General features: G+C 53.9%; 59 protein-coding genes and 3 tRNA genes (2 of these 62 running past the window's edge). 39 read left to right on the top strand and 23 right to left on the bottom strand.

Features of this window, described 5'->3' with window-relative positions; translation table 11 throughout:
- The 4 genes from pgsA to C7433_RS04555 form a co-directional block, all read left to right on the top strand.
- Window positions 1-55 carry the final stretch of a CDP-diacylglycerol--glycerol-3-phosphate 3-phosphatidyltransferase gene (gene pgsA, locus C7433_RS04570; RefSeq protein WP_006118776.1) on the top strand. It extends 494 nt beyond the left edge of the window, so 55 of the gene's 549 nt are visible here — the last part of the coding sequence; its start codon lies off the left edge, out of view; it ends in the stop codon at window positions 53-55.
- Between the two features lie 190 nt (window positions 56-245).
- Window positions 246-321, top strand: a tRNA-Gly gene (locus C7433_RS04565).
- Between the two features lie 40 nt (window positions 322-361).
- Window positions 362-435 (top strand) — tRNA-Cys (locus C7433_RS04560).
- 10 nt (window positions 436-445) lie between these two features.
- Window positions 446-532, top strand: a tRNA-Leu gene (locus C7433_RS04555).
- 300 nt (window positions 533-832) lie between these two features.
- Here the strand turns inward: C7433_RS04555 and C7433_RS04550 are convergent.
- Window positions 833-1171, bottom strand: a complete 339-nt coding sequence (locus C7433_RS04550) for a hypothetical protein (RefSeq protein ID WP_146212550.1) — start codon at window positions 1169-1171, stop codon at window positions 833-835.
- A 614-nt stretch (window positions 1172-1785) separates the two neighbouring features.
- Here C7433_RS04550 and C7433_RS04545 point away from each other — a divergent pair.
- The gene (locus C7433_RS04545; protein WP_033737589.1) at window positions 1786-2052 is read left to right on the top strand and encodes a YrhK family protein; all 267 of its coding nucleotides are present in this window, start codon (window positions 1786-1788) and stop codon (window positions 2050-2052) included.
- 533 nt (window positions 2053-2585) lie between these two features.
- Window positions 2586-2783 carry a DUF6404 family protein gene (locus C7433_RS04535; RefSeq protein WP_006118780.1) on the top strand — a complete coding sequence of 66 codons (198 nt, stop codon included), beginning with the start codon at window positions 2586-2588 and terminating at the stop codon, window positions 2781-2783.
- Window positions 2784-2818: 35 nt separating this feature from the next.
- Here the strand turns inward: C7433_RS04535 and C7433_RS04530 are convergent, their stop codons facing one another.
- The 4 genes from C7433_RS04530 to C7433_RS04515 form a co-directional block, all read right to left on the bottom strand.
- Window positions 2819-4324 (bottom strand): SulP family inorganic anion transporter, encoded by a 1506-nt coding sequence (locus C7433_RS04530; RefSeq protein WP_110267700.1) that lies wholly within the window; start codon window positions 4322-4324, stop codon window positions 2819-2821.
- A gap of 133 nt (window positions 4325-4457) precedes the next feature.
- Complete coding sequence (locus C7433_RS04525; RefSeq protein WP_033737586.1) at window positions 4458-4718, bottom strand: biofilm/acid-resistance regulator YmgB/AriR; 261 nt, start codon at window positions 4716-4718, stop codon at window positions 4458-4460.
- Window positions 4719-5090: 372 nt separating this feature from the next.
- Complete coding sequence (locus C7433_RS04520) at window positions 5091-5498, bottom strand: DUF2000 domain-containing protein (protein WP_110267699.1); 408 nt, start codon at window positions 5496-5498, stop codon at window positions 5091-5093.
- Between the two features lie 36 nt (window positions 5499-5534).
- Window positions 5535-6380 carry an AraC family transcriptional regulator gene (locus C7433_RS04515; protein WP_110267698.1) on the bottom strand — a complete coding sequence of 282 codons (846 nt, stop codon included), beginning with the start codon at window positions 6378-6380 and terminating at the stop codon, window positions 5535-5537.
- Window positions 6381-6542: 162 nt separating this feature from the next.
- Here C7433_RS04515 and C7433_RS04510 point away from each other — a divergent pair, with 162 nt between their 5' ends.
- The 6 genes from C7433_RS04510 (at window position 6543) to C7433_RS23700 (ending at window position 11630) form a co-directional block, all read left to right on the top strand.
- Window positions 6543-6971, top strand: coding sequence for a MarR family winged helix-turn-helix transcriptional regulator (locus tag C7433_RS04510; protein ID WP_033737583.1), 429 nt, complete (start codon window positions 6543-6545; stop codon window positions 6969-6971).
- Window positions 6972-6973: 2 nt separating this feature from the next.
- Window positions 6974-8653 (top strand): MFS transporter, encoded by a 1680-nt coding sequence (locus tag C7433_RS04505; protein ID WP_110267697.1) that lies wholly within the window; start codon window positions 6974-6976, stop codon window positions 8651-8653.
- A gap of 2 nt (window positions 8654-8655) precedes the next feature.
- A complete protein-coding gene (locus C7433_RS04500) occupies window positions 8656-9750 on the top strand; it encodes an HlyD family secretion protein (protein WP_110267696.1) in 1095 nt (364 codons plus the stop codon).
- Window positions 9747-11165: an efflux transporter outer membrane subunit gene (locus C7433_RS04495; protein WP_110267695.1), complete on the top strand. Its 1419-nt coding sequence runs from the start codon at window positions 9747-9749 to the stop codon at window positions 11163-11165. Before C7433_RS04500 ends, C7433_RS04495 begins: the two co-directional genes overlap by 4 nt.
- A 115-nt stretch (window positions 11166-11280) precedes the next feature.
- Window positions 11281-11424: a hypothetical protein gene (locus tag C7433_RS23705; RefSeq protein WP_006118788.1), complete on the top strand. Its 144-nt coding sequence runs from the start codon at window positions 11281-11283 to the stop codon at window positions 11422-11424.
- A gap of 32 nt (window positions 11425-11456) precedes the next feature.
- A complete protein-coding gene (locus C7433_RS23700) occupies window positions 11457-11630 on the top strand; it encodes a hypothetical protein (RefSeq protein ID WP_006118789.1) in 174 nt (57 codons plus the stop codon).
- Here C7433_RS23700 and C7433_RS04490 read toward each other — a convergent pair.
- The gene (locus tag C7433_RS04490) at window positions 11621-12781 is read right to left on the bottom strand and encodes a beta-glucosidase (RefSeq protein ID WP_033737580.1); all 1161 of its coding nucleotides are present in this window, start codon (window positions 12779-12781) and stop codon (window positions 11621-11623) included. The two genes, C7433_RS23700 and C7433_RS04490, sit on opposite strands and share 10 nt — an antisense overlap.
- A 156-nt stretch (window positions 12782-12937) precedes the next feature.
- On the opposite strand from C7433_RS04490, the gene C7433_RS04485 reads away from it, so the two are divergent.
- A complete protein-coding gene (locus C7433_RS04485) occupies window positions 12938-14398 on the top strand; it encodes a phospholipase D family protein (protein ID WP_033737579.1) in 1461 nt (486 codons plus the stop codon).
- 32 nt (window positions 14399-14430) lie between these two features.
- Here the strand turns inward: C7433_RS04485 and mdoC are convergent, their stop codons facing one another.
- Window positions 14431-15555 (bottom strand): glucans biosynthesis protein MdoC, encoded by a 1125-nt coding sequence (gene mdoC, locus C7433_RS04480; RefSeq protein ID WP_033737578.1) that lies wholly within the window; start codon window positions 15553-15555, stop codon window positions 14431-14433.
- 280 nt (window positions 15556-15835) lie between these two features.
- Here mdoC and C7433_RS04475 point away from each other — a divergent pair, with 280 nt between their 5' ends.
- The 3 genes from C7433_RS04475 to C7433_RS04465 all read left to right on the top strand — a co-directional run bounded on the left by C7433_RS04475 (window position 15836) and on the right by C7433_RS04465 (window position 20302).
- A complete protein-coding gene (locus C7433_RS04475; RefSeq protein WP_172677658.1) occupies window positions 15836-17374 on the top strand; it encodes a glucan biosynthesis protein G in 1539 nt (512 codons plus the stop codon).
- Complete coding sequence (mdoH, locus tag C7433_RS04470; protein WP_110267694.1) at window positions 17367-19919, top strand: glucans biosynthesis glucosyltransferase MdoH; 2553 nt, start codon at window positions 17367-17369, stop codon at window positions 19917-19919. The genes C7433_RS04475 and mdoH overlap by 8 nt, the downstream gene beginning before the upstream one ends.
- A 158-nt stretch (window positions 19920-20077) precedes the next feature.
- On the top strand, window positions 20078-20302 hold the full coding sequence (locus C7433_RS04465; RefSeq protein ID WP_044241856.1) for a YceK/YidQ family lipoprotein: 225 nt from the start codon (window positions 20078-20080) through the stop codon (window positions 20300-20302).
- On the opposite strand, the gene C7433_RS04460 is transcribed toward C7433_RS04465, so the two are convergent.
- From C7433_RS04460 to C7433_RS04450, 3 genes are all read right to left on the bottom strand, one after another.
- On the bottom strand, window positions 20293-20694 hold the full coding sequence (locus tag C7433_RS04460; protein ID WP_033737574.1) for a MysB family protein: 402 nt from the start codon (window positions 20692-20694) through the stop codon (window positions 20293-20295). The genes C7433_RS04465 and C7433_RS04460 overlap by 10 nt on opposite strands.
- A gap of 165 nt (window positions 20695-20859) precedes the next feature.
- On the bottom strand, window positions 20860-21210 hold the full coding sequence (locus tag C7433_RS04455) for a DUF3147 family protein (RefSeq protein WP_110267693.1): 351 nt from the start codon (window positions 21208-21210) through the stop codon (window positions 20860-20862).
- A gap of 170 nt (window positions 21211-21380) precedes the next feature.
- A complete protein-coding gene (locus C7433_RS04450) occupies window positions 21381-22304 on the bottom strand; it encodes a Kdo(2)-lipid IV(A) acyltransferase (protein WP_110267692.1) in 924 nt (307 codons plus the stop codon).
- A 260-nt stretch (window positions 22305-22564) separates the two neighbouring features.
- Here C7433_RS04450 and C7433_RS04445 point away from each other — a divergent pair, with 260 nt between their 5' ends.
- Window positions 22565-23614 (top strand): rhodanese-related sulfurtransferase, encoded by a 1050-nt coding sequence (locus C7433_RS04445; protein WP_033737572.1) that lies wholly within the window; start codon window positions 22565-22567, stop codon window positions 23612-23614.
- A gap of 39 nt (window positions 23615-23653) precedes the next feature.
- Here the strand turns inward: C7433_RS04445 and C7433_RS04440 are convergent, their stop codons facing one another.
- From C7433_RS04440 to C7433_RS04405, 8 genes are all read right to left on the bottom strand, one after another.
- Window positions 23654-24229, bottom strand: a complete 576-nt coding sequence (locus tag C7433_RS04440; RefSeq protein WP_110267691.1) for a YceI family protein — start codon at window positions 24227-24229, stop codon at window positions 23654-23656.
- Between the two features lies 1 nt (window position 24230).
- Window positions 24231-24806: a cytochrome b gene (locus C7433_RS04435; protein ID WP_110267690.1), complete on the bottom strand. Its 576-nt coding sequence runs from the start codon at window positions 24804-24806 to the stop codon at window positions 24231-24233.
- Window positions 24807-25097: 291 nt separating this feature from the next.
- Window positions 25098-26216 carry an N-methyl-L-tryptophan oxidase gene (gene solA, locus C7433_RS04430; protein WP_110267689.1) on the bottom strand — a complete coding sequence of 373 codons (1119 nt, stop codon included), beginning with the start codon at window positions 26214-26216 and terminating at the stop codon, window positions 25098-25100.
- 96 nt (window positions 26217-26312) lie between these two features.
- The gene (bssS, locus tag C7433_RS04425) at window positions 26313-26567 is read right to left on the bottom strand and encodes a biofilm formation regulator BssS (RefSeq protein ID WP_006118802.1); all 255 of its coding nucleotides are present in this window, start codon (window positions 26565-26567) and stop codon (window positions 26313-26315) included.
- A 245-nt stretch (window positions 26568-26812) separates the two neighbouring features.
- Window positions 26813-27085 (bottom strand): hypothetical protein, encoded by a 273-nt coding sequence (locus C7433_RS04420; protein ID WP_006118803.1) that lies wholly within the window; start codon window positions 27083-27085, stop codon window positions 26813-26815.
- 142 nt (window positions 27086-27227) lie between these two features.
- Window positions 27228-27473, bottom strand: a complete 246-nt coding sequence (dinI, locus tag C7433_RS04415; RefSeq protein WP_006118805.1) for a DNA damage-inducible protein I — start codon at window positions 27471-27473, stop codon at window positions 27228-27230.
- 62 nt (window positions 27474-27535) lie between these two features.
- The gene (gene pyrC, locus C7433_RS04410) at window positions 27536-28579 is read right to left on the bottom strand and encodes a dihydroorotase (protein WP_006118806.1); all 1044 of its coding nucleotides are present in this window, start codon (window positions 28577-28579) and stop codon (window positions 27536-27538) included.
- 157 nt (window positions 28580-28736) lie between these two features.
- Entirely contained in the window at window positions 28737-29300 is a 564-nt protein-coding gene (locus C7433_RS04405; RefSeq protein ID WP_006118807.1) for a lipoprotein, read from the bottom strand.
- Between the two features lie 408 nt (window positions 29301-29708).
- Between C7433_RS04405 and rimJ the strand changes: the two genes are divergently transcribed.
- The 5 genes from rimJ (at window position 29709) to C7433_RS04380 (ending at window position 35749) form a co-directional block, all read left to right on the top strand.
- Window positions 29709-30299, top strand: a complete 591-nt coding sequence (rimJ, locus tag C7433_RS04400; RefSeq protein WP_033737566.1) for a ribosomal protein S5-alanine N-acetyltransferase — start codon at window positions 29709-29711, stop codon at window positions 30297-30299.
- Window positions 30300-30314: 15 nt separating this feature from the next.
- Window positions 30315-30959, top strand: coding sequence for a YceH family protein (locus C7433_RS04395; protein ID WP_110267688.1), 645 nt, complete (start codon window positions 30315-30317; stop codon window positions 30957-30959).
- Window positions 30960-31880 (top strand): Gfo/Idh/MocA family protein, encoded by a 921-nt coding sequence (locus C7433_RS04390; RefSeq protein WP_110267687.1) that lies wholly within the window; start codon window positions 30960-30962, stop codon window positions 31878-31880.
- 121 nt (window positions 31881-32001) lie between these two features.
- Window positions 32002-33540: a murein biosynthesis integral membrane protein MurJ gene (gene murJ / locus C7433_RS04385; RefSeq protein WP_033737563.1), complete on the top strand. Its 1539-nt coding sequence runs from the start codon at window positions 32002-32004 to the stop codon at window positions 33538-33540.
- 514 nt (window positions 33541-34054) lie between these two features.
- The gene (locus C7433_RS04380) at window positions 34055-35749 is read left to right on the top strand and encodes a methyl-accepting chemotaxis protein (protein ID WP_033737562.1); all 1695 of its coding nucleotides are present in this window, start codon (window positions 34055-34057) and stop codon (window positions 35747-35749) included.
- Between the two features lie 275 nt (window positions 35750-36024).
- Here the strand turns inward: C7433_RS04380 and C7433_RS04375 are convergent, their stop codons facing one another.
- The 3 genes from C7433_RS04375 to flgA all read right to left on the bottom strand — a co-directional run bounded on the left by C7433_RS04375 (window position 36025) and on the right by flgA (window position 37526).
- Window positions 36025-36456, bottom strand: a complete 432-nt coding sequence (locus tag C7433_RS04375; RefSeq protein ID WP_006118813.1) for a flagella synthesis protein FlgN — start codon at window positions 36454-36456, stop codon at window positions 36025-36027.
- A gap of 5 nt (window positions 36457-36461) precedes the next feature.
- A complete protein-coding gene (gene flgM / locus C7433_RS04370) occupies window positions 36462-36764 on the bottom strand; it encodes a flagellar biosynthesis anti-sigma factor FlgM (RefSeq protein ID WP_006118814.1) in 303 nt (100 codons plus the stop codon).
- A gap of 102 nt (window positions 36765-36866) precedes the next feature.
- Complete coding sequence (gene flgA / locus C7433_RS04365) at window positions 36867-37526, bottom strand: flagellar basal body P-ring formation chaperone FlgA (protein WP_033737561.1); 660 nt, start codon at window positions 37524-37526, stop codon at window positions 36867-36869.
- A gap of 153 nt (window positions 37527-37679) precedes the next feature.
- On the opposite strand from flgA, the gene flgB reads away from it, so the two are divergent.
- The 11 genes from flgB (at window position 37680) to flgL (ending at window position 47611) form a co-directional block, all read left to right on the top strand.
- Window positions 37680-38093 (top strand): flagellar basal body rod protein FlgB, encoded by a 414-nt coding sequence (gene flgB / locus C7433_RS04360; RefSeq protein ID WP_006118815.1) that lies wholly within the window; start codon window positions 37680-37682, stop codon window positions 38091-38093.
- A 2-nt stretch (window positions 38094-38095) separates the two neighbouring features.
- The gene (flgC, locus tag C7433_RS04355; RefSeq protein WP_006118816.1) at window positions 38096-38500 is read left to right on the top strand and encodes a flagellar basal body rod protein FlgC; all 405 of its coding nucleotides are present in this window, start codon (window positions 38096-38098) and stop codon (window positions 38498-38500) included.
- A gap of 12 nt (window positions 38501-38512) precedes the next feature.
- Window positions 38513-39184, top strand: coding sequence for a flagellar hook assembly protein FlgD (flgD, locus tag C7433_RS04350; RefSeq protein WP_006118817.1), 672 nt, complete (start codon window positions 38513-38515; stop codon window positions 39182-39184).
- Between the two features lie 26 nt (window positions 39185-39210).
- A complete protein-coding gene (gene flgE, locus C7433_RS04345) occupies window positions 39211-40458 on the top strand; it encodes a flagellar hook protein FlgE (protein WP_006118818.1) in 1248 nt (415 codons plus the stop codon).
- Between the two features lie 20 nt (window positions 40459-40478).
- The gene (locus C7433_RS04340; protein WP_033737560.1) at window positions 40479-41237 is read left to right on the top strand and encodes a flagellar basal body rod protein FlgF; all 759 of its coding nucleotides are present in this window, start codon (window positions 40479-40481) and stop codon (window positions 41235-41237) included.
- A gap of 17 nt (window positions 41238-41254) precedes the next feature.
- Complete coding sequence (gene flgG / locus C7433_RS04335) at window positions 41255-42037, top strand: flagellar basal-body rod protein FlgG (protein ID WP_006118820.1); 783 nt, start codon at window positions 41255-41257, stop codon at window positions 42035-42037.
- Between the two features lie 65 nt (window positions 42038-42102).
- Window positions 42103-42807: a flagellar basal body L-ring protein FlgH gene (locus C7433_RS04330; RefSeq protein ID WP_170317968.1), complete on the top strand. Its 705-nt coding sequence runs from the start codon at window positions 42103-42105 to the stop codon at window positions 42805-42807.
- Window positions 42808-42816: 9 nt separating this feature from the next.
- Complete coding sequence (locus C7433_RS04325) at window positions 42817-43926, top strand: flagellar basal body P-ring protein FlgI (protein ID WP_006118822.1); 1110 nt, start codon at window positions 42817-42819, stop codon at window positions 43924-43926.
- A complete protein-coding gene (gene flgJ, locus C7433_RS04320) occupies window positions 43926-44870 on the top strand; it encodes a flagellar assembly peptidoglycan hydrolase FlgJ (protein ID WP_110267686.1) in 945 nt (314 codons plus the stop codon). The genes C7433_RS04325 and flgJ overlap by 1 nt, the downstream gene beginning before the upstream one ends.
- A 123-nt stretch (window positions 44871-44993) precedes the next feature.
- Window positions 44994-46634: a flagellar hook-associated protein FlgK gene (gene flgK, locus C7433_RS04315; RefSeq protein ID WP_006118824.1), complete on the top strand. Its 1641-nt coding sequence runs from the start codon at window positions 44994-44996 to the stop codon at window positions 46632-46634.
- Window positions 46635-46648: 14 nt separating this feature from the next.
- The gene (gene flgL, locus C7433_RS04310) at window positions 46649-47611 is read left to right on the top strand and encodes a flagellar hook-associated protein FlgL (RefSeq protein ID WP_006118825.1); all 963 of its coding nucleotides are present in this window, start codon (window positions 46649-46651) and stop codon (window positions 47609-47611) included.
- Window positions 47612-47911: 300 nt separating this feature from the next.
- Here flgL and rne read toward each other — a convergent pair whose 3' ends face one another.
- The gene (gene rne / locus C7433_RS04305) at window positions 47912-51181 is read right to left on the bottom strand and encodes a ribonuclease E (RefSeq protein WP_110267685.1); all 3270 of its coding nucleotides are present in this window, start codon (window positions 51179-51181) and stop codon (window positions 47912-47914) included.
- 571 nt (window positions 51182-51752) lie between these two features.
- Between rne and rluC the strand changes: the two genes are divergently transcribed.
- Window positions 51753-52709 (top strand): 23S rRNA pseudouridine(955/2504/2580) synthase RluC, encoded by a 957-nt coding sequence (gene rluC, locus C7433_RS04295; protein WP_110267683.1) that lies wholly within the window; start codon window positions 51753-51755, stop codon window positions 52707-52709.
- Window positions 52710-52721: 12 nt separating this feature from the next.
- On the opposite strand, the gene C7433_RS04290 is transcribed toward rluC, so the two are convergent.
- Window positions 52722-53312 carry a nucleoside triphosphate pyrophosphatase gene (locus tag C7433_RS04290; RefSeq protein WP_110267682.1) on the bottom strand — a complete coding sequence of 197 codons (591 nt, stop codon included), beginning with the start codon at window positions 53310-53312 and terminating at the stop codon, window positions 52722-52724.
- A 140-nt stretch (window positions 53313-53452) separates the two neighbouring features.
- Between C7433_RS04290 and yceD the strand changes: the two genes are divergently transcribed.
- The 5 genes in view from yceD to fabD are tightly spaced (at most 25 nt apart) and all read left to right on the top strand, a layout consistent with a single transcriptional unit that may run on beyond the window.
- On the top strand, window positions 53453-53974 hold the full coding sequence (gene yceD, locus C7433_RS04285; RefSeq protein ID WP_006118829.1) for a 23S rRNA accumulation protein YceD: 522 nt from the start codon (window positions 53453-53455) through the stop codon (window positions 53972-53974).
- A gap of 14 nt (window positions 53975-53988) precedes the next feature.
- Complete coding sequence (gene rpmF, locus C7433_RS04280) at window positions 53989-54159, top strand: 50S ribosomal protein L32 (RefSeq protein WP_003849870.1); 171 nt, start codon at window positions 53989-53991, stop codon at window positions 54157-54159.
- Between the two features lie 25 nt (window positions 54160-54184).
- Window positions 54185-55225, top strand: a complete 1041-nt coding sequence (plsX, locus tag C7433_RS04275; RefSeq protein ID WP_033737556.1) for a phosphate acyltransferase PlsX — start codon at window positions 54185-54187, stop codon at window positions 55223-55225.
- On the top strand, window positions 55226-56179 hold the full coding sequence (locus C7433_RS04270) for a beta-ketoacyl-ACP synthase III (protein WP_006118831.1): 954 nt from the start codon (window positions 55226-55228) through the stop codon (window positions 56177-56179).
- Window positions 56180-56195: 16 nt separating this feature from the next.
- Window positions 56196-56246 carry the 5' end (the start) of an ACP S-malonyltransferase gene (fabD, locus tag C7433_RS04265; RefSeq protein ID WP_110267681.1) on the top strand. The gene runs 882 nt beyond the window's last position, so the window shows 51 of its 933 coding nt (coding positions 1-51); the start codon lies at window positions 56196-56198; its stop codon lies off the right edge, out of view.

Below are 56246 nucleotides of genomic sequence, written 5' to 3'. Positions count from 1 at the left end.
CTGGTCCATGTTCCAGTATTTAAGCGCTGCCAGAGGCGATTTGCTCGAACCGTGATCGATGCGATTCAAAAAGCAGCAAACGGACGCAATGTGGGGATAATTTTATTGACTCACCGCGTCATCTCAGTAGAATGCATCGCATCGAACGGCAGCACAGCTGCAGAAGCTAAGAAAAATCAGTAAGTTCGATAAAGCGTAGTAAAGTCTGACCCTTCAGCAGCGAGTTATCTGAACGGTAAGATGATGCGGGAATAGCTCAGTTGGTAGAGCACGACCTTGCCAAGGTCGGGGTCGCGAGTTCGAGTCTCGTTTCCCGCTCCAAATTCGCAGGCCAGTCAATCCTGGCGGCAAATCGGTTTTAGGCGCGTTGGCAGAGTGGCTATGCAGCGGATTGCAAATCCGTGTACCTCGGTTCGACTCCGGGACGCGCCTCCAGTTATACCTCGCCCGGGTGGTGAAATCGGTAGACACAAGGGATTTAAAATCCCTCGATCGTAAGGTCGTGCGGGTTCAAGTCCCGCCCCGGGCACCATATTGAAACATCAATAAAATCAAGCAGTAGCAATGTCGTTTAAACCGCCTCTTTGGGCGGTTTTTTGTTTTTATAAGCCCTTCCTGCTATGTCATTTCTGATTCTGGTCTCAGGCTCCTGTTAAACCCCTTTCTCCCTTTGCCGTTTGTCTCCTCCTGTGCTGACCTGACGCTGTTTTTTATAACATGCCACGTCTGGCAATCCAGCAAATGCATCAAGATGACGTCTGCACGATGAGTGGAAACAAGCCCGGTAGACTGAGAAAGAGACACTTTACGGGTACAGGCAGCATGATATCGATTACCGAAAGCGCTCGTCCTGAATGTGGGTGACAGTAGCAAAACCAGTAACAGTTTTGACTATGCTCTCTATCCCCGTTTTGACAGATATGACGGTGACAGACGGCATTATCTGGTATTTTCGCCTTTTGCTACGGGCAGTCCTGTCACGCATCATTGCCGTTTCTCGATCAAAACGGAATGGATTACCTTTGACCAATACATTCAGGGCCAAAATAAACGCGAGGAAAAGGGGGCAGATTGAGAAGGCTGCGGATTTTAAGCGGTTCAATCCGTTCATTAAAAAAGCCTGCGTTACACAGGCAGAAATCGTTACAAGGGAAAATCCAGTTGTCAGCATGCGCTGACCCGGCAAGCATACAGCGAATGGGGTTTTTAGATACAAGTGAATAACTTTTGATCAGTAAAAGGCACGATGTGTATGTTGCAGGCATAAAAAAGCCCACTCGGATGTGGGCATAGCAAAATTGGCTATTAATGTAAGGTTCTAACAATTACCTCCTTACTATCGGCAATCCCGCGCCAGGCTTTAGCCGCCGTAAAAAATAAACCTTTCATATTGCCGACAGCCTTCGGTGCGAAAGGCGGGCAACGTGCTCTGTTCTTATCCCATTGACTGACTTTTACAGCGTGTCGCTATTCGGTTTTGCAAGATTGATCGTGCTGGCAGAAGCGGCAGAGTCAGATTCAGACCAGGTGTCCCTAAGACTTGATGGTGCCGTTAAGCGCTTATCCGTTGTTTGAGCAATGGCAGTGTGTTCCCTGACAATCAACATAAAAATGGCGTGGAGATGTTTTGGCAGGCGTTAAACGATATGTTCTTACGGTCGGATACGACTTTTTTCCCCCGCGGCGGGGTTACTGTGGCGGACAGGCTGAGGCCAGTAGGTTACCTTTCTTCTCTGTGTACTAATCTTGTCTGCAGTCATTTCATTATTCAGAGAAGGGCAAGCCGTGCCGGGAAACAAAGCAGAAATCACTGTGGGTTCAGATCATATCATTATCGCTCGACGTTACCGCGCTCTTGGCGCGCTCAACGATCTCTTTATCGCAGTATGGTTCCTGACGGGCAGCATCCTGTTTTTCTTCGACTCGCTGATGACAGGTGGAACATGGTTATTTGTCGTGGGGAGCCTTCAGTTATTACTTCGCCCGGCAATCACCTTGGCAGAACTGGTACACGTAAAGCGCATCGATCAACATCCACAAAAACCTCAGTAGTCCTTTACCCCTGTATCACGGACAGCTAAACGCATTCAGCCTGCCTGATATATGAACGACTCAGGCAGGCTAAATGAAAGGTGAGGCGATTTCAGGAGATCACCAGGTGCGGGCGGGCGGTGGTGGCGGTTGCTGCCCGGTTGCAGGCGGCGGTGGTGCAACGGTGCCTGCCGGTGGTGGGGCCAGTGCCTGACCCGGTGGTGGTGGCGGAGGCGGCGGCGGGCGATGATCGTGTGGCGGTGGGGGTGGCGCACAGCCGGGGCCCGGTGGCGGCGGTGCGCACGCGGTCAATGTTGAGGCAGCGACAACAGCAGCGAAAAAAGTCAGACGACGATTCATGCTATTTCCCTTGTGAAATTAACAGTAAGCTAATTGTAGTTAGCTGTTACTAAACATAACGGGGGTAAAGCAGAAAAGCGAAGCGATTCCGCCCTCTATCCGTTTTTTGAGATACTTCTCATCTCGCGCGTTTAATCCGGTTTTTTGTTTCAACGCCAGCTAAAGTAGCGCATCACAAAAGAGGAGTGGCGTTTATGAATGGCATTTTGAAATTCGTCCGCGGCTGGCTGATTTTTTCAGTGTTATGGGGCGTCTTCATGTGGTTTATGTCATGGCAGGCGCAGGGCAAAGAAATTGGCCTGGCGGTTTTGATGAGTCTTTATGCTGGCCTGTTATACCAGGCATTAATAACGATGGTCGCGCGCTATCGGGCACGGCGACAGCAGGCGTAAGAGGGGCCTGCTGCGTGCCGCAGCAGGCCAGTGTCTCAGCTCAGATTACCGCTCAGGCGGCGATGAAAATCGCTGCTGCGCATATCCAGCCCTTCAATGGTGACGCTGGCACCATGACGCTGATAACGGTATTCGATACCATCCAGTGCAGCGACGGTGGAGGCATCCCATATCTGCGCGTGCGTTAAATCAATGGTGACAGATTTAGGGTCATGTGCGTAATCGAAGTGCTCAAACAAATCGTTGCTGCTGGCAAAAAACAGCGGTCCGCGAACATCGTAGCGCACAGACTGTCCGTCCTCACTCAACGTTCTTTCCGCCTGAATCACATGCGCGACGCGCCGGGCAAACAACATCATTGCCACCACTACCCCCGCCAGCACCCCCAGCGCCAGATTACTGGTTAATACGGTAATACCTACCGTTAACAGCATGACCAGCGTTTCTGACCAGGGCATCCGTTTCAGCGTCGCGGGCTGCAAACTGTGCCAGTTGACCGTCTTGACGGCGACAATCATCATGATGCCGGCCAGCACCACCATCGGGATCTGCGCCATGATGTGGCTCAGGCCCGTCACCAGCAGTAACAGCACGAGGGCGGCGGCAACCGTTGAAACCCGGCTACGTGCTTTACCCAGTTCCACGTTGACAATGGTCTGTCCGATCATGGCGCATCCGGCGATACCACCGTAAAAACCGGCCAAAATATTACCTATACCCAGCCCCCAGGATTCGCGACGTTTGCTGGACGGTGTATCTGTAAGGTCATCCACCAGCTTGGCGGTCAGTAGCGATTCCATTAGTCCTACAAACGCCACGCTCAGCGCGGTGGGCCAGACGATGGATAAGGTCTGCCAGTTGAGCGGAACGGTCAGTGCCGTAAAGTCTGGCAGACCTGCGCTCATGGGGCCTTCATCACCCACCGTCGGGACGCGATAGCCCATCGCCAGCGCCACGGCGGTCACGGCCACGATGGCCACTAAGGGAGAGGGCACACTTTTCAGCACGCGGGGCAGGAGCAGCACGATGGCCAGCGTCACGGCGAAGAGTGCCCACACCAGCGGCGATTGACCCCAGACATGCGGGACCTGAGCAAAGAAAATTAAAACGCCAAGCGCATTCACAAAGCCGATCATGACCGAACGGGGAATATAACGCATCGCACGTGACATACCTGTCACGCCGAACAGAATCTGAATGATCCCGGCCATTACAACGGCAGGAAGAATATAGGCCATGCCATGCGCATGGACCATAGGCCCAATCACCAGCGCAACCGAACCCGCTGCGGCGGTTACCATGGCAGGGCGGCCGCCAAGCAAAGACAGCGTCAGGCAGAGTACGACAGAGGCCACCAGGCTGACCTTCGGATCGACACCGGCGATAACCGAAAACGAGATCACTTCCGGAATAAGCGCCAGCGCCGTGATCACGCCGGCCAGGCATTCTCGCGTCAGCAGTGCAGGCGAGCGTAAGACGCGGCCGACACTGACATCGTTTTCCACAACGGCTGTTGTGGCGACATCATGTTGTTGATTCATAGTGTAAACAGGCTCTTTTATTTTAAGCTTGCGCGAAAGGCAAGGAAGACAGGATTTGGTGAAGGGCGAATGTTACCGACAGCTCAGAGAAGAAGCCAGAAAAAGCGAAATGACTCCATCCATGGAGAAAGGATTATACCGTCAGGTCGTCTGGCGTTTTATACACCACCATCTCAAGCAGATGACGATAAACGTCCAGTGAGACTTCGTCGCGCTCCAGCTCGAGGCGATGAATCAGTTTCGAAATAATGGCTTTATTATTGACGGCCATACCTGACTGTAAGATTTCCGCGACAACGAGACCAAGAATCTCCATATCGCTGTCGGGTTTAGTCGCCGCAGCGGTGAAGTAATCCGCGATCTCTTTATCCGTTTGGGGCAGTGTGTTTTGCATGTGTCAGCCTTTGAAAAAGTCGGCTACCCGGTAGAGTGCGCGACAAACAGACCTAAAAGCCATCGCATAAAAATACAATGGCGCCAAACTCAACAAGCAGGTCATCAAAATCAAAAAAGAAACCTCTGAGGGTGGAAATCCATTACACCTTCAGAGGCGACGCAGATGCATCATTCGTTACAGAGTCGTGATCACAACTCGTTGTATGTAAAGTTATACAATTAAAGTTTATTTGTACAAGTAGATTATTAAGCATAAAATGCTAATCCTTAACAATTAGGATGTTAAGAATTTTGTTTGTCGCTTTCCTGTACAGGAAATGTGTACAAGCGGGCCAGGCCGACGGGAAAGCAGCGTCCTTTCCCGGGAGGGTTAACTAAACAGGTTGAGTTTTGCAGTGAGTTTGCGAACCGCTTTTTTGTCGCCCACTATCGCCATCCCAAGCAGGCGCCATTCCGGGGCGGGCAGCGTCTTCATCGTGTCACTGAAGGCCTGGTAGTCGGTGGTTGACTGACCCTGCTCGGGAAAGACCACAATGTCACAGTCTGTCTGTTCACTCTGGTGCCACACGGTGCTGAGTTGTGCACTATCGGCCCCCAGGACAGGAATGCCAACGGGGATGAGCCCCGGATAGCGCTGCGTTGTCGCATCTTCCAGGTCTTCACCGACCAGACTGGGATGACGTTTTCCCAGCGTCAGAGCGATAACGGCGGCAGCATTGGTGGCTTTGCCGGCCGGTAACGCACTGTTCAAAATCATGACACATCGTAAGTCGCTCATTATCTTCTCCTGACACAAAATGCCATTGTGGCAAGGCTAGTGATCAGCGTCTGGAAGATTTGTGCACAGTTGCTGGTAACGTGCAGGCGTCAGCTGGCAGGCGCGTTTAAACCAGCGCCCCAGATGACTCTGGTCTGCAAAGCCAAGATCGGCAGCCACCTCAGCGGGTAAATGGCCCATAGCCAGCCGTCGGCGTGCCTGACTGAGCCGCCACTGTACCAACCAGGCGTGGGGCGGCAGGCCCCACTGCTGCTGGAACAGGCGGGAAAGCCGAAAACGATCCACGTTCAGCGCCTGTGCCATCTGGGCAATGCCGGGGTTATCGATGTGGTAAGCAATAAGCCAGTCTCGTGCCTGATGGGCCAGTGTCGGTGCCACATCCGGCCGCGTATTGCGCCAGACAGGCAAGTGACGAAGATGGCGGAATAGCCGCTCCAGCGCCGCATCTTTGATTAACTGCGGGTGATTGTGCCAGAGCGCGTCGAAGGCGTGCCAGACCGCCCAGGAGAGCCATTTCTCATCCTGAAGCGTGGTGGCAAAACGCAGTTCACTGCCGGGCGCACTGTCCAGACAGCCAGGTGCAAACTGCTGGTGCAGATGATGAGGTGACAGATAGAGCATGCGGTAGGTAAAGCCCTGTGCATCAATGGCATCGCCATCGTGAAGCTCTTCAGGTTCCAACATAAAGACCGTGCCCGGTCGGCTCCGATGACGTTTCTGACGGGAGTGGAACTGCTGCACGCCTTGCTCCGTCACGCCAATTAAGTAACTGTCATGCCAGTGAGGATCGTAAGCATGTCCGGTAAAATGCGCCCGTATCGCTTCGATGCCGCTACGCGCGTCGCGGCGCAGATCGACCCAGTTATGGGTGGAGGTGTTCACGCTTTTGTCCTCCCCGAGGTGTTGACAGCAGGATCATGACTGGACATTTTGACGTTGTTATCCAGTATTTAACAGTACAGATGCTTTTCTTTCGCATTTTGCTTTGCGTATAATAACTTAATCAATTAATTAGAACTCTAATCATTAGGCAGCTACTTATAAATGTCATCTAACCGTACCTTTACCCACCTGCTGCACCTGACCGCCCATGCCTGGCGCCTGGCCGTTGACCGCCATCTTAAAGACAGCGGTCTGAGCACCAGTAGCTGGATGGCGATAGGGCTTATCGCCAGTGAACCTCAACGCCTCACGCAAACCGAACTGGCGCAGTTAATGGGCCTGGAAGATGCGAGTATGGTGCCGTTGGTGGATCGCCTGGTGAAACAGGACCTGTTATCCCGGGTCCAGCCCGCCGAAGATCGCCGCAAGCGTCATCTGGTGCTGACCGAGAAGGGCAATGAAGCGTTCGCAAAAGTAAAGACGCAGGCCGATGCGCTGCGCACGCAACTGCTGGCGGATATTGATCCTCAGGAAATCGCCCTGGTAGAGCGCGTTTTACAAACGCTGCTGACCCGAATGGGAAGTATGTAAGTATGGCCCGGCGCAATCCCTACGCTGCGCGTGAATGGTTGCCTCATGAAAAACCCATGCTGCCGGGCTCGCCTTCGACGCCAATCCATTCCCCACCCAAGCGTGTTGCCTTTGGGCTGATAGGGTTGCTGATCTCGCTGACCGGCGCGTTAAGTAATGCGCTGGTTACGGCTAATCTGACCAATCTGCAAGGCACCTTTGCGGCTTATTCCAACGAAATTGCCTGGCTGCCCGCGGTTTATGTGATGGGGAACATCTCCATCAACCTGCTGTTGGTAAAATTTCGCCAGCAGTTTGGTTTACGCGTATTTACCGAAGCGTTTTTGGTGCTGTACGTCCTGGTCGCTTTTTTCCATCTGTTTGCCAACGATCTGAGTTCAGCGATTATCGTGCGCACGGCCCATGGCATGGTCGGTGCGGCGCTAAGCTCGCTGGGCATTTATTACCAGGTTCAGGCCTGGCCTGCCAGGCATCGCTTAAAAGCGCTGGTCATTGGTCTCACCGCCTCACAGCTCGCTATTCCGCTGGCGCGCCTGTTCTCCAGTGAGTTGCTACAACTGGACGAGTGGCGAGGGCTGTATCTGTTTGAGCTGGGGTTAGCGCTGATTGCATTAGGAGCGGTGCTGGTGGTTAAGCTGCCGCCGGGCGATCGTATTAAAGCTTTTGAAAAGATGGATTTCCTGACGTTTATCCTGCTGGCTCCGGGCATGGCGTTGCTGTGTGGCGTGCTGTCGCTGGGCCGTATTGAGTGGTGGTTCAGTACGCCCTGGCTGGGGATCTGTTCAGCCCTGGCGCTGGTGCTGATCGTCAGTGCCTTTGTGATTGAGCACAATCGCCGCAATCCACTCATTAACACGCGCTGGCTCAGCAGTGGAATGATCGTGCGTTTAGGCATTGTGATGATCATGATTCGCATCGTACTGGCAGAGCAGAATACGGGGGCAGTCGGCTTCCTGCAGCAGATTGGATTACAGAATGATCAAATGCACGGCCTGGCGCTTGCCATCATGGCCGGTGTGGTGGCGGGCATTGCCGCCAGCGCGCTGACTATCAAGCCTACCCATCTTAACTGGCCGATCGTCGCATCGCTGGTCGTCATGATTATCGCCTCACTGATGGATGCGCAATCCAGCCCGGTCACGCGCGCGAACAATATGTACCTGAGTCAGTTTCTGCTGGGGTTCGGCAGTGCCTTTTTCATGGCGCCGGCCATGCTGATGGGAATTGGCAGCGTCGTCACGCAGCCTAAAAATCTGGTCAGTTTCGTTGTCCTGTTCGGCATGAGCCAAAACCTGGGCGGTTTAATCGGATCCGCGATTCTGGGAACCTTTCAGGTCTGGCGTGAAAAATACCACTCCAGCCTGCTCGGCGATCAATTATCGTTACTGGATCCCAACGTCAGCGATCGGCTTACGCAATATGGTGGGCTCTTTAGCAGCCAGATTGGCGATAGCGCATTATTGAGTGCCCAAAGCACCAGCCAGCTTCAGTCCGTCGCCACCTTGCAGGCGAACGTCCTGGCCTACAACGACACCTATCTGCTGACCGCAACTCTGGCGCTGGTTACGCTGATGTGGGTGTTATGGCGTTTAACACGTCGACGCTACCTTGACTGGCGACAGGCCAAATTTCATCTGGCAGAGCAGCGTCAGCTCGCCGCCGCACAAGAACGAACGGAGTAAGTATGAGTCAGCAGGATGAACTTCAGGCAGCAGAACGCGATCGGGCCAATCGCCGTCGTATTCTCTCCATCGCCCTGGGGAGCGGCATTGCGGTCATTGGTGTGCTGGTTATTCTGTATGCCTGGCAGCTATGGCCTTTTACCAGTCCGGTCCAGAGCACGGAAAACGCCTATGTACGCGGCCAGGTCACCTTTATCAGCCCGCAGGTGAGCGGATATCTGACTGCTGTGAACGTGGCCGATCTGCAGCCGGTCAAAAAAGGTCAGGTGCTGATGACGATTGACGATCGTATTTATCGCCAGCGAGTGCATCAGGCGCAGGCACAACTGGCCATGAAGCAGGCCGCTCTGAGCAACAACCAACAGCAGCGTCTTAGCGCGCAGGCCACGATCCAGAGCAACAAAGCCGCTCTGGAAAACGCCAGAGCGCAGGCGGTGAAAAGTGGCCTGGATCTGAAGCGGGTAGAGAATCTGGCCGCGGATGGTTCGCTCTCCGTGCGTGAGCGGGATGCCGCACGCGCAGCGAACGCGCAGGGGCTGGCTCAGCTTCATCAGGCAGAAGCTCAGGTTGCAGTCGCTCAGCAAAATCTGCAAACGGTGATCGTAAACCGGGCGTCGCTGGAGGCGGACGTTGCCAGTGCGCAGGCGGCGCTGGAGCTGGCTGAAATCGACCTGGCAAACACCCGTATTATATCGCCCGATGCGGGTCAGTTAGGGCAGTTATCGGTGCGTAAAGGCGCCTATGTGACGGCCGGGACGCGCCTGACCTCCGTGGTGCCTGCACATAAGTGGATCATCGCAAACTATAAAGAAACCCAGCTTGCGCATATTCGCGCGGGGTTACCGGTGACGATTCGTGTCGATGCGCTGGATGGTAAACGTTTCGACGGTCGCGTTGCCGATATATCTCCAGCGGCAGGCTCAGAATTCAGCGCTATCTCACCGGATAACGCGACCGGTAACTTTGTGAAAATCGCCCAGCGTATTCCCGTACGCATTGACGTCGCGCCGGAGGTGCAGCAACAGTTACGGCCCGGCATGTCAGTCGAGGTCAGTATTGATACGGCGGCCTCACCAGCCAGTGAGACCGCACCATGAAGGGCGCTCGGTTAGTGGCAGGCGTGCTGGCCGCCCTGTTAACAGGGTGCAGCACCCAGGTTGAGAAAGCCCCGGCCTCGTTACCCATTCCGTCACAATGGCGCGAACAGGTTGGGCCTTCCGCGCCGCCAGAGGCGGCCTGGTGGCAGGCGTTTGGCGATCGGGAGCTGAACCGACTGGTGGAGCAGGCATTACAGCATAATCCCGATATTTTGATAGCCCGTTCGCGGGTGGATCAATATCGTGCGCAACTGCGTGGCGCTGAGGGCGATAACTTTCCCATGCTCAGTGGCGGGGTTGCGGCAACGCGTCAACGTGCCCTGTCGGCTGTGACCGGGCAGCCTTATGAAACCTCCGTTTTTCAGGGGCAGCTTCAGGCCAGTTACAATGTCGATTTGTGGGGCGCACGGGCCGATACGATTGATGCCACCCGCGCCACGCTGGAGGCGCAGCAGGCGGCCGCGTCGGCCGCAGAACTGACCATCGCCAGTTCCGTTGCATCGGGTTATATGACGCTCTGCGCGCTGGATGATCAACTGCGCGTGACCGAAGCGACGCTGGCCATACGGCGTAACTCGCTCCGACTGGCGCAGCGTCAGTTTGAAACAGGTTATACGTCCCGGCTGGAGTGGATGCAGGCCTCATCGGAGTATCAGTCCGCGCAAGCCCAGGTGCCGCAGTTACAGCATCAGATTGCTCAGCAGGAAAACGCGCTCAGTATTTTAGTCGGCATGAACCCTCGGGAGGTAGCCCGTCACCGCGACTTTACTGTCCTGATGCCACAGACGATACCGGGCATTTTGCCGTCAGCCTTACTGAATCGTCGCCCGGATATCGTCCAGGCGCAGCGCCAGCTGCTGGCCGCCGATGCCAGCCTGGCTGCGTCAAAGGCGAAGTTACTGCCGGGAATTAATCTGACAGCGTCGGGCACATTACAGCGTTCCGTTTTGCATCAGCTGGTGGACGATCCGTTCCGCCTCTGGAGCGTAGGGGGCAGTATTCTGGCACCGTTGCTGAACCGTGAAGCATTGACTGCCCAGGTCGATGTCGCTATGGCTTCTCGCAATCAGGCACTTTACACCTATGAGAAAGTGGTAAGAAACGCGTTCTCCGAAGTCAATAACGCGCTGGATGCCATTCGCCAGGGCGAAGCACAGCGTGAAGCGCTCCAGAAGCAAGAGCAGTTTGTCGCCGAGGCACTGCGTATTGCAACGAATCGCTATCAAAATGGCTATGCTTCTTATCTGGACGAACTGGATGCGCAACGCATCCTGTTTGCCACGCAGCTAAATCTGGTAACGGTAAAGAATAATCTGTTGCAGGCCCAAATCGCGTTATACAGTGCACTCGGCGGGGGCTGGTCGGGCGAAAACCAGAGTGGGGCACGGCATCAGGCTGACGCCAGGGGGCCGTAATCGTCGCCCATCAGTTTGCCAGCGGGCTGTTTTGTAAAATCACGGCTAACGCGACGGATTTGTTTTACACTGTCGCGCACTATCGCCCCATTATGCCGTTTTGACCAGGAAGAGCATGTTCTTACCCCACCCACCCGAAGAGCATGAGGAACCCGTGGCTCAGCCGCTTGCCGATGCGCACTTCGCGATTGTGGTGCTTGCAGTGACGTCGGTAACGCTTATAATTTTCGTTCTGATCGTCACGCTTTGGATGAGCTAGTGTTTATCAACCGGACCTGAAAGGAGTGAGGGATGGAATCGCGCGATGATAAACTGATTGCGATTATTGGGCTGCTGACGGCTTGCCTGATTGGTGTCACCTTTCTGTTTCTGATGACATGGTTTAACGACAGCCGTCTTACCACGCCCGTCGACCATGTCGATGCACAAACCTGCTATCCTAAACCGCCCACCGGTCAACGCTGAACGCGCTGACTGAATTTAATCTGCTGGCTTCGTAGTACCAGTGCCAGATTCTCGTGTACCGTTCGGTTGCCGTTCGGATCGGCCAGCCCTAACAGTGAGCCTGGCGACCGTCTGTCATCGGCCCAGGCCGGATACTCAACCACCGGGTACAGAGAAATCCCTTCCATCGCGATACCCTGATCCAGCGCGACCATAACATTTTCACTGACTTCCTGCAGCCAGGGGGCCCGTGCCTCGCCTTCTGCGCCCGTCTCAGCGATTAACATGGGGCGCTGATAGCGTTGCCAGTACTGGGCCAGTAACAGGTGGAGTGGGGCCCGTACGGGATCGTCTCTGTCCATGGGCTGATCGGGAAAATACCAGTGGTTATCGGGGTAATAATTCAGACCCAGAATATCCAGATACTCTTCGCGCCCGCCCAGTTCCTTATCAAGGCGACCGGCCAGCATATCCCAGGCCTCAAACTGAGCCTGATGTTGGGCATCGGCCCCGGGTTTACTGTCGGGGTTATCAGGATGATGGGCAATCTGTACCAGCGGATCGGTAAGAACAAATCGCGCCGCGGGAATCACGTCGCGAATCGCCTGTATCGCCGCCAGAGAGGCACGGACCAGTTGCCGTTTTAACTCTTTTCCGCGCTGACTGACGTGAGGATTAAACCAGGCCACCTCCGCACCCGCCCAGGACCAGAACGATATTTGGTTAATCGGGGTAAAAAAGGGCTGTTCGATTCCCCGATCGCGCAGCAATGTCGCCATCGCACGGGCATAACGTTCAAAATGATCGACAAAGCTGGCTTTCCAGATAGTGAGATGGTCCGGATAGCCAAAATGGGCCAGCTCCCAGATGACCTGCAACTGTTGATCCCGCGCCGCATCGACCATGGGTAAAAAGCTACGCCAGTCGTACTGGCCTGGCGTTTTCTCAATCAGATGCCAGCGCGCACCGTCACGTGCGGTCAACAGATGCAAATCGACCAGCGCGGCATAGTCTTTTCTGAACAACATATCGTGGCCACTGCTGATCACCATATCCAGGCGCTTACCTGGCGTGCGGCAGGCGGTAGAGCAGGGAAAACTGCCCTGAAAAAAGCTTTGAAACAGACGGGGTTGATGGTGTACGTGATCGTCAGTGATAGGCTGGTTGCGCATATTCCTCTCCTGCCGGACAAATGTCGGTCACAGATCGTTGGAGTAAGTCTAGACTAAAAAACATTGCTTTCAGTCTTGCTGCTGAGCAACCGCGACTGGCATCCCGTGCCGCGCGAAGGAATAATAATAAATGACCGTAAGATTCAGGGACTCTCCATGACCGAAGCGTTTAATCTTCCCCAGCCTGCACCGAGCCAGAGTTGGCTTGAGCAACGGCTTGTTCCGCCCGGGCTGCGTCATCCGGGGCTAAGCGGTATTCATCCGCTGAGTGACGGGCTGGATGCCTTTGCTGCCCGTTACCTGCTGATGGAAAAAGCGACAAAGACGCTGGATATTCAATACTATATCTGGCAAAACGACATGTCTGGTCGGCTCCTGTTCAGCGCCATGCTGGATGCAGCCAATCGCGGCGTGAAAGTCCGGCTCCTGCTCGATGATAACAATACGCCAGGGCTGGACGATACGCTGGCGCAGCTTAATCATCATCCAAATATTACCGTCAGACTGTTCAACCCCTTTTCCTTTCGCACGTTGCGCGCCTTGGGTTACCTCACTGATTTTGCACGCCTCAATCGTCGTATGCACAATAAAAGCTTTACCGCCGATGGCATCACCACGGTGGTGGGTGGGCGCAACATTGGCGATGAATACTTTGGGACAGGTAACGAACCGCTGTTTGCCGATCTCGACGTGCTGGCAATTGGAACCGTGGTCAAGGAAGTGGCGGAGGATTTTGAACGCTACTGGCACAGTAAACCGGTTTCCCCTTTGGACGATGTGCTGGAACAGGACGTGACGGCACATCCTGAGGTCGTTCTGCCTCCCGAATGGCGTGAGAACGAGGGCGTTCAGCACTATCTGAAGCGACTGAGCCATTCGCCACTGATTCAGCAACTGACGCAGGACAGCTTACCGTTTGTCTGGGCAAAAGCCCGGCTGTTGAGTGACGATCCGCGCAAGGGGCTGGGTAAAGCCCGTCGCAAATCGCTTCTGCCCCAGCGCATGCTGGAGGTTATCGGTTCACCCCAGCGTCAGTTTGATATCATTTCCGCCTACTTTGTTCCCACCCGCGCGGGCGTGGCGCAGTTATTGTCGCTAAAGCGTAAAGGCGTGAAAATTGCGATTCTGACGAACTCTCTGGCAGCGAACGACGTTTCTGTTGTGCATGCCGGTTATGCCAAGTGGCGCAAAAAGCTCCTGCGTCATGGCATCGCGCTGTATGAGTTAAAGCCGCAGGCGGGCGTAAACGATGCGCCGCACGATCGCGGGTTAACCGGGAATTCTGGCTCAAGCCTGCATGCGAAAACCTTCTCGGTAGACGAAGCCATCCTTTTTATTGGCTCGTTTAACTTTGATCCGCGTTCCGCCGTGTTGAACACGGAGATGGGACTGGTGATCGAAAGTGAAACCCTGGCCACGGAAACCCACCGGCGCTTTAGTGAATCCATGCGTGACAGAGCCTGGACATTGCAACTGGATAAGTGGGGCCGGGTAAACTGGCTGGAATATCCGGGCGAAGCGCAGCAGGTTGTGCATAAGCATGAGCCCGGCTGTAGCTGGTGGCAACGTCTGCAGGTCCGGCTGGTCTGGCGGCTGCCTATTGAGTGGCTACTGTAATAAAAAAGGCGACCCGGATGGTCGCCTTTACCTTAACGCTTTTGCGGTTTACCGGAGAACAGAAAGCGCAGCAGAGGAATGCGCAGGTGCAATTCATACAAAATGAAGGAGGCACCAAACACCATTAAGAGGCCCAGAAAAAAGCCAAACGTGTTGTTGTGCAGATGCGGTGTCATAAAAATTCCGTACAGCAGGGTCAAAGGGTGATGCACCAGGTAAATGAACAGGGAGGCATTGACCAGGTACATGATCTGAGGAGAGTGAGAATTCAGCCATTTATGACCCAGGCTGTAACAAACGTTCAGCATGCAAAGCCCCATCATGCTGCTGATCAGCGCGTCGGTTTCATACAGCCAGCCTTCACCACTGTTCAGCCGTTGGTTTGCAATGTAGGCGACCAGCATCACGACGGCCCCGACGTACAGCAGCGGGTTTGCCCGGACAAACAGCGTTTTCAGCGCCTGATGTTTCCAGCTGAGGGCACCCAGCATAAAAAACGGCAGGAAGAACAGACACTGCATAACGGCAAAGTTAAACAGCGCATCGCCCAACAGGGAAGGGTGGGCGTAAAAAATCGCCCGCCGTACCGCTCCCCAGAGCACGGCCCACAATAACAGCCCCAGAGCCAGCTTTGTCCAGCCGACACGTTGGTAGTCAATATTGCGCTGTTGATCGCGTAGCCAGCGGAAGGTGAGCATGCCCAGTGTGGTAAGCAGCACCAGCACCAGCAAAAACCACAGGTGCGAGATCAACTCCCACATCAGCGTATTGTACTTGTCATACAGCGATAAATTGTTCCAGTTCGACAGCTTTGGTGTCCAGGCTTTCAGCATAAAGAACTGCGGCAGCGTGATCAGCGGAACCGCGGTGAGCATCGGAATCCCGACGCGCTCTAAGCGGACTTTCAGAAAGCGCTGAGGCTGATAGCGCAGATAGAGCATATAAGAGAAGTAGCCCGAGATAACAAAGAACACCTGCATACGAAACGAATGAATAAAATCATTGAGGGTAGTGAGCCACAGTGAGGCATCGTGGCTGTTGACGGCCCATGACTGAGACGAATAGATCAGGGATACGTGAAACGGCACGCCTAACAACATCAAACAGGCCCGAATGGAGTCGAGAAAATATTCACGCTCAGGTTTTTTTGTACTCATAAAGTTCCAGTTCGTTAGTACGTTTTAGGCGGTTTCGCCCTGAAACCGTTTTATGTTGGAGGGAAATTCTAGCTGGAGATAACAGAGTATACTATCAGTTGAATCTCAGTTGAGCCCGTAACGTTTAATTGTCCTAAAATCACCTCGCGAGTAGATGATTATCGGGAACATTGTTGTGCATATGCTGTCGGAAAGCCGAATTATCCATTAAGATAAGCGGGTTTGTATTAAGCACACGAAAGGGGGGGATGTGCTGACTAATGTAAAAAATAATGTGGGGCTGACGAAAATGCGCTGGATTGGCGCAGCGGTCCTGCTGGCTTTGTATGCCAACAACAGTTGGGCGTTTAACTTTGATGATGTCGCGAAACAAGCGAAAGAGTTGTCTGGAAAAAGCTTTGAAGCGCCAAAAAGTAATTTACCCTCTCAGTTTCGTGACATGAAATTTGCTGATTATCAGCAGATTCAGTTCAACCACGATAAAGCGTATTGGGGCAAACTGCGTACGCCGTTTAAGCTCGAGTTTTACCATCAGGGCATGTACTTTGATTTGCCGGTGAAGATCAATGAAATCACCGCCAATACCGTACGTGAGATCAAATACAATCCTGACTATTTCAACTTTGGCAACGTGAAGCACGATGCTGATGCGGTTAAAAACCTTGGCTTTGCCGGTTTTAAAGTCCTGTATCCGTTGAACAGCAAGAATAAGAAAGATGACGAAATCGCCAGCTTCCTGGGGGCCAGTTATTTTCGTGTGATTGGTGCAGGCCAGGTTTATGGTCTGTCTGCCCGTGGTCTGGCGATTGATACCGCGCTGCCGTCAGGTGAAGAGTTCCCGCGTTTCAAAGAGTTCTGGATTGAACGTCCAAAACCTCAGGACAAGCAGTTAGTGATTTATGCGCTGCTGGATTCTCCACGTGCCACCGGTGCCTACCGTTTCACGATTCACCCAGGCCAGGAGACTACCGTCGATGTTAAGACGCAGGTCTATTTGCGTGACAAGGTTGGTAAACTGGGCATCGCGCCGTTAACCAGCATGTTCCTGTTTGGCCGCAATCAGCCATCGACGGTCTCGAATTTCCGCCCTGAACTGCATGATTCGGACGGTTTGTCGATCCACAGCGGCAATGGTGAATGGATCTGGCGTCCACTCAACAACCCGCGCCATCTGGCGGTCAGCACCTACACGATTGAAAATCCGAAAGGCTTCGGGCTGCTGCAGCGCGGACGTGATTTCAATAATTATCAGGATCTGGACGATCGTTACGATCTGCGCCCAAGCGGCTGGGTTGAGCCATTAGGCGAGTGGGGCAAAGGCCATGTTGAGCTGGTGGAAATCCCCACCGCTGACGAAACCAACGATAACATCGTGGCGTTCTGGACACCGGAAAATCTGCCGGAACCCGGCAAAGCCATGGACTTTGACTACCGTCTGCACTTTGGCCGTAATGAAAACAAGCTGCATTCAGATGATGTTGCCTGGGTCAAAGATACGCTGCGCTCGGCGGGCGACGTGAAGCAGTCAAACCTGGTTCGTCAGCCAGATGGCACCGTGGCCTTCACCATCGATTTCGTAGGAAAAGACATGAGTGAAATGCCGGCCGACAGCCAGGTTGCGCCTCAGGTCAGCGTAGGTAAAAACGGGGAAGTGGTGGAACAGAGCGTTCGCTACAATCCGGTTACCAAAGGCTGGCGCCTGGTTCTGCGTATCCGGGTTAAAGATAACAAGCAGGCGACTGAAATGCGTGCCGCGCTGGTAAGCGGTGACAAAACATTGACGGAAACCTGGAGCTATCAGTTACCTGCCAATGAATAATCTGACTTTTACACCTCAACGCTATGTAGAAGCCCTGCCGCTGGATGCGGCAGGAAAAGCGCGTCTGGCGGCGTCTTTACAGAATGCCCAGACGTTTCATCAACTGCACGAATCGCTGGGTCAGGATGTGGCCGCCAGCGATCGTCCTGAAGATGCACCGCTGAAGTCCGTTTCATCACGTGTTGAAATGGCCTGGCCTGATTCCCTCGCGGGTGGTGCACAGCTAGGCAAAGACTATCTGGAACGTACCACCCTGAAAGCGATGCCAAAGGTGAAGCGTTCACTGATGTTTCCGGAAGCCTGGCGCACTAACCCGCTGGCACGTGCCTGGGACTCATTACGGGGTCATAAGGCGGTTCCGCGTTATGCCACGGCGGAAGAGCAGCGCGCAGAAGAAAAATGGCGCCATGTCGGTTCTGTTCGCCGCTATATCCTCCTGATTCTTACGGTGTTTCAAACCGTGGTGGCCACGTGGTACATGAAGACCATTCTGCCTTACCAGGGCTGGACGCTGCTGGATCCGATGGACATGATCAACCAGAACTGGCAGCAGTCTGTCATGCAGATTCTGCCTTATGTGTTGCAGACGGGAATTTTGTTCCTGTTTGCGATTCTGTTCTGCTGGGTGTCGGCGGGCTTCTGGACAGCACTGATGGGCTTTTTACAACTGCTGATCGGTCGGGATAAATACAGCATCTCTTACTCGACAGTCGGGGATGAGGCGCTGAATCCAGAGCACCGTACCGCGCTGATCATGCCCATCTGTAATGAAGATGTGGGCCGTGTGTTCGCAGGCTTGCGCGCCACCTGGGAATCCGTTGTGCGTACAGGCAACGCTGAGCACTTCGATGTCTATATCCTGAGTGACAGCTACGATGCCGATATTGCTATTGCTGAGCAAAAGGCCTGGATGGAGCTGGTGCGTGATGTCGGTGGGGCAGGAAAGATCTTCTACCGCCGTCGCCGTCGTCGTGTGAAGCGTAAGAGCGGCAACATTGATGACTTCTGTCGTCGCTGGGGCAGCAACTATAGCTACATGGTCGTACTGGATGCGGACAGCGTCATGAGCGGGGAATGTCTGACCGGTCTGGTGCGCATGATGGAAGCGAACCCGAATGCCGGGATCATTCAGTCGTCACCAAAAGCGTCCGGAATGGACACGCTGTATGCGCGCTGCCAGCAGTTTGCGACGCGTGTTTATGGGCCGTTGTTTACCGCGGGTCTGCATTTCTGGCAGTTAGGGGAATCGCATTACTGGGGCCATAACGCCATCATCCGTGTGAAACCGTTTATTGAGCACTGTGCGCTGGCACCGCTGCCTGGTGAAGGGTCTTTTGCGGGATCCATTTTGTCTCACGACTTTGTGGAAGCGGCACTGATGCGCCGTGCGGGTTGGGGCGTATGGATTGCCTATGATCTGCCTGGCTCGTACGAGGAATTGCCGCCGAATCTGCTGGATGAGCTTAAACGCGATCGCCGCTGGTGTCATGGTAACCTGATGAACTTCCGCTTGTTCCTCGTTAAAGGGATGCATCCGGTCCACCGTGCGGTCTTCCTGACGGGCGTGATGTCATACCTTTCAGCCCCGCTGTGGTTTATGTTCCTGGCGCTGTCCACCGCCCTACAGGTGGTCCACACGCTGATGGAACCGACCTACTTCCTGCAGCCTCGACAGCTGTTCCCGGTCTGGCCGCAATGGCGTCCTGAACTGGCGATTGCGCTGTTCTCCACCACGCTGGTGCTGCTGTTCCTGCCGAAGCTGCTGAGTGTGGTGCTGATCTGGTGTAAAGGCGCGAAACCTTACGGTGGCGCACTGCGTCTGTTTGTGTCGCTGCTGCTGGAAATGCTGTTCTCGGTTCTGCTTGCACCGGTGCGCATGCTGTTCCACACCGTATTTGTGGTCAGCGCGTTCCTGGGCTGGGAAGTCGTCTGGAACTCACCGCAGCGTGATGATGATGCAACGCCCTGGAGCGAGGCCTTTAAACGTCATGGCTCGCAGATGGCATTGGGTATCGTATGGGCAGCCGGAATGGGCTGGCTGGATCTCAACTTCCTGTGGTGGCTGGCGCCTATTGTCTTCTCACTGATTCTGTCACCGTTTGTCTCAGTGATGTCGAGCCGTTCGGGGCTGGGCCTGAAGACCAAGAAGGCGAAGCTGTTCCTGATTCCGGAAGAGTATGATCCGCCAAAAGAGCTGATCGATACTGACCGTTACGTCGAGCTGAACCGCCAGCGCGTCCTGAAAAACGGCTTTATGCACGCGTTGTTTAACCCGGCGTTTAACGCACTGGCGACAGCGCTGGCGACCTCACGGCACAAGCACAGCCAGTTGTTAGATCATGCGCGCGATCGGCGGGTTGATCAGGCACTGAGCGATGCGCCCGAGAAGCTGGGTCGTGAACAACGTTTGCAGCTGATCAGCGATCCGGTGGTACTGGCGCGCGTTCACACCCGTTTGTGGGAAAGTGGCGAGAAATACCATCAGTGGGTAGAGAGTTATCAAAAACTTTCGCTCAATCCTGACGCGCTTCCGCATCAGGCATAATGAAAAAAGCGGCAGAGATGCCGCTTTTTTTTGCCCCTGGCCCGACACAGACAGCAACATTATTTTGCAGTTTTACGTAAACAGGATGGTAACGCCACCTGAGTCATGATTAAAATGACGGCTGTCTAACCTGAGTCGCTATTGTGAATAAACTCGTTATGTTAACGCTGCTGTCCCTCGCTATCGTTACGCTGAGCGGCTGTGGCAGTATTATCAGCCGTACCGTGCCCGGACAGGGACACGGTAACCAGTTTTATCCCGGCGTAAAGTGGGACGTCAGGGAGGGGGCATGGCGGATTATCACCATTCTCGACCTGCCGTTATCACTGATCGTCGATACGTTGCTTATTCCGGTCGACGCCAGCCATGGACCTTACACGTAACCGCGATCGGAATCGCTGTTATCGTCTTCCCACTCTTCGGCGGCAGCCTTACCTTCTTCACTGTCCAGTGGAGGCTCAAGCTGAAATTCGCCATCGTCCCATTCATGCAGCGTGTTTTCCGCTAACCACTCCTGACGCAACTCAATCTCATCGAAGTCACCGTCAAAAATTGCCTGAGCGGCTTCACCACTGCGAATCGGTAAACATTCGCCTGAATCCCCTTCGTCTTCGAAGAACTCTGCCTGCCACATGATATCGCCATCCTGCATAACATATTTTTGCAGACCGAACTGATTGATAGCTGCATCATCTTGCTCAAGGTCTGGATGGTTGGCGAGAAACTCTTCACGCGCAGCGTCAATCGCTTCTTCCAGTGTAGTGAACATACTCATGCTTCTCTCCTTGCCTGATTAACGTGATTTCAGTGAAGGATAGACCAAAATAGCAGGAGAGAAAGTCAGTGCGTCAGAGGGCGAATATGTCTGGCGGTTCGGCAGGCAAAATGATGTGATGAAATCAGGCGGTACATCCTGCTGGCTGTCTCGCAGAGAAGGCCATCACAGCAGTTCGATGCCCCAGCGTTTCAGCAGAACGGCCCAGAGAACGAATACGATAAGCGTCAGGACGCAGCTCAGTCCCAGGGTAAGCCAGAAGCCTGTACGCTGATACAGAAAAGGAAACAGGATAAACATGGGCAAGGTCGGCACCACATACCAGAAGGTGTACCAGGCGTGGGCGGCAATTTTGGCCTGCGTTTGTCCTTCCAGTTTCATCCAGACAAGCACCAGAATCGTGACCAGTGGCAGCGCCGCAAACAGGCCGCCAAGACGATCGCTGCGTTTTGCCGCTTCCGAGATCACCACCACCATCAGGGCCGTTATTGCATATTTTGAAAGCAGCCAGAGCATCGTTTTCTCCTGTTCAACCGCAACGCATTATCCAGCTTAACATGAAGGACATGCCCGACGGTGGAATGGGGGCAGGGCGAGGTCGTACCGCCAGATCGGGTGCAGAACAAACGGTTTACCACCCCGTAAGGGAAAAGCGCTGCCCGCATCGGTGTCGGGCAGCGGTGAGGTTAATAGCGCGAGGGTTCGCCTTCAGGGCGGGTTTTAAAGCGGCGATGCAGCCACATGTACTGCTCAGGTGCCAGCAGTACGCCTTCTTCCACCACTTTATTCATGCGCGCGGCGGTGTCTTCTTCGCTGGTCAGCGGAAAATCAGCGCTGACATCAGGCAAAATGATCAACTCGTAACCGCGTCCTTCCGGCAGACGGCGCGGCACAAACGGGATAACCGCCGGTTTTCCGGTACGCATTAACATATGTGTCCCTACGGTGGTGGCGGCTTTGTCGACGCCAAAGAAGGGGACGAACACGCTGCTGCGGGGACCATAATCATGATCGGGCGCATACCAGATGATATCCCCACGTTTTAAGGCCCGGATCATGCCTTTCAGGTCCTTACGATCCAGCATGCCTTTATTGGAGCGCATACGACCGCGGGTTTGTAACCAGTCGATTAATTTATTGTCATTCGGCCGGTAAACGCCAATACCGGGATTATGAATGCCAAACATACGCGCGCCAATTTCCAGCGTCAGGAAATGCATACCGATAAGTAACACGCCGCGCTGGGTATCATGGGCCTGCTGAATATGTTCCAGACCGGAAGGTGTGTGCCATTTATGAATCCGCCAGTCGGGCCAGAACCACGCCATGCCGGTTTCAATCAGACCCATGCCCACAGATTCAAAATTATGCTTAATCATGGCTTCACGATCGTTGGTCGGCATATCCGGAAAGCTCATCTCCAGGTTGCGGCGAGCAATGGCCACACGTCGCTTCATAAACCGCATAGCGATACGGCCAATACCGCTACCCAGCGCGTAGAGCAGGGGATAAGGTAACAGGACCAAAATATAGAGAAAAATGATACCCAACCAGGTCAACCAATAGCGGGGATGAAAAAGTGCACGTGAAAATTGAGGCAATTGGGTCATCTTGAATACTGTTATCCTGCGTCGTGCACCTGCGGTGCTGTTATTCGTCAGTTGCGGTTATTGTGCCATTTTTTTCCCCGCGGCTGAAATGTTAGAGCATTTCTCCGGGTGTTGCAGAAGATGAAAATGAGGGCACAACACCATCGCGCAACGAAATTTACCGTTTTACCTATCAATTTTTCTTATACGCTTCGCATTTTTTTCATTTCAGGTATCATGTGCGCGCTAAATTTCTTCTATTGATAACAGGAACGAACACCATGCCAGTGTTACACAACCTTGTTTCCAATAAAGAGCTGAAGGCGCGTATGTTGGCCGAAACCGAACCGCGCACCACAGTCTCTTTTTACAAGTACTTCACCATTGCCGATCCCAAAGCCTTTCGCGATGCGCTCTATGTCGGGTTAACCGCATTAAAGGTGTTTGGTCGCATCTACGTTGCCCATGAGGGCATCAATGCGCAGATCAGCGTGCCAGCCAGCCAGTACGAGGCTATGAAAGCCTTTTTGTACGGCTTTGATCCCGCGCTGGACAATCTGCGCATGAATATTGCGCTGGATGATGATGGCAAGTCGTTTTGGGTGCTGCGCCTGAAAGTGCGCGATCGCATCGTGGCTGACGGGATTGAGGACGACACCTTTGATGCCAGTAACGTCGGCAACTACCTGAAAGCGGCCGAAGTTAACGCCATGCTCGACGATCCTGATGCGGTCTTTGTCGATATGCGCAATCATTATGAGTATGAAGTCGGGCGTTTCGATAACGCATTAGAGGTGCCTGCCGACACGTTCCGCGATCAACTGCCCATGGCCGTGGATATGCTTAAAGACAAGAAAGACAAAAAAATCGTGATGTACTGCACCGGGGGGATTCGCTGTGAAAAAGCCAGCGCCTGGATGCGGCACAACGGTTTTCAGGATGTTTATCATGTCGAGGGTGGGATTATTGAATATGCACGTCGGGCGCGGGAACAAAATTTACCGGTGCGTTTTAAAGGTAAAAACTTTGTTTTTGATGAACGCATGGGCGAGCGTATATCAGATGATGTTCTGGCGCATTGTCATCAGTGTGGTGAGCCCTGCGATACGCACGTCAACTGCGTCAATGATGGTTGTCACTTACTGTTTATACAGTGCGAAAGTTGTGCCGAGAAGTATGAGCACTGCTGTAGCCCGTTGTGCCAGGAAGAAGCCCGTCTGTCGCCCGAAGAACAGCGTGCCCGTCGGGCGGGACGTGAGAATGGCAATAAAATCTTTAACAAGTCGCGTGGCTTGCTGAATATGACCATTCCGGCACCGACGCGGAAATAACCGACCCCGCCTGAAGGCCGACTTCAGGCGGGTGTTTTGTTACTGACGGACGCCTTCAACAGAGATAATTAACTCGACGTTCTGCGAGGCAGGGCCCAGGTCATGGGTGATATTAAAGTCTTTCAGCGCAATCTCGCCTTCAGCTTCAAAACCGGCACGATAACCGCCCCACGGATCTTTTCCTTCGCCCATCATTTTGGCTTCCAGCGTCACCGGTTTTGTCACGCCATTCAGCGTTAAATCCCCGGTGACCGCCAGTTTGTCACCGTCTTTTTTCACGGAAGTCGATTTGAACGTCGCGGTGGCATGTTTCGCCACGTTCAGAAATTCAGGGCCACGAATATGTTTGTCACGCTCGGCGTGGTTGGTATCCACGCTGTTGGTTTTAATCGTGACATCGACTTTATCGGCGGTGGGATTGTCTGCATCGAAGGTGAATGAGCCATCAAAATCTTTAAACGTCCCATACAGCCAGCTGTAGCCCAGATGCTGAATACGGAACTGAACAAAGGCGTGCTGGCCTTCTTTATCGATTTTGTAATCGGCGGCATTAGCGGTCAGTGATCCCAGCAGCAGGCCAGTAGCGGTAACAGCCAGAAGCGTTTTTTTGAACATATCATTTTTCCTTTTCAGAGGGAGAGTGGATGCGCCGTCCCAGCATCCTTTTCAGAGTGATATCGCGGTCAATAAAGTGATGTTTTAACGCGGCAAGACCGTGCAACACCGACAGCACCACGATGCTCCAGGCCAGCCACAGATGAATATTTCCTGCTAAATCCGCCTGTTCACCCGCTCCACTGAATAACGCCGGTAACGAGAACCAACCGAAAACAGACACGGGTTTGCCATCCGCAGTCGAGATCAGATAGCCACTCAGCAGAAGGGCAATAAGCAGGCTGTAAAGCAGCCAGTGCACGAACACTGCCGCGAAGCGCACCGCAGGAGAATAGCTACGCAGCGGTCCAGGGAGCGGCGAAAGCACACGCCATACCAGCCGGATGACCAGCGCCAGCATTAATAACACGCCGATGCTTTTATGAATGTCAGGCGCGTTATGGTACCAGCTATCGTAATAGCTCAGGCCAACCATCCACAGGCCCAGCGCGAACATGGCGTAAATAACCACGGCCATTGACCAGTGCAGAAAAATCGTGAGTAAACCGTAACGGGTGGAGGAATTTGTCAGCGACATTGTGCTACAGCATCAAAGGAATACGTGGAAACAAGAATCTACAGAATGAAACACAAAATCAATGATGCTTACTTTTCTATAAATTTATTGGTGCTGGTGCAATGGGTTTGGTGAACCGATTTGACTAAGCGCAGGATTATTGAATAAACGCACTTATCTGGCGGCGGCATGACGTGACTGATGGAGAAAACATCTCTGAAACACCTGGCTGGCAGAAGAAAAAGCGGTAAAACGGGCTGGCGTGTAAATCTGTGTCAATGCGGCGCGGTGCACTGCACGCGCGCCGTACGGTCAGGCGTGAAAACGCGATAAACGGAAAGGGGTAAGATCGAAACTGAACGGTTTGTTCTGTGCAAACTGACTGGCGAGTTCACCCAACACGCTGGCAAATTTAAAGCCATGTCCGCTTAAACCGGTGATGATCAGACGATTCGGTTCGCCCGGAAGTGTATCAATGATGAAATCCTCATCAGGACTCACGTCATAGCTACAGGCTTCACCGTGCAGGCAAACCCCAACGCCCGGTAAAAACTGACGGAGAAACCGGAAGGCTTCACTGCCATCGGCGGAAAGGCTGCCGAACGGCTTGCGGTCTTCAGGTGTTGTCATTAGCTGACCACCATCATGACGACCGACTTTTAAGGCATTGTTGTCCGCCGGGAAACCATAATACTGACTGCCATCCGGCATTTCGCAGGTGAAGCCAGGAAACGCATTGTTTTCACTGTAGCGGCCATCAGCCTGATACCAGGCAAACACTTTACGCGTAGGGGTGATGGGCAAATCGGGGACCAGTTTACTCACCCATGTGCCCGCACTGACCAACAGTTTGCGCCCGCGGTAAAGGCCATCGAGCGTGGTAACCTGTTGCAATTCGCCGTCACGCCGGATCTGAGTAACCGGGCAGTTAAACAACTGCGCGCAGCCCTGTTTTTCTGCCAGCTGTATCCAGCTTCGAACCGCCTGTTCACTTTTTAAAAAGCCAGAGTTTGGTTCGAAAACGCCCAGATATCCGTCAGGAACCGCCAGCTGTGGCCAGCGCTTGCGCACGTCAGCCGCCTGCAGCACCTCGACAGGGAGCTGCCAGGTTTGGGCGCTGCTTACGACGTTTTGAATAAATTCAGACTGGACAGGCGCAAGATTCAGGACACCGCAACGATGCATAATGCGCTCGCCCGCCTGCTGTTCCAGTTCATCCCACAACGTTTGCGCACGCAATACCAGCGGTACATAGCGTTCGCCCTCGCCATAGGCATGACGAATCAAACGGCTTTCTCCGTGATGAGCACCCTGATGATGGGGAGGATGTGCGCTGTCAATCATCAGCACGGAAAGGCCTGCCTGGGTCGCATAATAGCCAGCCGCTGCACCCACTGAACCGCTACCGACCACAATGAGATCGTAAATCATGAAAATGGAACTCCTGAAAGGGTTACATAATCAATAGCATACCAGAAAGTCCATGAAAAAAGGCACCCGGGTGGGTGCCTCGCTGATGCAGCAGTATTAATGCTTCTTTCGTAGTCGTTCTACTTGCTCGGCAGATTCAATCTTAGCGATACCCGCTTCGAGAATAGAGATAAATTGCCTGGCTACATCTGTCGTCAGCCAGTAGGTCGGGCCGACGTCCGCGTCTTCTTCAGTTTGATCCTGCGACGAAAGGGAGTGCAGACGGATCATCATCGCATCATAGCTGTCAACAGTACTGATATCCCAGCCCACCAGAGGATGGGTCTGAATTACATCTTTCCGACTGTCCATTATAACCTCCTTATTACTCGTTAAACGAAGTGCATGATGAGGTTCAATGCGGCTTTTAATTTCCACTGCGAAACAATTATAACAGCAAAATGGCGATTTACTGATTAAAACGTATCATGGAAAGCCTGAATGCAGAATGATTATCTCTAAAACAGTCAGGCTGAGAAGATATAATACCTGAATACCGGGCGTGCAATTGTCCTAATTGAACAATAAAAAAGGCTTATTAAGGTCGTTAAACAGGGTTAAAGAGGGGAAGTTTCAACGCCTGCTGAACCGCTACGTTTTTGTAATGTCTCTGCAAGGCGCGCAAACTGCTGCTGCAATTGCTCATCATGGTTTTGATTTTGCGCTTCAAGCGAAAGATTATGCACCAGCAACTGACTGGCCCGGTCATCAAGACAGAAAATCAGGCTGGAAAAGGCGTTTTCCAGCACCGTCAAGCGGCGTTGCTGTTCACCGATGAGCGTCAGCAGCTCGCCAAAGGTCATGGCTTCTTCGGGTTTATCTGTAGTCATGGGATGAAACTCCTTTTATGCATGAGCAGCGCCAGCATAGGGCATTGGTCATTCGGAGTCCAGATGGGCGAGCGGTTAGTCAGGCATAAATGAAGATAAAAAAACCGGGTGGCGAAACCCGGTAAAAACAGCACAGTGGCGGTTAATCGGTAATGAACCAGTCGTCAGCGCTTTCCCACGTTTGCTGCAGGATTTCACTGATTTGTTCACGCGTGTCTTTGTCACCGCCCATTACGCTCAGCTGATTCGCCGTGGCGTAACGCACTTTGACCTGATTGGTGAATTGCGGAAATTGTTCATCGATCCGGCGCGACAGCTCCTGGCTCAGGGCTTCCATCGCACCAGCGGGAAGAGGTTGGGTTTTGGCAACGGTAATTTCAACACGCATAAAAGCCTCCGTATAAGATACTGTATATAATTACAGTATAAATATGGCGGAGGCAAGCGAAATTATTTTATACGCCAGTTGAGGGTTTCCCCGGCCAGGAAAGGCACCAGCGTATGAGAGCCCATTGCAATGCTTTCTTCTACCGTCCATGGCTCACGCACCAGCGTAAGGGTGCCTTCGTTCAGCGGCAGGCCATAGAAACGCGGACCATTTTCAGAACAAAATGCCTCAAAATGCTGCAGGGCATTGAGCTCTTCAAATACGGTGGCGTACGCGGGCAGGGAGGTAGGGGCGTTGAACACACCCGCACAGCCGCAGCTGCTCTCTTTCAGATGGCGCAAATGAGGCGCGGTGTCGGTACCCAGAAAGAAACGGGGATGACCGGAGGCGACAATCCTGCGCAGCGCCTGCTGATGCGTATTGCGTTTCAGGATCGGCAGACAGTACAGGTGAGGGCGGATACCCCCGACCAGCATATGGTTGCGATTGAACATCAGATGCTGCGGCGTAATCGTTGCCGCCAGGTTTTCATTGGCGCTTTCCACATAGTCAGCTGCATCTTTGGTCGTGATGTGTTCCATCACCACTTTCAGCGCGGGGAACTGTTTGCGTAGCGGTTCCATCACCGTTTCAATAAAGCGGGCTTCGCGGTCAAAAATATCGATGTGCGAGTCCGTCACTTCACCGTGCACCAGCAGCGGCATTCCCAGCGTTTGCATCCGCTCCAGCACTGAGGCAATCGAAGCAATATTGGTGACACCATGGCTTGAATTGGTCGTGGCATGAGCGGGATACAGTTTGGCGGCCGTGAACAATCCCGACTGAAAACCGCGGGCCAGCTCATCGGCCTCTAACGAGTCGGTCAGGTAGCAGGTCATCAGGGGGGTAAAAGCGTGCCCGTCAGGTAAGGCAGCCAGAATGCGATTGCGATAAGCTTCGCCCGCCGCGACGCTGACTACCGGCGGAACCAGATTGGGCATGACGATAGCACGACCATTGACTGCGCTGGTATAGGGCAGCACAGTGTTGAGCATATCATCATCACGAAGATGGATATGCCAGTCATCTGGACGGCGGATAGTAAGTTGCTGAGGGTGTGCGGTCATGAATGCGGCTCCGGCAAGTAGAATAAACGAAAGGCGTGTTTAGGCCGGGTTATAAGCATAAGGACTCAGGCAACCGTTTGCACCTGTTTTTCTTTTTTAAAAAAAATCCGCGCCTGAAGGCGCGGATAAGATGACGGTAAAGCTGCCTGTCAGGCGGTTAGTCGGTGAAGGGGATGACCAGTTCACCAGGCTTCACTTCCAGCCCTTTCGCGAATTTTTTCGCCAGCGATTCCGCTTTACTGCGATCGGCGCTCAGCACGTAGGCCGGGTGCTGATCAAAGTAGCTTTTTAACGACTGATTCAGATAAGGCGTCAGGGTTTTCATAATAGAGGCCATCTTCTCGGGCTGAACCTGCGCATCGACGATTTCCATATCGCGCAAATATATGGCTCCTTGCTGCTGATCAAACACTGGCTGCGCACGCATTTTGAGCTGCATATCGGCCTGTTGCGGACCAAAGAGTGAGGAGACATTAATTTTGGCATCGCCCGATAAGGTGACTTTGCCTGGCACGTCCCGACCAATCTGGCTATTCAGGTTAGTTAACACAATATGGGCATTGACCAGACCTGATACGCCAATGTCTTTTTCGAAGTTATTATGTTTTTGCAGGGCCTGATTGACTTCCTGTTCGCTAATTGTGTATTGCGTTAACTGATTACAGCCACTCAGTAAAACCGCTAAAAACAGGGCAACCAGCCCGTGAAAAACCGTCTTCATACTTCCCTCGTTTAACTGAAAAACTCGCTCGTGGCATAGCCTGCCTGAATGCAAACCGTCTGTCATCAGGAATGGGATGATATGGATTTGCCGAAAATGCCTTCCGGAAGAAAGTGTCCCGATCTTCCGCTGTTAAAATGGGCGGCTTGCGGCACCTACGGCTTCTTACGCGGCGAGGCAGTGACAGCGCACAGGGTTAAGAAACCGATGTGGTTACCGAACCAGTTTTCTGGAGCGGAGATATGAGCAGGTCTTTTGACGCGCCTGCGCTGCACGGTGGGCCGGACGATAATTCAGCGACCTGGCTGTTGTGGTATGCGTAACGTTTTACCGCAGACCTGACGGCGGTTATAGTGAAAGTTATCAATGACTGGCATTTCCTTCCCGCCATGGACTTCAGGAGAGATGATGTTTGGCTATCGTTCTGCCGCACCAAGGGTGCGACTCACGACCGAGCGGCTGGTGGTAAGACTGGTTCATGAACGCGATGCATGGCGTTTAGCCGACTATTACGCGGAAAACCGTGACTTCCTTAAACCCTGGGAGCCGGTGCGTGATGACAGCCACTGTTATCCCTCTGGCTGGCAAGCCCGGCTGGGCCTGATCGCTGATATGCATAAACAGGGCTCGGCGTTCTATTTTATTTTAATGGACAGTAATGAAACGGAAGTGCGTGGCGTGGCGAATTTTAGCAATGTCCTGCGCGGTGCCTTTCATGCCTGCTATCTTGGCTATTCGCTTGGCGAGAAGTGGCAAGGGCAGGGCCTGATGTTTGAAGCGCTGCAGTCGGCGATTCGCTATATGCAGCGCCAGCAATATATCCACCGCATCATGGCAAACTACATGCCACATAACCAGCGCAGTGGTGACCTGCTGGCCCGCCTGGGATTCGAAAAAGAGGGCTATGCTAAAAACTACCTGATGATTAACGGTCAGTGGCAGGATCATGTCCTGACTGCGCTGACCAGCAAGGAATGGACACCCAATCGTCGTGGGTAAAATGAGGAGTTCGCAATGAAGATGACCTTGTCGGCGCATGCGTTGCGCGTGCTGGGTTGCCTGCTGGAAAAGCAAATCACCACACCGGAACAGTATCCCCTTTCATTAAATGGCGTGCTTACCGCCTGTAATCAAAAATCTAATCGCGAGCCCGTGATGACGCTGAGCGAAAGCGACGTGCAGGATCAGCTCGATCTCCTGATTAAAAAGCATCTGGTGACCGCCAACAGCGGGTTCGGCCAGCGCGTGGTGAAATACGAGCAACGCTTCTGCAATTCCGCCTTCGGTAATTTACAGCTCAGTAGCGCAGAAGTTGCCGTTCTCACATTGCTGTTCCTGCGTGGCGCACAAACCCCTGGTGAACTGCGGACCCGGAGTGGGCGTTTGCATGAGTTTGCCGACGTCAGCGACGTTGAACAGACGCTGGACACGTTGATGTCGCGCGCTGAGGGGCCCATGGTCATGCGCCTGGCGCGGGAGCCGGGTAAACGTGAAAGCCGTTTTATGCACATGTTTGCTGATGAGGCCGAACTCGGGGCGCTGGAGCAACACCCAGCCACGGCGGACGATGCCGCGCTGCGGGATCGGGTTGAGGCGCTTGAGCAACAGGTTGCCGATCTTCAGGAACAACTGGCGCAATTACTGGAAAGAGAACAATAAATGACGATTCGCATTGGTGTTGTTGGGTTGGGCGGTATTGCGCAAAAGGCCTGGTTGCCTGTGTTATCGCAGGCAAATAACTGGCAGTTAGTCGGTGCATTTTCGCCGAATCAGGCCAACGCCCGCATCGTCTGTGACCGCTACCGTATCACCTGCTTCCCTTCACTGACCGCTCTGGCTACCGCCTGTGACGCCGTATTTGTGCACAGCAGTACGGCCAGCCATTACGACGTGGTCAAAGCACTGCTCCAGGCTGGCAAGGATGTCTGTGTCGACAAACCGCTGGCAGAAACCCTGAATCAGGCAGAGGCCCTGGTCGCGCTGGCCGAAAAGAAACAACGAAAGCTAATGGTGGCGTTTAACCGGCGTTTCGCGCCCTGCTATCAGCAACTGAAAACACAAATGCACTCCGCCGCTGCGCTGCGTATCGAAAAACACCGCAGCGACAGCGTGGGTCCACAGGATCTGCGCTTTACACTGTTAGATGATTACCTGCATGTCGTTGATACGGCTCTGTGGCTGGCAGGAGGCCGTGCGCTGCCCCGTCAGGGCCATATTGCGACCAATGAACAGGGACAGATGCTTTACGCCGAGCACCATTTCAATGCGGGTGGATTGCAGGTAACCACCAGTATGCATCGTCGGGCAGGCAGCCAGCGCGAACGTATCAGCGCCATCTGTGATGGCAAGTGCATTGATATTCATGACATGCGCGACTGGCAGGAAGAGTGCGGTGCAGGCGTAGTGCTCACGCCGCCTGCCGCCTGGCAGAGCCATCTGGCTCAGCGCGGATTTGTGGGCGTGGCAGAACATTTTGTTCACTGCATCGAAAATCAGACAAAGCCGGAAACGAGTGGTGAGCAGGCACTGCTGGCGCAACGTATCGTCGAATCCATGTGGCGTGACGCGGAACGGGAATAACGCCTTGTAACACTCAGTGCTGGTCATTTCACGCGATCGCAGTAGACTATCGCCCGACGTGTGACAGGACCCGTGCTAAGTCACTCATTTTGCCGATTCTTTTCAGGATGCCCCGTCAATTATGAATTTGTTGAAATCGCTGGCAGCGGTCAGTTCAATGACCCTGTTTTCCCGCGTGCTGGGTTTTGCCCGGGATGCCATCGTGGCACGGGTGTTTGGTGCCGGCATGGCGACCGATGCGTTCTTTGTTGCGTTTAAACTACCCAATCTTCTGCGGCGTATTTTTGCTGAAGGGGCCTTCTCGCAGGCATTTGTTCCTATTCTGGCCGAATATAAAAGTAAGCAGGGCGAAGAGGCTACACGGCTCTTCGTGTCCTACGTTTCCGGTCTGCTGACCCTGGCGCTGGCGCTCGTGACCGTCGCAGGCATGGTTGCCGCCCCCTGGGTCATCCTGGTGACGGCACCGGGTTTCGCCGATACAGCCGACAAATTTGCCCTGACCAGCGCGCTGCTGCGCGTCACTTTCCCCTACATTCTCCTGATTTCGCTGGCTTCGCTGGCTGGGGCCATATTAAACACCTGGAACCGTTTTTCGGTGCCGGCGTTTGCCCCCACGCTGCTGAATATCAGCATGATCGGCTTTGCGCTGTTCGCCGCACCGCACTTCCATCCGCCCATCATGGCGCTGGCGTGGGCGGTGGTGGTCGGCGGACTGCTGCAACTGGGCTATCAGTTACCGCATCTGAAAAAGCTGGGCATGCTGGTCCTGCCGCGGATCAACCTGCGTGATGCTGGCGTGTGGCGCGTGATGCGCCAGATGGGGCCGGCAATTCTTGGGGTTTCAGTGAGTCAGATCTCACTGATCATCAATACGATTTTTGCCTCGTTCCTGGTTTCGGGCTCTGTCTCATGGATGTATTACGCTGACCGCCTGATGGAGTTTCCGTCCGGCGTGTTAGGCGTGGCGCTGGGCACGATTTTATTGCCTTCTCTGGCAAAAAGTTTCGCCAGTGGCCACCATGAAGAGTATTCGCGCTTAATGGACTGGGGCCTGCGTTTGTGCTTTTTACTGGCGTTGCCCAGTGCGGTGGCGCTGGGTATGTTGTCCGGTCCGCTGACTGTCGCGTTGTTCCAGTACGGAAAATTTACTGCCTTTGATGCCGCTATGACGCAGCGTGCGCTGATTGCCTACTCGGTGGGATTGATGGGCCTGATCGTCGTGAAAGTCCTGGCGCCGGGCTTCTATTCCCGTCAGGACATTAAAACGCCGGTAAAAATTGCGATTGTTACGCTGATCGCGACCCAGCTAATGAATCTGGCCTTTATTGGCCCGCTGAAGCATGCCGGACTGTCACTCTCCATTGGTCTGGGTGCCTGCCTCAATGCTGGGTTGCTCTACTGGCAACTGCGTAAAAAGAAAATCTTTCAACCTCAGCCTGGCTGGACCGGTTTTCTGATTCGCTTACTGGTGGCGGTAATCGTCATGGCGGCCGCGCTGTCAGGCATGCTGTACTGGATGCCGGACTGGGAGCAGGGCAACATGCTATGGCGCCTGTTGCGGCTGGCTCTTGTCTGTGCAGTAGGCGGCGGCGCTTATTTCCTGGCCCTGGGCATGATGGGCTTCAGACTGCGGGATTATGCCCGCCGTACCGCCGTCTGACCATGAAACCCTCCAACGGTTAATGCCATAATTCAGGCCGTAATGAATAACATTACGGCCTTTTTGTCATAAACCTGCGCAGTGCAGGCCGGACTAACAAGGGATTCTGTGCCAGACCGGTCATTTCATCACGCCCGGCGATGCCACGAACCTCTGTCATCCCTTTTGCTGGCCTGTTTACTAGGGGGACAGCCCTCGCAGCAGATTAGTTGGCATTTTCAGGTGAGTAATCCGCTCAGCGGGTTGCCAAGAGACGACACCCGATAATGGATGGGGGCACGCCGTTACTGACTCATCAGGCGCAAGGCGTTAATACGGTGCGTCGAAAAGCCTGTTTACAGCGTATCGTCATAAAAAATTCATGTTTTTTTCATTGCTATTTAGCGTCTGACATCGCTTCGGGCGGTAAGCCCATAATGTTGTAAGAAACTGATTCAAAAGTCCGTTTTGGCGTAAATCCTGTCCTCTTCCTGCCGATGAGTACCTTTAGTCCATCATTGAGAGGAAGATCAAAATGCATACCCGCGCTCATGAAAACGCGATGCCAGGTTTCTGGTACAACCTCAATCTTATTCCCTTATTCAGCCTGATTTTTGGCGGCATCTTATTTCTGTTCGTGTGCAGTAGCACGATATCCGCCTGGTTTCTGACGCAGGGGCAACATTCCCTTGACGTGTCAACGGATGAAATTTCGGTAAGGCAGGGATTACTCGACAGCTCAACGCATATGCGCTCTGCCAGGCTCAATATTATTCAGGCCGGCGCAGCGGCACGTATTGCCGACACGGATAACTACGCTGCTTTCCTCAGCGCCACAGAGGGCAGCATTAAAAAGGCAGAAAATGGGCTGAATATTTACCTTAACCGTCCGGTCAGGACGCCAGTCGGCATCGAACTTGATAAACAACTGCAGGCGCGATTTAAGGATTACCTGCAAAAAGGGTTGATGCCGATGATTGAGGCAGCCAAACAGAACAGTTTTGAAGAGATCATTTCGGATGAAACGGCGGCTGACAAACTCGACAAAGCGTATAAAGACGTGTTGATGAAAGCCATTCAGATGCGCAATCAGCGCTCGATGGACATTAAACAGCAGGCGGTTGAACAGGTTAAAACAGGCTATACCACGATGTTAGTGGCCTTTATCGCATCCGTAGTGATTGTGCTACTGGCTTTTGCTCTGCTGAGAAAAGTGGTAATTAAGCCTTTAAGACAGTCACTTCACCGTATCGATCTGATTGCCCACGGCGATTTGACCGTACCACCCTCGGCCTGCGGTCGTAACGAGCCGGGTATGTTACTGTCGAACCTGCAACGTATGCAGTCATCGCTTGCCCAAACTGTCGGCGCTGTCCGCGATGGGGCCATTGCTATCTTTCAGAGCGCGGGGGAAATTGCCTCCGGCAACACCGATCTCTCCTCCCGAACGGAACAGCAGGCCGCGTCGCTGGAACAGACGGCTGCCAGCATGGAACAACTGACCGCGACGGTGAAACAGAATGCCGACAATGCGCATCACGCCTGCCAGCTGGCGTCCGATGCGTCCGAAAAAGCCCAGTCGGGTGGAGAGATTGTTAATCGCGTCGTCAAAACCATGGACGATATCTCCGGCAGTTCGAAAAAGATCGCTGAAATTACCAGCGTCATTAACAGCATCGCCTTTCAGACGAATATTCTGGCATTGAATGCCGCGGTCGAAGCCGCGCGGGCAGGGGAGCAGGGACGCGGATTTGCGGTGGTCGCCAGCGAAGTGCGCAGCCTTGCTCAGCGCAGCGCGCAGGCTGCAAAAGAAATCGAAGGGCTTATCGCCACTTCTGTCGGACTGGTTAACAACGGCACGGAACTGGTTAGCGATGCCGGTACCACCATGATGAAAACGGTAGACGCATTCCAGCGTGTGAATGACATCATTTCTGAAATTGCCGTCTCTTCAGACGAGCAGAACCGAGGCATTCAGCAGGTCAGCCAAGCGATCACAGAAATGGATGCAGTAACCCAGCAAAATGCGTCACTGGTTGAAGAGGCTTCAGCCGCTGCGGCCTCCCTTGAGGATCAGGCGGATAAACTGACGAAAGCCGTGGCCGTCTTTAAACTTGAACGAGCCCCGTTAACACCGTCTGACGCCCCCACTGTAGTCGTTGCTCCCGCCGTTCCTGCTTTTGCAGCAGCGGCACCGAAGAAAGGTCATGACAACTGGGAAGCGTTTTAAGACGAATGCCTGCCAGATCGTGGCAGGCTAAATCGGCGTCCGCTTCTTATCAGAACAGGCAGTATGCGCAGGGATGCGCTGGAGCAGAGACGTTATCCGGGATGCCGGAGGTGCAGGATGTATAGCGCGTTGGACACTGCATCTGTTGGGCGAAGGGGACAGATATTCTGCATAACAGACCCGCCGCCCTGTGACGACAGCATGAAAAAATCCGTCATCCACGCGTGATGACGGATTCTTCAAAAATGGACAGCGTGATCACCAGACTGACGTTATCAGATTTTACGGCTCAGCGTCGCCTGGCCCTGACCTTTTCCATCCGGTCCGTAGAACGCTTGCGTCTGATGCGGCTTAAGCACGTCTAACGCATCATGCGTGAAGGTAATCTGGTGCTGTAACAGGATGCCGTTGTGCGTGTTGGCACGGTGTAACCGACGTGTATGCTGCTGAATACCTTCCCAGCGGCGCGCCATGTCACTCTGACCACGATAAGGTGCAGATGTCCCCAGACTTTTCTCGTTGCTACGGCGCATCTCATCCAGATAGTTCAGCGTCGTCAGCAGCGCGCTTTTATCTTCGGTAATGCGCTGCAAATTGTTGCTGTCAATCATTCCGGACGACAACTGTTGTTCTTCTTCATCCAGAACGGTCGCCAGAGACACCAGCACTTCCTGCATCTTATCTAATGTGGTCAGCAAATTACTCATGGGGATTATTTACCCTCTAAATACGCCTTAGTGTCGGCAATCAGCGCATCGGCGATCTTGCCGGTATCCATCTTCAACTCGCCATTACGAATAGCGGTTTTCAATTGTTCAACGCGTTGGACGTTAATGTCCTGGCTGCCTGGCTTCATCAGCTGCGCCTGGGCGCTGCTCAGGCTCACCTGAGCGGCGGCTGGCGTGGTCGCTGTTGCGCTGTCACTCTGGCGCACACGCGCAGTTTGCGGCTCGCTGCTGTCACGTGTTTGCACGGTGCTGGCGGGCTTTAACGGTTGTGTTCTTTCGATGCTCATATTCGGGCTCCTGTAAGGTCAGGGGGTCTGCCACCTGAATCATAATAGCGTAATCGCTTTGCTGATTCTTCTATCGGCAAATAAACAGGCTTCTTTAATGTTTTATAGTGTTATAAGAATTTTCCCATCATCACTGACCCGACCGCTCACAACCTGACCGTTCCCCATACGTACACGAACCCATTGCGCAATAGTGCCATTGCTTAAGGCTTTCCCCTCGCCGCTGGCATCAAATCCGTCGCCACTGGCAACCACCATGACATCCTGACCTGCTTTTACACGCCACGGCTGGCGCAGCATCGACTGACTCACCGGCTGTCCCGGCTGAATGTCTCGCAGCACCACAGAATCGGCGACGGTCTCATCGTTAAGCAGGGTGCGCGGCGGCAGCGTATCCAGACGTCCCTCTTCGATACGGAAATCGTCTTTGCTCACGGTTGCGCCGCGGGCGATTAAATTTTTCGCCACCAGATAACGGCCAGTGACCTGAACCTGGACCTGAATATAACGTCGATTTTCTCCGCAGTTGGCTGCCACGCTCATATTGCCCCACGGGCGGCTGTTGCCGGGCAACGTAAATTGCGGCGTATCACATAAGGGCCACTGTGCCTGTGGCGTGCGAATGACGACGTTCATGCCCGTGGCATGCTCAGGATCACGGGCTTTAAAAAACTGGTTCAGTTGGGCGCTGAAATCGCCTGCCATAACGGGTAAGGCAAACAGGGCCAGCAGGCTGGCTAACAGGGCTGGATATCCACGCATGTGCTTTTCCTCACTGATGATGGCAATGAGTGTACGCGTTTGAAAAAAAACTCAAGAGTTAAAATAGCGACGATTTGAGGCGTTATTCAGACGATGGCTCTTGCTTTTTCCCAATTATGCTGCCAGCTCGAAATTCTCATTTGCGGAGGAAGCATGCTCGACAAACTCGATGCGGCGCTACATTTCGGTACCGAAGCCCTCAACCTGCGAGCTCAACGTCAGGAGATTCTGGCATCCAACATTGCCAACGCCGACACCCCAGGCTATCAGGCCAGGGATATCGACTTTGCCAGCGAGCTGAATCGGGCAATGGCGAATGGACGTGCTGAAGGCAGTAGCCTGGCGCTCAAAGTTACTTCGTCGCGTCACATCGAAGCGCAGACGAACACGGCACCGTCGATGGATTTGCTGTATCGCATTCCGGATCAGCCATCTGCGGACGGTAACACCGTCGATATGGACCGCGAACGTACTCAGTTCGCGGATAACAGCCTGAAATATCAAACCGATCTCACACTTATCAGTAGCCAAATCAAAGGTATGATGAGCGTGTTACAAGGGCAATAATCATGGCATTGCTGAATATTTTTGACATTGCCGGCTCAGCGATGACCGCGCAATCACAGCGATTAAACGTCAGTGCCAGTAACCTGGCAAACGCCGACAGCGTGACCGGCCCGGACGGGCAGCCTTATGTGGCAAAGCAGGTCGTTTTTCAGACCGATGCTGCGCCGGGTGCGGCCACCGGTGGCGTAAAAGTGGCGCAGGTTGTTGATGATCCTACGCCCGCGAAACTGGTGTATGACCCGGGTAACCCGATGGCGGATGCCAAAGGCTACGTGAAGATGCCTAACGTGGATGTGGTAGCGGAAACGGTCAACACCATGTCGGCATCACGCAGCTACCAGGCGAACGTCGAGGTGCTGAATACCGTGAAGTCGATGATGATGAAAACGCTGACCCTGGGTCAGTAACGGAGAAAAATAATGACTATCGCGGTAGGCGTTAATGAAAAGCTGGACCCCACGGTCCTTAGCTCATCCAGCACCGGCACAAGTAACAGCGCCCAGGATCTGCAAAACCAGTTCCTGACCATGCTGGTGACGCAGCTGCAAAACCAGGATCCCACCAATCCGATGGATAACAGTCAGCTGACAACACAGCTGGCACAGATCAACACCCTGAGCGGTATTGAAAAACTGAACACCACACTGGGATCGATTTCGGGTCAGATCAGCACCAGCCAGTCACTGCAAAGTTCGACGCTGATTGGTCATGGCGTGATGGTGAATGGTTCACAGATTCTGGTCGGTAAAGGCACGACAACGCCGTTTGGCGTGGAGCTGACTAACGCAGCCACCACCGCCACGGCGACAATTACCGATGCACAGGGCAATGTGGTCAGTACCCAGGACCTGGGCGCACTGACCGCCGGCGTTCACACGTTCTCGTGGGACGGCAAATTACCGGATGGCAGCGTCGCGCCAGATGGAAAATACAAAGTTGCGATTGCTGCCAGTAACAGCAGCGGTCAACAGGTGGCTCAGCCACTTAACTATGCCTACGTCAATGGCGTAAGCACAGCGGGTAATACCGCAAAACTGGATCTCGGCACCATGGGCTCCGCCACCCTTGACGACGTACGTCAGATTCTCTGATTCACCTGTAGACAGGAGAGATTTAAATGTCATTTTCACAAGCGGTCAGCGGTCTCGGCGCTGCCTCAAGTAACCTGGACGTTATCGGTAACAACATCGCTAACTCCGCCACAGCGGGCTTTAAGTCCAGCACCATCGCGTTTGCCGACATGTTTGCCGGTTCAAACGTGGGTCTGGGGACTAAAGTCGCTGCCGTGATCCAGAACTTCAACGATGGTGCAACGACAACGACCAGTCGAGGACTGGATGTAGCGCTGAGCGGTAACGGCTTTTTCCGTTTGACTGACTCGGCGGGCGCCGTGTTTTATTCACGTAACGGGCAGTTCAAACTGGACGAAAACCGTAACCTGGTCAATGCCCAGGGCCTGAACGTTACCGGCTATCCTGCGTCAGGGGTTCCTCCAACCATTCAGGCAGGTGCTAACGCCGTGTCGCTGTCTATTCCTACGACACAAATGGCTGCCAGAGCGACCACGACCAGTAATTTAGTCGCAAACCTGAATTCAACGTCACCGATTCTGGATGACACCAAATTCAACGTTTCTGATGAGACCACACGTAGCGCGAAGAGCACAATTTCGATGTTCGACACGCAGGGTAACAGCCATAACGTCGACCTGTACTACGTCAAAACAGCTAACAATACCTGGAACGTCCATGCTGTGGATTCGACTGTAGGCTCTGCAGTAGGTAATTACCAGATGTCGTTCGACGCTAACGGCAAGTTGACCAGCGTTTCCCAAATTACTGCAGCGGGTGCCATCGTTCCGGGAACGACAACTGACAGTACTGCAACGTTGCCACTCACCGGCGCAAACGGTGCTAACGGCACGACGGTTGCACTGAATTTCGTCGGTAGCCAGCAGCAAAATACCGGTGCATCAACTTTTGGTAGCCCAACTCAAAACGGCTATGCGCCGGGCGATCTGACCAGCTATGCCATCAACAATGACGGCACCATCACTGGCGCTTATTCCAACGGACAAACTCAGCTTCTGGGACAAATCGTTCTGTCCAGCTTTGCTAACCCTGAAGGTCTGCAGTCAAAAGGTGACAACGTTTGGTCGGCAACCAGCGCGTCCGGACAGCCCGCTATCGGCGTAGCTAATACCGGCACCTTCGGTTCACTGACCGCAGGCGCACTGGAAGCTTCGAACGTCGATATGAGTAAAGAGCTGGTCAATATGATCGTCGCGCAACGCAACTACCAGGCGAACGCGCAGACCATCAAAACGCAGGATCAGATCCTTAACACTCTGGTCAACTTACGTTAATTCGCTAACGGGATTGCTCTATGGATCACGCGATATATACCGCGATGGGCGCGGCCAGTCAGACACTGGATCAGCAGGCGGTTACCGCCAGCAACCTCGCCAACGCCTCAACGCCCGGTTTCCGGGCGCAGCTGAACGCGTTGCGTGCTGTACCGGTCACTGGTTGGTCACTGCCCACGCGCACGTTGGTCACGGCGTCCACGCCGGGTGCCGACATGAGTCAGGGGGCCATGGATTACACCCAGCGCCCACTGGACGTGGCAATGCAGCAGGATGGCTGGCTGGCTGTACGCACCGCCGACGGCAGCGAAGCCTATACCCGCAACGGCAACATGCAAATTCGTTCGGACGGTACGCTGACGGTGCAGGGCAATCCCGTAATGGGCGAAGGTGGTCCGATTGTGATCCCTCAAGGTTCTGAGATCACCATCGCGGCTGATGGCTCTATTACCGGGCTGAACGCTGGCGACTCACCTAATGCGACTGTACAACTGGGCCGTCTGAAGCTCGTCCAGGCAACCGGTAAAGAGTTAGAGCGTGGGGACGATGGCATGTTCCGTCCCACCGCCGCGACGCAGGCGACACGTGGCGCAGCCCTGCAGGCCGATCCGACTATGCAGGTCATGCCGGGTGTGCTTGAGGGCAGTAACGTGAAGCCGGTGGAAACGATGGTCGATATGATCGCCAATGCCCGCCGTTTCGAGATGCAGATGAAGGTCATTAACAACGTTGACCAAAACGAACAGAAAGCCAACCAGTTGCTCAGCATCGGCAGCTAAGGCGCGAGGATAAATACATGATTCGTTCTTTATGGATCGCCAAAACCGGTCTTGATGCACAGCAGATGAACATGGACGTGATCGCCAACAACCTGGCCAACGTCAGTACTAACGGGTTTAAGCGCTCACGTGCCGTGTTTGAAGATCTGATGTACCAGACCATGCGTCAGCCGGGCACGCAGTCATCTGAGCAGACGACGCTGCCGTCAGGTTTGCAAATCGGTACTGGTGTACGTCCGGTGACGACCGAGCGTTTGCATACGCAGGGCAACCTGTCGCAAACCAACAACTCAAAAGATATCGCCATCAACGGCCAGGGTTTTTTCCAAATCCAGATGCCAGATGGAACTTCTGCGTATACACGTGATGGTTCATTTCAGGTTGACCAGAACGGCCAACTGGTGACCAACGCGGGTTTCCCTGTGCAGCCTGGTATTACCATTCCAGCCAACGCCACAAGTATCACCGTGTCGCGTGATGGTGTGGTGAGCGTAACCCAGCAGGGGCAGACGCAGGCCGCCCAGGTCGGACAGTTAACGCTGAGCACCTTCATGAACAATGCGGGTCTCGATAGCGTGGGTGAAAACCTCTACAAGGAAACGCAGGCATCGGGTGCGCCGACGGACAGTACGCCTGGGCAGAACGGTGCCGGTTTGCTGTATCAGGGTTATACCGAAACCTCTAACGTAAACGTCGCGGAAGAACTGGTTACGATGATCCAGACGCAGCGTGCTTACGAAATTAACAGCAAAGCGATCAGCACCTCCGATCAAATGCTGGCGAAGTTGACACAGCTGTAACACGAACAGGGCCAGCTAAGGCTGGCCTGAAGACTAGTCATGAATAAGGTCGTAACTCCGTGGCGATGCAACATATTCTTAAGCCTGGACATTGGTTAGTAGTCACCGCACTGCTGACGCTTAACGGTTGTGCGTTGGTGCCACGCACGCCACTGGTGCAAGGAGCGACCACGGCTCAGCCGTTGCCCTCTGCGCCACCTGTGGTAAATGGGTCCATTTTTCAGGGTGTTGCGCCGCTCAACTACGGCTATCAGCCGCTGTTTGAAGATCGCCGCCCACGTAATATCGGCGATACGCTGACTATCACCTTGCAGGAAAACGTCAGTGCCAGCAAAAGTTCGACCTCGAATGCCAGCCGTAACGGCAGCGGCAGTCTGGGTATCACTGCAGTGCCTACCGGTTTAGAAGGTTTAGCCGGCGCAACGGGCGAAAAAGCCAACTTTGCGGCGGGTGGCAAAAATGATTTCGCAGGCAAAGGTGGGGCATCTGCTAACAACACCTTTACCGGCACCATCACCGTCACGGTGGATCAGGTTCTGTCGAACGGCAACCTGCACGTGGTCGGAGAAAAACAAATTGAGATCAACCAGGGCACCGAGTTTATTCGTTTCTCGGGCGTGGTTAACCCACGCACCATCAGTGCGAGTAACGCCGTGTTGTCTACAGCCGTGGCCGATGCACGTATTGAGTACGTCGGAAATGGTTATATCAATGAAGCGCAAAATATGGGCTGGTTGCAGCGCTTCTTCCTGAATATCTCGCCGTTCTAAGAGGTTGCAATGAAAAAGCTAACATTATGGCGTGTCGGTCTGGGATTACTGTTAGGCGTAAGCCTGATGGCGCGTGCCGATCTGATCCGCGACTTAACCACCGTACAGGGTGTGCGTGATAACCAACTGCTGGGTTATGGCCTTGTCGTGGGCCTGGACGGAACAGGCGATCAGACAACGCAGACGCCGTTCACGACCCAAACCGTCAGCAACATGCTGTCGCAACTGGGCATTACCGTGCCACCGGGCACCAACATGCAGCTCAAAAACGTCGCCGCCGTGATGGTTACCGCCAGGCTACCTTCGTTTGCCCGCCAGGGCCAGACGCTGGATGTGGTGGTGTCGTCCATGGGTAACGCGAAAAGCCTGCGCGGCGGCACGCTGTTAATGACGCCACTGAAAGGCGTGGATAACCAGGTTTATGCGCTGGCCCAGGGTAACATTCTGGTCGGCGGCGCGGGTGCCGCAGCAGGCGGCAGCAGCGTTCAGGTCAACCAGCTTAACGGTGGACGGATTACCGATGGGGCAACGGTTGAACGTGAACTGCAGAGCAACTTTGGTTCGCAGAATACGATTAACCTGCAGCTGAACACCGAAGATTTCTCCATGGCGCAACGAATTGCTGATGCGATCAACGCCCGTGGCGGATACGGTTCGGCCCAGCCGCTGGACGCCCGTACGGTCCAGGTCCGCGTGTCTCCGAATAATGGTGCGCAGGTTCGTTTACTGGCAGAGATTCAGAACATTGATGTCTCCGTGCCGGTTGAGGATGCCAAAGTCATCATTAACTCACGCACCGGCTCTGTTGTGATGAATCGTGAAGTGAAACTGAACACCTGTGCGGTCGCTCAGGGCAACCTGTCTGTCACGGTCAATCAGCAGCAAAACGTGAGTCAGCCGAACACGCCGCTGGCGGGTGGACAGACTGTCGCTACTACCAATACGCAGATCGATCTGCGTCAGAGCGGCGGTGCGTTGCAACGGGTTAACTCCAGCGCCAACCTGAACAGCGTGGTGCGTGCGCTGAATGCGCTGGGTGCATCGCCTATCGAACTGATGTCTATTTTGCAGTCAATGCAGAGCGCGGGTTGCCTGCGCGCAAAACTGGAAATTATCTGATGAACGATACGCAATCGCTGATGAATGCGGCTTTTGACAGCCGCTCGTTGAACGACCTGAAACGCGATGTCACTGCCGATCCCAAAGGGAAAGCACTGCAGGTCGCGCAGCAGGTTGAAGGGATGTTTGTTCAGATGATGCTGAAGAGTATGCGTGAAGCGTTACCGCAGGACGGCATTCTCAGCAATGAACAGACCAAGCTTTTCACGTCAATGTACGATCAGCAGATTGCGCAGGACATCGGTAAACGTGGCCTGGGCCTGGCGGATATCATCGTTAAACAGATGGAACCCGCCAAAGCCCCGGACGAGCGCGCCGGTACGGTGCCGATGAAGCTGGATAACAGCTTCATCATGAGCACCAGCGGCGCCACGCCGCTGGAGCAAATGGTGCGCAAAGCTATGCCGCGCCTGCCCGTGCCTTCGCCCACCGGCCTGCCAAGCGACAGTCGTGACTTTATTGCCCAACTGACTCAGCCCGCTCAGGCCGCCAGTCAGCAGAGTGGTATCCCTCATCACCTGATTCTGGCGCAGGCTGCACTGGAGTCAGGCTGGGGGCAACGTCAAATCCTGACCCGTGATGGAAAGCCGAGTTATAACGTCTTTGGCATCAAAGCCAGCGGGAACTGGAAAGGCGAAACGACCGATATCATGACCACAGAATATGAGCACGGTGAAGCTAAAAAGGTGCGTGCGACATTCCGGGTTTACAGTTCTTATTTCGAAGCGTTAAACGACTACGTCAAACTGCTTTCAAATAACCCACGTTATGCGGCTGTCACCAATGCACAGAGCGCGGAGCAGGGCGCCCAGGCATTGCAGGCTGCGGGCTATGCCACCGATCCGAAATATGCGCAAAAACTGATGGGAATGATTCAGCAATTCAAGAGCATGGGTGAAAAAGTGGTGAAAGCTTATAGCCAGGATTTAAGCACATTGTTCTGAGAATTGTGCCTCAAGTTTCACTTAAGCATGCCGATAATAGCAGCAAGAGCCAGGCGCGCCAGCGCACGCTGGCGACCACACTGATGACAGCGACCCGTGTAGCGGGGAATGTAAGGAACCGAGATGTCCAGCATAATTAACTCCGCAATGAGCGGGCTCAGTGCCGCACAGGCCGCCTTAAGCACCACCAGTAATAACATCAGCAATTACACCGTTGCTGGCTATTCACGTCAGACGACGATTCTGGCAGAAGCCAACAGTACCCTGCAGGGAAAAAGTTATTACGGTAACGGGGTTAACGTAACCGGTGTTCAGCGTGAATACGACAGTTTTATCGCAGCGCAGCTGCGTGGGTCTTCAGCCACCTACAATGCGGCAAATACGCAGTATTCGCAGGTCTCCAATATCGACGATCTGATGTCAACCTCGACAACGAGTCTGTCGAGTGCGATTCAGGGCTTCTTTAGCAACATGCAGAACGTGGTCAGTAATGCTAACGATCCCGCAGCGCGTCAGTCTATGCTCAGCAACTCCCAGGGGCTGGTCAATCAGTTTCAGACCCAGGCGCAATATCTGACCAACCTGCAAAACAGCGTCAATACGGACGTTGCGGCCAATGTGGATCAGATCAACACGTTTACCAGTCAGATTGCGAACCTCAATCAGCAAATCGCGAAACTCACTACGGGTAACGGTGCGGTGCCGAATGACTTACTGGACCAACGCGACCAGCTCGTCAACGGACTAAATAATATTGTCGGTGTGACGGTGTCACAACAGGATGGTAGTTATACCGTTTCGATGGCTAACGGCACCTCATTAGTTAACGGCTATCAGACAACCAAAATGGTTGCCATGCCATCAAACAGTGATATTACCCGTACAACAATTGGTTATGTGGATGCACAGGCCGGTAATGTACAGATTCCGGAATCCTCTGTAACAACGGGTTCTCTGGGCGGCCTTCTTAGCTTCCGCTCTCAGGATTTAGACCTTGCTCAAAACCAATTGGGACAGCTTGCGGCCGCTTTTACGACCAGTTTTAACACCGTGCACAAGCAGGGATTCGATAGCAATGGTGATCAGGGCGTCGACTTCTTTACTATTGGCGGCCCAACTGTTCAGGGCAACAGTAAAAACACCTCATCTGCAACGATGACCGCAGCATGGAGCAATGCCAGTGCTCTGCAGGCATCGAATTACACCGTCAGTTATGACGGAACAAACTGGTCAGCTACGCGTTTGTCAGACAATGCCAAAACGACCCTGACGCCCACCACCTCGGGCGGCGTGACGACGCTCAGCCTGGACGGGATGAGTCTGACGGTCAACGGTACGCCGAATGCCAAAGACAGCTTCCTGGTGAAGCCGGTTCAGAACGCTATTACTAACATGTCAGTGGCGATTACCAGCGGCTCGCAGATTGCGGCGGCGGCGGCACCAGGCGGTGAAAGTGATAACCGCAATGCCCAAAATTTGCTGGCGCTACAGGATGCCAAAATCGTCAACGGTAATTCTACGTTGTCCCAGGCCTATGGCGCGATGGTGAGTACCGTTGGTAACAAAACACAGGCCCTGAAAACGGCCAGTACAACGCAGCAGAACGTAGTGACGCAGTTAACAAACCGTCAGCAGTCTGTCTCCGGCGTTAACCTGGACGAAGAGTATGCGAACCTGACCAAATACCAGCAATATTACATGGCGAATGCGCAGGTTTTAAAAGCGGCCAGCACCGTTTTTGACGCCCTGCTTAGCATTAACTAAGAGCAGAGGACATCATGCGACTCAGTACAAATATGATTTTTGACCAGCAGGTTCGCGGCGTAAGTGATGCGCAATCCTCCTGGTTGAGTGCGGGCAAACAGCTGTCTACCGGATACAGAGTGTCTAACCCGTCTGACGATCCGATCGCCGCTTCCCGTGCCGTGGTGTTATCGCAAACTCAGGCGCAGGCAAGCCAGTATGCGGTTGCCCGTACCTTCGCCGACCAGGGCTTATCCCTGGAAGAAAACACGCTGGACGGTGTGACAAACAGCATTATGAGCGCGCAGTCGATGATTGTGGCCGCCTCAAACGGCTCATTGAGCGACGATGACCGCGCCTCGTATGCAACGCAGCTGGAAGGGGTGCGTGCGCAGTTACTGAACCAGGTCAACAGCAAAGACGCCAACGGGCGTTATATCTTTGCCGGCTATAAAACTGATACACCACCGTTTGTGGATGGTGCCGGCGGTGTGACCTATCAGGGCGGAACCGACGCGATTACGCAAAAAGTCGATACGGACCGTACGATGACGATCGGTCATACCGGTAACAGCATCGTAATGTCGATCACCAGCAACGCGGTGAAAGAACCGAACGGTGGCACCAGTGAAACGAATTTATTCAATATGCTGGACAGTGCTATCAGTGCGCTAAAAGTGCCCCAGAATGGCGCGGATGATGCCACCAAAGCGACCTTTTCAGCGGCAATGGATAAAACCAACCGTGGTCTGAGCAACTCGCTTAACAACGTGCTCAGCGTACGTTCCGAAATCGGAACACAGCTGAAAGAGCTGGATACGTTGAATGCGCAGGGTGACGATCGCAAAGTGATTTATGACTCGCAGATGAGTAGCCTGGTGGATGTGGATTACACCCAGGCGATTTCCAGCTACACCATGCAACAACAGGCGCTGCAGGCTTCTTATAAGACCTTCACTGATATGTCTCAGATGTCATTGTTCCAGTTAAATTCATAAAAATTTTAGGCGTACTTTAACCGGGTGCGCTTAGTTTTTCCCATCGTCCTACAGGGACGGTGGGATTTTTTTTGTCTGCGTAATGCCTCTTTCGCTGCTCAATTAACATGGCGACCTGTGCGGAGAACCTTTGCTGCATGATTGACGCTGTGCTGCACGGATCAGGCTAATGTAGCCCTGATTACATACCTCAGGATGATCCCTCCGTGGTGTTTCTGCCCGCATACCTCACCCGAAATGTCCGTAACAGACAATAAAAAACCCGGCCGGAGCCGGGTTTATCACATCTGCGAACCGTGCTTATGGCTTGGTCGCAGGGGCCGTTGCCTGGTGGGTAGCACTATGGCCGCCCGCAGAACCTTTGCCTTCAAAATTGAAGGAAGGACGCTGCCAGTCGCTGTGACGCGCAGGCTCTGGTTGCCATGCTGGCGCAGGCGCTTTGGTCATTGGGGCTGACGCAAAGTGCTTCCAGCGCGTTTCCGCATTGGCCTGGAGGGCTTCTACAGCAACGTCGCGCGCAGCCACAGGCGCATGCGGTTCGGTGATGGGTGCAACGGTTTCCTCTGCAGCAACCGGTGCATTTAACACCGCGTCAACCTGAGCTTCGGTTGTCGGGCTCACCGCCGTACCGGCCTGCTCTGCGGGCCCAACGTGCTCGTGTTGGGCGACCTCGGGCGCGGCGGTCACGTCGGACTTATGCGCGTCTTCAGCCGTGACATCGGCAGGTTGTGCCTGCTGCGCGACGGCGTCGGCGCGGGCTTCTGCAGCCGCAGGAATCACAGAGGGTTCCTGATGCACAGGAGCATCAATCGCCTGCGTGTCATCCGTATTCACCACAGTAACCGGCGTGTCTGTCTGGGGTTCAGCAACCTGTACTGGATCGGGCTGTGAAACCGGCGCCTCGTCTACGGCCGCTGCCACAGGCAGGGCGATAGCAGGTGCTGTGTCTGCATGGCTGTCGTCCTGTGCGGTTTTCACGGCATCCTGTGTGGTCTGCTCTTCGTTCGTCTGTGCGACCGGATAGCGCACCCAGACTTTGCCTGACGCCATCTCAGGTGAGGCCGAAGCGGCTTCTAATGGCATAGCAGACTGTGTTGGGTAGCGCTCATCGCGGTAACGACGGCGACGCTGACCACTGACGCGCAGATGGCGCGGTGAACGACGAGAGCGACGCGGCATGTTGGCGTTATCACGCGCTTCGGTTTCGTCCGCGTCGTCGACCTGTGAGGCTTCTGCAACCGGCTGAATCTTGCGGGCTTCAACAGATTCTGCTGACTCGACGGCAGCATGCTGAGGCTGATCATTGTTGTCGCCAACACGCACTTTTTGCGTCAGCTGACGCGGTTTGCGGCGTGGCATAGCCTGAACGCGCTCATCGTCCTGTGCTTCAGCCGCAACGGGCTCAGCGGTTTCAACGGCCTGTTCAACCGCGCTGTTCGCTTCCTGCTGGGCACGTTTCTCTTCCTGACGACGACGCTGACGTTCAGCACGCTGTTCACGACGCTGCTGCTGTTGCTCATCGCGTTGCTGGCGAGCTTCATCGCTCAGCGCCGGACGTTCATCACGCGCCTCATTAGACTGCCCCTGACGCTTATTACGACGGTTGTCTTCACGCGGTTCACGATTGTCACGGGTTTCGCGGTTGTCCCGAGATTCACGCTGCTGAGTGGTGTCACCATTACGTGGCGTGCGCTCACGGCGGTTATTGTTACGGCGGTTGTTACGACGATCGCCACGCTGATTGCCGTTCTCCTCACCGCTGGTTTTCTGCGGTTCGGTCACTTCAGCAACGGGCTCTGCCGTGGCAGGCGCAGGCTCACCGGCGAACATTTTTTTCAGGCCCGCCAGCAGGCGACCAACAAAGCCTGTTCCGTTGGATGGCGTTGCAGGGGCGGTTTCAGCAACCGGCGCAGTTCGCGCTTTGGTCGCTTCCGGCGCTGCTTCCGTCGGTGCCGGTGGCGCATCAGGCATCACAAATGCCGCCAGGGCCGGTTGTTCTGGACGACGACGTTCGGCATGTTCTTCTTCCGAAGGCATCGCCATTTCGGCTTCGTGCAGCTTAGGCAGGTGATAGCTCAGCGTCTGCGTTTCTTCACCTTTCCGCACGCGCAACACGGAGTAGTGCGGCGTTTCCATCCGGTCGTCCGGTACGATAACCGCACGCACGCCGCCCTGGCGTTTTTCGATAGCATTGACCGCTTCACGTTTTTCATTCAGCAGGTAAGAGGCCACAGGCACCGGGACAATAGCATGCACTTCTTTGGTGTTGTCCTTCAGCGCTTCTTCTTCGATCAGGCGCAGAATAGACAGTGACAGCGACTCGTTATCACGAATGGTGCCGGTACCGCTACAGCGCGGGCAGACATGATGGCTTGACTCACCCAGTGACGGGCTGAGACGCTGGCGGGACATTTCCAGCAGGCCAAAACGTGAAATATGGCTGATCTGAATACGGGCGCGATCCTGACGGACCGCTTCACGCAGACGGTTTTCTACCGCGCGCTGATGGCGAACCGGCGTCATATCGATAAAGTCGATAACAATCAAACCGCCGAGGTCGCGCAGGCGTAACTGGCGGGCGATTTCATCTGCTGCTTCAAGGTTCGTGTTAAACGCGGTTTCTTCGATATCGCCACCACGCGTAGCGCGTGCCGAGTTGATATCGATGGCGGTCAGTGCTTCGGTGCTGTCGATAACAATCGAGCCACCGGAAGGCAGGCGCACTTCACGCTGGAAAGCGGACTCGATCTGCGACTCGATTTGATAGTGGCTGAACAACGGGATTTCGCCGGTGTAGAGCTTGATCTTGCTGGTAAAGTCCGGACGGCCCAGAGCCGCAATATGCTGACGCGCCAGTTCCAGGACCTTCGGGTTATCGATAAGAATTTCGCCGATGTCCTGGCGCAGGTAATCGCGGAATGCGCGCACGATTACGTTACTTTCCTGATGAATCAGGAAGGGCGCAGGACGGCTGTCAGCGGCTTTCTTAATCGCTTCCCAGTGTTTCAGACGGAAGCTGAGATCCCACTGCAGCGATTCGGCTGATTTGCCTACACCTGCGGTACGGACAATCAGCCCCATACCATCAGGCAGTTCCAGTGCCGAAAGCGCTTCTTTCAGTTCGGTACGGTCGTCACCTTCAATTCGACGAGAAATGCCGCCCGCGCGCGGGTTGTTCGGCATCAATACCAGATAACTTCCTGCCAGCGAGATAAAGGTGGTCAGGGCGGCGCCTTTATTACCCCGTTCTTCTTTATCGATCTGAACAATAACTTCCTGGCCTTCACGCAGCACATCCTTAATGTTTGGACGACCGTGAGCGTTGTAGGAAGCAGGGAAGTATTCGCGAGAAATTTCTTTGAGAGGGAGGAAACCGTGACGTTCTGCACCGTAGTCGACGAAAGCCGCTTCAAGGCTGGGTTCGATACGGGTGATTTTACCTTTGTAGATATTGGCTTTTTTCTGTTCGTGTCCGGGACTTTCGATATCCAGATCGTACAGACGTTGACCATCAACCAGGGCAACGCGCAACTCCTCCTGCTGAGTTGCGTTAATTAACATTCTTTTCATCGTAACGTACTCGTTATTCTTTCATGAGTGATTAAAGCTGCGGGCATAGTTACCCTGGACGAGTATCAACCGATGGCCCCGTGACTTAGTGCAATGTCGTCAACCTCACGGTTATCGACCGCGCGAGGGGCGCAAATAACGTCGGTGGCCTGTTTTTCATAAGGAACAACAGCACCAGATAGTGGAAATGCGAGAGATAATTCTGTAAACCCGTGCACTCCATCTCATGTCCAGGCCGCAACCCGCAGCCCGCTAAGTGCCTGATTTCGCATTACGTCTTACGCCATTGCTGCGTGTCTGCTCAATCCGACAAAATAACTAATTTCGCTTTTTTTCTTATCTGAATCCTCAGCTAAGAAACCTAAGCATTATTCCACTGCTAACCTTCATATAGCAAGGTGACTTTAACTGACTGATCAATTTTCTTTACATTTTAAGAACCCTGCGACAGAAAGCGCATTCAGGCTGTTGAAAATGCCAGCAATCTGATTGCTCATCCCGACGCTACGCAGAGAGTTAAGCACATAAAAAGGGGTGGCGCTATCAGGGGACACTATTTAGAATCGCCGCCATGAAAACAGAGAATCCCGGCGTACAGTTTGTCGCCATCACGGCTGAAAACGCCGGACAACGTATTGATAACTTTTTGCGCACCCAGTTAAAGGGCGTGCCGAAGAGCATGCTTTATCGCATCGTGCGAAAAGGTGAAGTGCGCGTGAATAAAAAACGCATCAAGCCTGAATATAAACTCGAAGAGGGCGATGAGGTGCGCATTCCGCCAGTACGTGTGGCGGAGCGTGATGAGGACGCTGTCTCGCCCAAACTGGCCAAAGTTGCCTCACTGGCTAACGCCATCCTCTTTGAAGACGATCATTTGCTGGTCATGAACAAACCGTCCGGTACAGCCGTACACGGCGGCAGCGGCTTAAGCTTTGGTGTGATTGAAGGACTGCGCGCCCTGCGTCCGGAAGCGCGCTTTCTGGAACTGGTACATCGCCTTGACCGCGATACGTCCGGCATTTTATTGGTGGCCAAAAAGCGCTCAGCATTGCGTTCGCTGCATGAACAGCTGCGTGAGAAGGGCATGCAGAAAGATTATCTTGCGCTGGTGCAGGGCAACTGGCCCTCGCATATCAAAGTGGTTCAGGCGCCGCTGCTGAAAAATATTCTGCAAAGCGGTGAACGTATGGTGCGTGTCAGCAGTGACGGCAAACCGTCGGAAACCCGCTTTAAAGTGGAAGAACGTTTTGCGTTTGCCACGCTGATCAAAGCCAGTCCGGTAACCGGGCGTACGCACCAGATTCGTGTACACACCTTGCACGCCGGTCATCCCATCGCCTTTGACGATCGTTACGGCGAGCGCGACTTTGACAGCAAACTGGCCTCTACGGGGCTGGATCGGCTCTTCCTGCACGCGGCTGCGTTGACATTTACGCACCCGAATACAGGGGAAACCCTGCGTATGGAAGCGCCGCTGGATGACACGTTACAGCAGTGCCTGACGAAGCTGCGCCAGCAAAAAAACTGACGCAGGGCGGCATCACGCTCCCAGGGGATTGATGCCCGCTTCACGCAGCATCGCGCTGAGCGCGATAAGTGGCAGTCCCACCAACGCATTCGGATCGCGCCCTTCAAGCCGGTCAAATAAGCAGATGCCCAGTCCTTCACTTTTGAAACTGCCGGCGCACTGTAGCGGTTGCTCTTTCTTTATATAGTTGGTGATGTCGGCCTGACTCAGCGTGCGGAAATGCACGGTAAAAGGTTCGCAGCACTGCATCAGCCGCTGGCTGGCAGGGTGGTGGTAGAGGGCGAGGCCGGTGTAAAAGGTTACGCGGTTGCCACTGGCAGCGCGCAGTTGTGCTTCTGCGTTCTGCGCCGTATGGGGTTTTCCGGTAATCCTGCCGTTAAGGACGCAAACCTGATCGGAACCAATGATCCAGTGATGTGGATAACGCTCAGCCAGCGCCTGAGCTTTGGCTATGGCCAGGCGCGTAACCAGATCCTCTGCGCGTTCATTTTCTAACGGCGTTTCATCTATCTGGGGTGAATCTACTGTAAAAGGCAGGCCAAGCTTGCTCAGCAGCGCCTGACGAAACGGTGAGGTTGATGCTAAAAGAATCGATGCTGTCATTTTTTTTCAATATTGATAGCGAATTGGTGGCAGTCATTTTAAACTGTGCGCCGCACTGGATGCGAATAGTGGTTGAAAGATGCTGTCCAACGGCCTTTTTCTTTGACTCTATGTGATTACAAAGTTAATATGCGCGCCCTATGCAAAAGGTAAAATTACCCCTGACGCTGGACCCCGTCCGCACCGCTCAAAAACGCCTTGATTACCAGGGTGTTTATACCTCGCAACAGGTAGAGCGTGTGGCTGAGTCGGTCGTCAGTGTGGACAGTGATGTTGAATGTGCCATGTCGTTCGCGGTTGATAACCAGCGTCTGGCAGTACTGACGGGTACTGCTGATGTTGAGGTTACGCTTCGTTGTCAGCGCTGCAACCAGGTTTTTCCACATCATGTTCACGTAAGCTATTGCTTCAGTCCTGTTTCATCTGATGAGCAGGCCGAGGCGTTGCCGGAAGCGTACGAGCCGGTTGATGTCAACGAATTCGGTGAGATCGACTTGCTGGCGGTTATCGAGGATGAAGTTATTCTCGCGCTGCCTGTGGTTCCGGTGCACGATTCTGAACACTGTGAAGTGTCCGAGGCGGACATGGTCTTTGGCCAATTGCCTGCAGAGGCAGAAAAACCAAACCCATTTGCCGTATTAGCCAGTTTAAAGCGTAAGTAATAGGAGTAAGGTCCATGGCCGTACAACAGAATAAACCCACCCGTTCTAAGCGTGGTATGCGTCGTTCGCACGATGCGCTGACCACTGCTGCTCTGTCAGTAGATAAAGTTTCTGGTGAAACTCATCTGCGTCACCACATCACTGCGGATGGTTACTACCGCGGTCGCAAGGTTATCGTTAAGTAAGATCTTTGCTTAGCAAGGCGATACCTTGACACGTTTGACCCTGGCTATCGATGCCATGGGCGGGGATTTCGGTCCCTGCGTGACGGTGCCTGCAGCATTGCAGGCACTGGCCTCTCATTCGGAACTTATCCTTCTTCTGGTCGGAGACCCCGACATTCTCACGCCATTGCTTGCCAAAGCCGATTCCGCCCTGCTGGCGCGTTTGCAGGTTGTCCCTGCCGAATCCGTTATTGCAAGTGATGCGCGACCCGCACAAGCCATACGTAACAGCCGCGGCAGTTCAATGCGAGTGGCGTTAGAGTTGGTGAAAGAAGGGCGGGCAGAGGCCTGCGTCAGCAGCGGCAATACCGGCGCGCTGATGGGGCTGGCGACATTATTACTGAAGCCGCTGGACGGCATTAAGCGTCCGGCGTTGATGACCGTTTTACCCCACCAACATCAGGGAAAGACGGTCATTCTGGATTTAGGTGCCAACGTCGATTCTGACAGTGCGATGCTGGTGCAGTTTGCGGTAATGGGCGCGGTCATGGCCGAAGAAGTGTTAGGCATAGCGCATCCCCGCGTGGCACTTCTCAATATTGGCCATGAAGAGCATAAAGGGCTTGAAAGCATTCGCGATGCGGCGTTAAGTCTGAAGGCATTACCGCAAATTAATTACATTGGTTACCTTGAAGGTAATGATTTGCTGACCGGCAAAACGGACGTGCTGGTTTGTGATGGTTTCGCTGGAAACATCACACTGAAGACAATGGAAGGCGTGGTAAGAATGTTCCTTTCTCTGCTGAAATCATCGGGAGAAGGTGAAAAGCGGTCGTGGTGGCTGACGTTGCTGGGGCGCTGGGTTAAAAAGCGTTTGGTCAGGCGTTTCGGCCATCTCAACCCCGACCAGTATAATGGCGCTTGTCTGTTAGGATTGCGCGGGACAGTGATCAAGAGTCATGGCGCAGCAAATCAACATGCCTTTGCCATGGCGATCAATCAGGCCGAGCAGGCGGTGAGGCGGCAGGTTCCTGAACACATTGCCGCCCGTCTGGACGCTGTATTAGCCAGGAGTGACAAAGCCTAGATGTTTACCAAAATTATCGGTACGGGCAGTTATTTGCCCAGCCAGGTCCGCACCAATGCCGACCTGGAAAAAATGGTGGAGACCTCGGACGAGTGGATTGTTACCCGTACCGGCATCCGTGAGCGCCGTATTGCTGCGCCGGATGAGACTGTTGCAAGTATGGGCCACCAGGCAGCACAACGTGCCCTGGAGATGGCGGGCGTCGATGCCAATGACGTGGGCCTGATCATTGTGGCTACCACGTCTTCCAGTCATGCCTTCCCCAGCTCTGCCTGCCTGATTCAGCAGATGCTTGAAATCAAGGATTGCGCCGCGTTTGACCTGGCTGCGGCCTGTGCAGGCTTTACTTATGCGTTAAGCGTTGCCGATCAATACATCAAAAATGGTGCAGTGAAACATGCGCTGGTCATCGGTTCTGATGTTCTGGCGCGTACGCTCGATCCTGAAGATCGTGGCACGATCATTCTGTTCGGTGACGGTGCGGGCGCAGTGGTACTGGGTCAAAGTGAAGAGCAGGGCATCATTTCTACCCATCTGCATGCTGATGGCCGTTACGCCAAATTGCTGACGCTGCCTTATCAGGATCGCGCGCATCAGGATCAACCCGCTTACCTGACAATGGCAGGTAATGAAGTCTTCAAAGTGGCCGTGACAGAACTGGCGCACATCGTTGATGAGACCTTGCAGGCGAACAACATTGCGCGTGAAGAGCTGGACTGGCTGGTGCCGCATCAGGCAAACCTTCGCATTATCAGCGCCACGGCGAAAAAACTGGGCATGACCATGGAAAAAGTAGTGGTCACGCTGGATCGTCATGGAAATACCTCAGCCGCATCGGTGCCCAGCGCACTGGATGAAGCCGTGCGCGATGGCCGCATCAAACCCGGACAACTTATTTTGCTGGAAGCCTTTGGTGGTGGATTCACCTGGGGTTCTGCGCTGGTTCGCTTTTGATTGACAGGAACTGAAAATGACGCAACTTGCTTTTGTTTTCCCAGGTCAGGGCTCACAGTCTGTGGGC

Origin of the sequence: Pantoea sp. PNA 03-3, from assembly GCF_003201175.1 — a bacterium.
Lineage (GTDB): Bacteria > Pseudomonadota > Gammaproteobacteria > Enterobacterales > Enterobacteriaceae > Pantoea > Pantoea stewartii.
Note: the sequence above shows the minus strand (reverse complement) of the source record. Positions and strands in the feature narration are given on the sequence as shown.

Excerpts from the sequence above, each read along its gene's own strand:
- flgA (WP_033737561.1), bottom strand. The coding sequence starts at position 37,526 with ATGCGTGGATATCCAGCCCTGTTAGCCAGCCTGCTGGCCCTGTTTGCC.
- pyrC (WP_006118806.1), bottom strand. The coding sequence starts at position 28,579 with ATGACCGCACACCCTCAGCAACTTACTATCCGCCGTCCAGATGACTGG.
- C7433_RS04330 (WP_170317968.1), top strand. The coding sequence starts at position 42,103 with ATGCAACATATTCTTAAGCCTGGACATTGGTTAGTAGTCACCGCACTG.
- yceD (WP_006118829.1), top strand. The coding sequence starts at position 53,453 with ATGCAAAAGGTAAAATTACCCCTGACGCTGGACCCCGTCCGCACCGCT.
- C7433_RS04380 (WP_033737562.1), top strand. The coding sequence starts at position 34,055 with ATGCATACCCGCGCTCATGAAAACGCGATGCCAGGTTTCTGGTACAAC.
- C7433_RS04325 (WP_006118822.1), top strand. The coding sequence starts at position 42,817 with ATGAAAAAGCTAACATTATGGCGTGTCGGTCTGGGATTACTGTTAGGC.
- flgJ (WP_110267686.1), top strand. The coding sequence starts at position 43,926 with ATGAACGATACGCAATCGCTGATGAATGCGGCTTTTGACAGCCGCTCG.
- mdoH (WP_110267694.1), top strand. The coding sequence starts at position 17,367 with ATGAATAATCTGACTTTTACACCTCAACGCTATGTAGAAGCCCTGCCG.
- flgK (WP_006118824.1), top strand. The coding sequence starts at position 44,994 with ATGTCCAGCATAATTAACTCCGCAATGAGCGGGCTCAGTGCCGCACAG.
- C7433_RS04460 (WP_033737574.1), bottom strand. The coding sequence starts at position 20,694 with ATGAGTATGTTCACTACACTGGAAGAAGCGATTGACGCTGCGCGTGAA.
- rne (WP_110267685.1), bottom strand. The coding sequence starts at position 51,181 with ATGAAAAGAATGTTAATTAACGCAACTCAGCAGGAGGAGTTGCGCGTT.
- C7433_RS04290 (WP_110267682.1), bottom strand. The coding sequence starts at position 53,312 with ATGACAGCATCGATTCTTTTAGCATCAACCTCACCGTTTCGTCAGGCG.
- C7433_RS04405 (WP_006118807.1), bottom strand. The coding sequence starts at position 29,300 with ATGAAGACGGTTTTTCACGGGCTGGTTGCCCTGTTTTTAGCGGTTTTA.
- C7433_RS04490 (WP_033737580.1), bottom strand. The coding sequence starts at position 12,781 with ATGCGCAACCAGCCTATCACTGACGATCACGTACACCATCAACCCCGT.
- C7433_RS04390 (WP_110267687.1), top strand. The coding sequence starts at position 30,960 with ATGACGATTCGCATTGGTGTTGTTGGGTTGGGCGGTATTGCGCAAAAG.
- C7433_RS04535 (WP_006118780.1), top strand. The coding sequence starts at position 2,586 with ATGAATGGCATTTTGAAATTCGTCCGCGGCTGGCTGATTTTTTCAGTG.
- C7433_RS04445 (WP_033737572.1), top strand. The coding sequence starts at position 22,565 with ATGCCAGTGTTACACAACCTTGTTTCCAATAAAGAGCTGAAGGCGCGT.
- flgC (WP_006118816.1), top strand. The coding sequence starts at position 38,096 with ATGGCATTGCTGAATATTTTTGACATTGCCGGCTCAGCGATGACCGCG.
- flgB (WP_006118815.1), top strand. The coding sequence starts at position 37,680 with ATGCTCGACAAACTCGATGCGGCGCTACATTTCGGTACCGAAGCCCTC.
- flgG (WP_006118820.1), top strand. The coding sequence starts at position 41,255 with ATGATTCGTTCTTTATGGATCGCCAAAACCGGTCTTGATGCACAGCAG.
- dinI (WP_006118805.1), bottom strand. The coding sequence starts at position 27,473 with ATGCGTGTTGAAATTACCGTTGCCAAAACCCAACCTCTTCCCGCTGGT.
- C7433_RS04440 (WP_110267691.1), bottom strand. The coding sequence starts at position 24,229 with ATGTTCAAAAAAACGCTTCTGGCTGTTACCGCTACTGGCCTGCTGCTG.
- C7433_RS04420 (WP_006118803.1), bottom strand. The coding sequence starts at position 27,085 with ATGACTACAGATAAACCCGAAGAAGCCATGACCTTTGGCGAGCTGCTG.
- flgM (WP_006118814.1), bottom strand. The coding sequence starts at position 36,764 with ATGAGCATCGAAAGAACACAACCGTTAAAGCCCGCCAGCACCGTGCAA.
- flgL (WP_006118825.1), top strand. The coding sequence starts at position 46,649 with ATGCGACTCAGTACAAATATGATTTTTGACCAGCAGGTTCGCGGCGTA.
- C7433_RS04550 (WP_146212550.1), bottom strand. The coding sequence starts at position 1,171 with ATGCTGACAACTGGATTTTCCCTTGTAACGATTTCTGCCTGTGTAACG.
- C7433_RS04270 (WP_006118831.1), top strand. The coding sequence starts at position 55,226 with ATGTTTACCAAAATTATCGGTACGGGCAGTTATTTGCCCAGCCAGGTC.
- C7433_RS04520 (WP_110267699.1), bottom strand. The coding sequence starts at position 5,498 with ATGAGCGACTTACGATGTGTCATGATTTTGAACAGTGCGTTACCGGCC.
- C7433_RS04375 (WP_006118813.1), bottom strand. The coding sequence starts at position 36,456 with ATGAGTAATTTGCTGACCACATTAGATAAGATGCAGGAAGTGCTGGTG.
- C7433_RS04435 (WP_110267690.1), bottom strand. The coding sequence starts at position 24,806 with ATGTCGCTGACAAATTCCTCCACCCGTTACGGTTTACTCACGATTTTT.
- C7433_RS04500 (WP_110267696.1), top strand. The coding sequence starts at position 8,656 with ATGAGTCAGCAGGATGAACTTCAGGCAGCAGAACGCGATCGGGCCAAT.
- C7433_RS04525 (WP_033737586.1), bottom strand. The coding sequence starts at position 4,718 with ATGCAAAACACACTGCCCCAAACGGATAAAGAGATCGCGGATTACTTC.
- C7433_RS04510 (WP_033737583.1), top strand. The coding sequence starts at position 6,543 with ATGTCATCTAACCGTACCTTTACCCACCTGCTGCACCTGACCGCCCAT.
- rluC (WP_110267683.1), top strand. The coding sequence starts at position 51,753 with ATGAAAACAGAGAATCCCGGCGTACAGTTTGTCGCCATCACGGCTGAA.
- rimJ (WP_033737566.1), top strand. The coding sequence starts at position 29,709 with ATGTTTGGCTATCGTTCTGCCGCACCAAGGGTGCGACTCACGACCGAG.
- mdoC (WP_033737578.1), bottom strand. The coding sequence starts at position 15,555 with ATGAGTACAAAAAAACCTGAGCGTGAATATTTTCTCGACTCCATTCGG.
- C7433_RS04340 (WP_033737560.1), top strand. The coding sequence starts at position 40,479 with ATGGATCACGCGATATATACCGCGATGGGCGCGGCCAGTCAGACACTG.
- murJ (WP_033737563.1), top strand. The coding sequence starts at position 32,002 with ATGAATTTGTTGAAATCGCTGGCAGCGGTCAGTTCAATGACCCTGTTT.
- C7433_RS04505 (WP_110267697.1), top strand. The coding sequence starts at position 6,974 with ATGGCCCGGCGCAATCCCTACGCTGCGCGTGAATGGTTGCCTCATGAA.
- C7433_RS04450 (WP_110267692.1), bottom strand. The coding sequence starts at position 22,304 with ATGACCCAATTGCCTCAATTTTCACGTGCACTTTTTCATCCCCGCTAT.
- solA (WP_110267689.1), bottom strand. The coding sequence starts at position 26,216 with ATGATTTACGATCTCATTGTGGTCGGTAGCGGTTCAGTGGGTGCAGCG.
- C7433_RS04465 (WP_044241856.1), top strand. The coding sequence starts at position 20,078 with ATGTTAACGCTGCTGTCCCTCGCTATCGTTACGCTGAGCGGCTGTGGC.
- flgE (WP_006118818.1), top strand. The coding sequence starts at position 39,211 with ATGTCATTTTCACAAGCGGTCAGCGGTCTCGGCGCTGCCTCAAGTAAC.
- C7433_RS04530 (WP_110267700.1), bottom strand. The coding sequence starts at position 4,324 with ATGAATCAACAACATGATGTCGCCACAACAGCCGTTGTGGAAAACGAT.
- bssS (WP_006118802.1), bottom strand. The coding sequence starts at position 26,567 with ATGGACAGTCGGAAAGATGTAATTCAGACCCATCCTCTGGTGGGCTGG.
- C7433_RS23700 (WP_006118789.1), top strand. The coding sequence starts at position 11,457 with ATGGAATCGCGCGATGATAAACTGATTGCGATTATTGGGCTGCTGACG.
- C7433_RS23705 (WP_006118788.1), top strand. The coding sequence starts at position 11,281 with ATGTTCTTACCCCACCCACCCGAAGAGCATGAGGAACCCGTGGCTCAG.
- C7433_RS04495 (WP_110267695.1), top strand. The coding sequence starts at position 9,747 with ATGAAGGGCGCTCGGTTAGTGGCAGGCGTGCTGGCCGCCCTGTTAACA.
- C7433_RS04455 (WP_110267693.1), bottom strand. The coding sequence starts at position 21,210 with ATGCTCTGGCTGCTTTCAAAATATGCAATAACGGCCCTGATGGTGGTG.
- rpmF (WP_003849870.1), top strand. The coding sequence starts at position 53,989 with ATGGCCGTACAACAGAATAAACCCACCCGTTCTAAGCGTGGTATGCGT.
- flgD (WP_006118817.1), top strand. The coding sequence starts at position 38,513 with ATGACTATCGCGGTAGGCGTTAATGAAAAGCTGGACCCCACGGTCCTT.
- C7433_RS04485 (WP_033737579.1), top strand. The coding sequence starts at position 12,938 with ATGACCGAAGCGTTTAATCTTCCCCAGCCTGCACCGAGCCAGAGTTGG.
- C7433_RS04395 (WP_110267688.1), top strand. The coding sequence starts at position 30,315 with ATGAAGATGACCTTGTCGGCGCATGCGTTGCGCGTGCTGGGTTGCCTG.